Source organism: Rhodococcus sp. NPDC056960, assembly GCF_042674125.1.
In the GTDB taxonomy this organism is placed as follows: Bacteria; Actinomycetota; Actinomycetes; order Mycobacteriales; family Mycobacteriaceae; genus Rhodococcus_F.
Genome location: NZ_JBHURF010000045.1, coordinates 1 through 47,361, shown reverse-complemented (window position 1 = coordinate 47,361; position 47,361 = coordinate 1). Strand labels below are relative to the sequence as shown.

General features: G+C 64.0%; 39 protein-coding genes and 1 pseudogene. 19 read left to right on the top strand and 21 right to left on the bottom strand.

The features are described from left to right. Nucleotides 1-619 precede the first annotated feature (619 nt). Nucleotides 620-1,591, top strand: a complete 972-nt coding sequence (locus ACFTWF_RS41805) for a DNA ligase (protein ID WP_378466944.1) — start codon at nucleotides 620-622, stop codon at nucleotides 1,589-1,591. A gap of 277 nt (nucleotides 1,592-1,868) precedes the next feature. On the opposite strand, the gene ACFTWF_RS41800 is transcribed toward ACFTWF_RS41805, so the two are convergent. Both ACFTWF_RS41800 and ACFTWF_RS41795 read right to left on the bottom strand, forming a co-directional pair. Continuing rightward, nucleotides 1,869-2,618 (bottom strand): SOS response-associated peptidase, encoded by a 750-nt coding sequence (locus ACFTWF_RS41800; protein ID WP_378466943.1) that lies wholly within the window; start codon nucleotides 2,616-2,618, stop codon nucleotides 1,869-1,871. A 215-nt stretch (nucleotides 2,619-2,833) separates the two neighbouring features. Continuing rightward, nucleotides 2,834-3,181 carry an Lsr2 family protein gene (locus ACFTWF_RS41795; RefSeq protein WP_378466942.1) on the bottom strand — a complete coding sequence of 116 codons (348 nt, stop codon included), beginning with the start codon at nucleotides 3,179-3,181 and terminating at the stop codon, nucleotides 2,834-2,836. 261 nt (nucleotides 3,182-3,442) lie between these two features. On the opposite strand from ACFTWF_RS41795, the gene ACFTWF_RS41790 reads away from it, so the two are divergent. From ACFTWF_RS41790 to ACFTWF_RS41780, 3 genes are all read left to right on the top strand, one after another. Further along, nucleotides 3,443-3,706, top strand: a complete 264-nt coding sequence (locus ACFTWF_RS41790; protein ID WP_378466941.1) for a hypothetical protein — start codon at nucleotides 3,443-3,445, stop codon at nucleotides 3,704-3,706. 91 nt (nucleotides 3,707-3,797) lie between these two features. Next, on the top strand, nucleotides 3,798-5,141 hold the full coding sequence (locus ACFTWF_RS41785) for a zinc-ribbon domain-containing protein (protein ID WP_378466940.1): 1,344 nt from the start codon (nucleotides 3,798-3,800) through the stop codon (nucleotides 5,139-5,141). A 389-nt stretch (nucleotides 5,142-5,530) separates the two neighbouring features. Continuing rightward, a complete protein-coding gene (locus ACFTWF_RS41780) occupies nucleotides 5,531-6,028 on the top strand; it encodes a hypothetical protein (protein WP_378466939.1) in 498 nt (165 codons plus the stop codon). Between the two features lie 100 nt (nucleotides 6,029-6,128). On the opposite strand, the gene ACFTWF_RS41775 is transcribed toward ACFTWF_RS41780, so the two are convergent. Beyond that, nucleotides 6,129-6,905 (bottom strand): GntR family transcriptional regulator, encoded by a 777-nt coding sequence (locus tag ACFTWF_RS41775; protein ID WP_378466938.1) that lies wholly within the window; start codon nucleotides 6,903-6,905, stop codon nucleotides 6,129-6,131. Nucleotides 6,906-6,984: 79 nt separating this feature from the next. Then, a complete protein-coding gene (locus tag ACFTWF_RS41770; protein ID WP_378466937.1) occupies nucleotides 6,985-7,755 on the bottom strand; it encodes an IclR family transcriptional regulator in 771 nt (256 codons plus the stop codon). A gap of 246 nt (nucleotides 7,756-8,001) precedes the next feature. On the opposite strand from ACFTWF_RS41770, the gene ACFTWF_RS41765 reads away from it, so the two are divergent. After that, a complete protein-coding gene (locus tag ACFTWF_RS41765) occupies nucleotides 8,002-9,822 on the top strand; it encodes an FAD-dependent monooxygenase (protein ID WP_378466949.1) in 1,821 nt (606 codons plus the stop codon). Between the two features lie 482 nt (nucleotides 9,823-10,304). Here ACFTWF_RS41765 and ACFTWF_RS41760 read toward each other — a convergent pair whose 3' ends face one another. Both ACFTWF_RS41760 and ACFTWF_RS41755 read right to left on the bottom strand, forming a co-directional pair. Continuing rightward, nucleotides 10,305-11,207, bottom strand: coding sequence for an MBL fold metallo-hydrolase (locus tag ACFTWF_RS41760; RefSeq protein ID WP_378466936.1), 903 nt, complete (start codon nucleotides 11,205-11,207; stop codon nucleotides 10,305-10,307). Between the two features lie 445 nt (nucleotides 11,208-11,652). Beyond that, the gene (locus tag ACFTWF_RS41755) at nucleotides 11,653-12,807 is read right to left on the bottom strand and encodes an alcohol dehydrogenase catalytic domain-containing protein (RefSeq protein ID WP_378466948.1); all 1,155 of its coding nucleotides are present in this window, start codon (nucleotides 12,805-12,807) and stop codon (nucleotides 11,653-11,655) included. 599 nt (nucleotides 12,808-13,406) lie between these two features. Between ACFTWF_RS41755 and ACFTWF_RS41750 the strand changes: the two genes are divergently transcribed. After that, entirely contained in the window at nucleotides 13,407-14,582 is a 1,176-nt protein-coding gene (locus ACFTWF_RS41750) for an NADP-dependent malic enzyme (RefSeq protein WP_378466935.1), read from the top strand. Nucleotides 14,583-14,733: 151 nt separating this feature from the next. After that, nucleotides 14,734-16,230, top strand: coding sequence for an NAD-dependent succinate-semialdehyde dehydrogenase (locus tag ACFTWF_RS41745; RefSeq protein WP_378466947.1), 1,497 nt, complete (start codon nucleotides 14,734-14,736; stop codon nucleotides 16,228-16,230). A 520-nt stretch (nucleotides 16,231-16,750) separates the two neighbouring features. Here the strand turns inward: ACFTWF_RS41745 and ACFTWF_RS41740 are convergent. The 8 genes from ACFTWF_RS41740 to ACFTWF_RS41705 all read right to left on the bottom strand — a co-directional run bounded on the left by ACFTWF_RS41740 (nucleotide 16,751) and on the right by ACFTWF_RS41705 (nucleotide 25,229). Beyond that, complete coding sequence (locus ACFTWF_RS41740; RefSeq protein WP_378466934.1) at nucleotides 16,751-17,425, bottom strand: Crp/Fnr family transcriptional regulator; 675 nt, start codon at nucleotides 17,423-17,425, stop codon at nucleotides 16,751-16,753. Nucleotides 17,426-17,633: 208 nt separating this feature from the next. Then, nucleotides 17,634-19,010, bottom strand: a complete 1,377-nt coding sequence (locus tag ACFTWF_RS41735; protein WP_378466933.1) for an MFS transporter — start codon at nucleotides 19,008-19,010, stop codon at nucleotides 17,634-17,636. Nucleotides 19,011-19,143: 133 nt separating this feature from the next. Continuing rightward, nucleotides 19,144-20,625 carry an aldehyde dehydrogenase (NADP(+)) gene (locus ACFTWF_RS41730; protein ID WP_378466932.1) on the bottom strand — a complete coding sequence of 494 codons (1,482 nt, stop codon included), beginning with the start codon at nucleotides 20,623-20,625 and terminating at the stop codon, nucleotides 19,144-19,146. Further along, nucleotides 20,622-21,533 carry a 3-carboxyethylcatechol 2,3-dioxygenase gene (locus ACFTWF_RS41725; RefSeq protein ID WP_378466931.1) on the bottom strand — a complete coding sequence of 304 codons (912 nt, stop codon included), beginning with the start codon at nucleotides 21,531-21,533 and terminating at the stop codon, nucleotides 20,622-20,624. Before ACFTWF_RS41725 ends, ACFTWF_RS41730 begins: the two co-directional genes overlap by 4 nt. A gap of 58 nt (nucleotides 21,534-21,591) precedes the next feature. Then, nucleotides 21,592-22,200, bottom strand: a complete 609-nt coding sequence (locus ACFTWF_RS41720) for a cysteine hydrolase (RefSeq protein ID WP_378466930.1) — start codon at nucleotides 22,198-22,200, stop codon at nucleotides 21,592-21,594. A 60-nt stretch (nucleotides 22,201-22,260) separates the two neighbouring features. After that, nucleotides 22,261-23,109 (bottom strand): alpha/beta fold hydrolase, encoded by an 849-nt coding sequence (locus ACFTWF_RS41715; RefSeq protein ID WP_378466929.1) that lies wholly within the window; start codon nucleotides 23,107-23,109, stop codon nucleotides 22,261-22,263. Beyond that, the gene (locus tag ACFTWF_RS41710) at nucleotides 23,106-24,071 is read right to left on the bottom strand and encodes an NAD-dependent epimerase/dehydratase family protein (RefSeq protein WP_378466928.1); all 966 of its coding nucleotides are present in this window, start codon (nucleotides 24,069-24,071) and stop codon (nucleotides 23,106-23,108) included. Before ACFTWF_RS41710 ends, ACFTWF_RS41715 begins: the two co-directional genes overlap by 4 nt. A gap of 114 nt (nucleotides 24,072-24,185) precedes the next feature. Beyond that, nucleotides 24,186-25,229, bottom strand: a complete 1,044-nt coding sequence (locus ACFTWF_RS41705; RefSeq protein ID WP_378466927.1) for a LysR family transcriptional regulator — start codon at nucleotides 25,227-25,229, stop codon at nucleotides 24,186-24,188. Here ACFTWF_RS41705 and ACFTWF_RS41700 point away from each other — a divergent pair. From ACFTWF_RS41700 to ACFTWF_RS41690, 3 genes are all read left to right on the top strand, one after another. Beyond that, entirely contained in the window at nucleotides 25,160-26,932 is a 1,773-nt protein-coding gene (locus ACFTWF_RS41700) for an acetolactate synthase catalytic subunit (protein ID WP_378466926.1), read from the top strand. The genes ACFTWF_RS41705 and ACFTWF_RS41700 overlap by 70 nt on opposite strands. 1,138 nt (nucleotides 26,933-28,070) lie before the next feature. Beyond that, on the top strand, nucleotides 28,071-29,420 hold the full coding sequence (locus ACFTWF_RS41695; RefSeq protein ID WP_378466925.1) for an MFS transporter: 1,350 nt from the start codon (nucleotides 28,071-28,073) through the stop codon (nucleotides 29,418-29,420). A 69-nt stretch (nucleotides 29,421-29,489) separates the two neighbouring features. Further along, on the top strand, nucleotides 29,490-30,392 hold the full coding sequence (locus tag ACFTWF_RS41690; RefSeq protein WP_378466924.1) for an NAD(P)-dependent oxidoreductase: 903 nt from the start codon (nucleotides 29,490-29,492) through the stop codon (nucleotides 30,390-30,392). Between the two features lie 160 nt (nucleotides 30,393-30,552). Here the strand turns inward: ACFTWF_RS41690 and ACFTWF_RS41685 are convergent, their stop codons facing one another. After that, a complete protein-coding gene (locus ACFTWF_RS41685; protein ID WP_378466923.1) occupies nucleotides 30,553-31,470 on the bottom strand; it encodes a LysR family transcriptional regulator in 918 nt (305 codons plus the stop codon). 259 nt (nucleotides 31,471-31,729) lie between these two features. On the opposite strand from ACFTWF_RS41685, the gene ACFTWF_RS41680 reads away from it, so the two are divergent. From ACFTWF_RS41680 to ACFTWF_RS41660, 5 genes are all read left to right on the top strand, one after another. Continuing rightward, nucleotides 31,730-32,674, top strand: coding sequence for a 3-carboxyethylcatechol 2,3-dioxygenase (locus tag ACFTWF_RS41680; RefSeq protein WP_378466922.1), 945 nt, complete (start codon nucleotides 31,730-31,732; stop codon nucleotides 32,672-32,674). A 53-nt stretch (nucleotides 32,675-32,727) separates the two neighbouring features. Further along, a complete protein-coding gene (locus tag ACFTWF_RS41675; RefSeq protein ID WP_378466921.1) occupies nucleotides 32,728-33,585 on the top strand; it encodes an alpha/beta fold hydrolase in 858 nt (285 codons plus the stop codon). 100 nt (nucleotides 33,586-33,685) lie between these two features. Continuing rightward, complete coding sequence (gene hpaB, locus ACFTWF_RS41670; RefSeq protein WP_378466920.1) at nucleotides 33,686-35,173, top strand: 4-hydroxyphenylacetate 3-monooxygenase, oxygenase component; 1,488 nt, start codon at nucleotides 33,686-33,688, stop codon at nucleotides 35,171-35,173. Then, nucleotides 35,170-35,727, top strand: coding sequence for a flavin reductase family protein (locus tag ACFTWF_RS41665; RefSeq protein WP_378466919.1), 558 nt, complete (start codon nucleotides 35,170-35,172; stop codon nucleotides 35,725-35,727). Before hpaB ends, ACFTWF_RS41665 begins: the two co-directional genes overlap by 4 nt. Before the next feature lie 205 nt (nucleotides 35,728-35,932). Continuing rightward, nucleotides 35,933-37,027 carry a tartrate dehydrogenase gene (locus tag ACFTWF_RS41660; RefSeq protein ID WP_378466918.1) on the top strand — a complete coding sequence of 365 codons (1,095 nt, stop codon included), beginning with the start codon at nucleotides 35,933-35,935 and terminating at the stop codon, nucleotides 37,025-37,027. 1,281 nt (nucleotides 37,028-38,308) lie between these two features. On the opposite strand, the gene ACFTWF_RS41655 is transcribed toward ACFTWF_RS41660, so the two are convergent. The 4 genes from ACFTWF_RS41655 to ACFTWF_RS41640 all read right to left on the bottom strand — a co-directional run bounded on the left by ACFTWF_RS41655 (nucleotide 38,309) and on the right by ACFTWF_RS41640 (nucleotide 41,634). Continuing rightward, entirely contained in the window at nucleotides 38,309-38,629 is a 321-nt protein-coding gene (locus ACFTWF_RS41655; protein WP_378466917.1) for a WhiB family transcriptional regulator, read from the bottom strand. 66 nt (nucleotides 38,630-38,695) lie between these two features. Continuing rightward, nucleotides 38,696-39,802, bottom strand: a complete 1,107-nt coding sequence (locus ACFTWF_RS41650) for an alcohol dehydrogenase catalytic domain-containing protein (protein WP_378466916.1) — start codon at nucleotides 39,800-39,802, stop codon at nucleotides 38,696-38,698. A gap of 110 nt (nucleotides 39,803-39,912) precedes the next feature. Continuing rightward, nucleotides 39,913-40,533, bottom strand: coding sequence for a cysteine hydrolase family protein (locus tag ACFTWF_RS41645; protein ID WP_378466915.1), 621 nt, complete (start codon nucleotides 40,531-40,533; stop codon nucleotides 39,913-39,915). A 27-nt stretch (nucleotides 40,534-40,560) separates the two neighbouring features. After that, entirely contained in the window at nucleotides 40,561-41,634 is a 1,074-nt protein-coding gene (locus ACFTWF_RS41640; protein ID WP_378466914.1) for an LLM class flavin-dependent oxidoreductase, read from the bottom strand. A 314-nt stretch (nucleotides 41,635-41,948) separates the two neighbouring features. Between ACFTWF_RS41640 and ACFTWF_RS41635 the strand changes: the two genes are divergently transcribed. Then, complete coding sequence (locus ACFTWF_RS41635; protein ID WP_378466946.1) at nucleotides 41,949-42,677, top strand: GntR family transcriptional regulator; 729 nt, start codon at nucleotides 41,949-41,951, stop codon at nucleotides 42,675-42,677. A gap of 8 nt (nucleotides 42,678-42,685) precedes the next feature. Here ACFTWF_RS41635 and ACFTWF_RS41630 read toward each other — a convergent pair whose 3' ends face one another. Next, the gene (locus ACFTWF_RS41630; RefSeq protein WP_378466913.1) at nucleotides 42,686-43,120 is read right to left on the bottom strand and encodes an aconitase X swivel domain-containing protein; all 435 of its coding nucleotides are present in this window, start codon (nucleotides 43,118-43,120) and stop codon (nucleotides 42,686-42,688) included. Then, nucleotides 43,117-44,415, bottom strand: a complete 1,299-nt coding sequence (locus tag ACFTWF_RS41625; protein ID WP_378466912.1) for an aconitase X — start codon at nucleotides 44,413-44,415, stop codon at nucleotides 43,117-43,119. Before ACFTWF_RS41625 ends, ACFTWF_RS41630 begins: the two co-directional genes overlap by 4 nt. 121 nt (nucleotides 44,416-44,536) lie before the next feature. On the opposite strand from ACFTWF_RS41625, the gene ACFTWF_RS41620 reads away from it, so the two are divergent. The 3 genes and pseudogenes from ACFTWF_RS41620 to ACFTWF_RS41610 form a co-directional block, all read left to right on the top strand. After that, on the top strand, nucleotides 44,537-45,457 hold the full coding sequence (locus ACFTWF_RS41620) for a LysR family transcriptional regulator (protein ID WP_378466911.1): 921 nt from the start codon (nucleotides 44,537-44,539) through the stop codon (nucleotides 45,455-45,457). A gap of 377 nt (nucleotides 45,458-45,834) precedes the next feature. Next, a complete protein-coding gene (locus ACFTWF_RS41615) occupies nucleotides 45,835-47,181 on the top strand; it encodes an MFS transporter (protein ID WP_378466945.1) in 1,347 nt (448 codons plus the stop codon). A gap of 70 nt (nucleotides 47,182-47,251) precedes the next feature. Continuing rightward, nucleotides 47,252-47,361: pseudogene (locus ACFTWF_RS41610) on the top strand (alpha/beta hydrolase); the annotation flags it as partial.

Genomic DNA, 47,361 nt, shown 5'->3' with positions numbered 1-47,361 from the left:
TCCCCAGCAATAACAGACCGAGCAAACTGTACTGGCAGAGAAACGGGAATGAGCAAGATTGACTGACAAAAAGGACGATCGACTGTCACAGGACAACTTGGACGGCCTTCCCGTCTTCGGATCGTCGAGGCTGGGTCGACTACAGCCACCGGGGAACTCACACAGCCCGCCGCGACCGCCCCGGGCGTCGATGTCGTTGGTCGTTGTCGGTTCTCGGCCGATCTGGCGCGGCCGATCGGGGTTGACCTGCCGTGCGCCACTTGCGTCAGTCATGCCGACATCCACTCCTTCTCATCCAATGTGGCGGATTCCTGGCGGGCTCCACGCCGATCCGCTTCGTCCACGATGTACGACCTACGGCTCCGCCACTTCCGCCACATCGGATGAGAAGCCGCGCCAACGCCGCGCCACCTATATGAGAAACGCGCCCAGATCGGCCGAGAACCGACAGTCGTCACCGCACCGACCCTACTCCTTTCGTCGCTTTCGTATCTAAAGTTTCGTTTAGTTACGTAGTTCGATACGAAACTACCGAGGTGCCGAAGGAGGACTGCGGCGACCCAGCGCCCACTGCCCCGGCGCCGCGCGATGGGGGCGCAGGTCAGGGCACAATCGAGGAATGAGTCGGCTGATCGCGCCGATGCTGGCGACGGCCGGTCCTCCTCCGGACGGTGACCGGCCGTGGAGCTTCGAAATGAAGTACGACGGGTGCCGGTTGCTGGCGTCGGTCGGCGGCGGCCGCGAGCCCGAGCTGTGGACCCGCAATCTCCACCTCGTGACCGCCTCCTTTCCGGAGGTCGCCGACGCCCTGTCCACGGCATTCGGGGCCGGTGGACGCATCGTCCTGGACGGGGAGATCGTGGTGATGGACCGCGGCCGGCCATCGTTCGGGCTGCTCGCCCGCAGGCTCGGTGTCGTTCATGCGACGAGACCGCTGCAACGGCGGATACCGGTGACGTACTTGCCGTTCGACGTTCTCGTCCGGCGGGGCGAAGATCTGCTGCGGGCGCCGTACCTGGATCGGCGGGCGGAGCTGGCCGAACTGGGCTCGGTCATCGAGAACATCGGCGGGCTGCCGATCACGGTGCCTCCGCACTGGGAATCCCAGACTGGTCGCGTCATGCTGAACGCGGCCCGGTCGGCCCAGCTCGAGGGGATCGTCGCGAAACGCTCGAACTCGATTTACCTTCCGGGACAACGTCATCGGTCGTGGATCAAGACCGCGATCCGTACGAGGGGCACGGTGCTCGCGGTCGGGTTCGTCGGCAGCAGCAGGTCGGTGGCCGCCTTGGTGCTCGGCGCCTATAACGCCGACGGGCAGCTCGAGCAGGTCGGTCACGTCAGCAGCGGCCTGAGCCTGTCCGCGCGCCGCCAGTTCCGGGAGGAATTTCGCCCGCTCGAACGCCCCACCAGCCCCCTCACGGACTCGTCGGCGGGCGTGGAGGGCTTCACCGAGGTGCGGTGGCTGACACCGGTCACGGTGATCGAGGTCGATTTCAAGGAGCACGTCCGAGGTGGGCTCAGACATCCGTCGTATAAGGGAAGGCGCCTGGATATCGACCCCGAGTCGGTCCGGGTCGAGGACCTGTAGTCGGTCCAGAGGAAAGCCGCCGGCACCTTCCCCGATGTCAGCGGCTCCTCATCCCCTCTACCGGAACGCTGCGCACTGCAGGTCTTACCGGCCGGGGGTGTCGGTGACAGTGACGCCATATCGCCTCTCGGCAAGTGGTCGCTCGCAGCGACTGTTCTGGTGTGGTACCCGGGGTATGCGCGCCACCGTCAGATCCTTCAACAGTGGACCCTCGGGTGCTATTCCTGCGGTGTGCACGCCGCGAGGGCGCGGCCTGCCCGTGCCAGACCACCCAGGGTCAGCGGGCGTTCTCGACGGTGATCGGCTTCACCAGGTCGGCGCCGTTGTTGCGGACGTTGTTCACGGCCTTCGACACCGGGTAGGTCTGCAGGCTGCCCGGCGCTGGTGGGGCCATCAGGGTTCGGGCGTAGTCGACGTCGGTGTTGGTGGGGTCGAGCCAATCCGCCCAGTTCTCTGCGGCCACGCTCATCGGCATCCGATCGTGAATGTGTCCGACATCGTCGGTGGCCTCGGTCGTGATCACCGAAAAGGTGACCAGCCAGGCATCCGGATCCTCGTCGGGAACCTCGGGATTGCGCCAAAAATCGTAGATGCCGGCCAGCGGCAGAATGTCGCTTCCGGCCGGGTGGACGAAGTAGGGCTGTTTCAGCGGCTTCCCGGACTTGCCCACCTCATGGGTCGGGAACCACTCATAGAACCCGGCCACCGGAATGATCGAGCGCCTGGACTTGAAACACTGTCTGTACGCGGGCTTTTCGTGCACGGTCTCGGCGCGGGCGTTGATCATGCGGGACCCGATTTTTTGGTCCTTCGACCAGAAGGGCGTCAGACCCCATTTGAGGTTGCGCAACTGCCGGTGGGGCTGCTCGTCGGTGTCCTTCGGTGCGCGCGTGATCACGACGGGGGAGGTCTTCGTGGGTGCGACGTTGTAGTCCGGCGCCATCTCCGGGTCGGCCCGGTCGGGGTCGATCTCGAAGGTCTCGAGCAGAGTTTTCCGGCTCGTCGTCGATGCGTAGCGCCCGCACATACCGATAGCGTGCCACGGCGCACCGACGTATCTCCGGCGGATGCATGATAAGACCAGGTAGACGGGCACAACGGAGTCCGCCGCCGACCAAGGAGCGGCCCCATGCACGACCTTGTCTACTGGTTCCCCTGGCTTACGCCCCTCCTGACCACAGATTTCACGGGGACATGGTGGTACATGCTCCTGCACTAAGGCAGGTGACCGGTCGAGGGGCGTCAGTGGACGGCGCGGAAGGCCTCCTCGACCTCGGTGGGGATACGGCCGCGGGAGGAGAGCTCGTAGCCCTGCTCGATCGCCCAGGCGCGGATCTTCTTCGTTTCATCCCGCCGCCGCTTCGCGGTGGTGGGGTTGGCCGACCGGTCCGCGCGGTGCTTGCGGCCACCGACCCGGGTGGAATGCTGAATGTAGTACTCGAAGATCTCGCGGAGCTCCTTGGCGTGCTCGGCCTTCAGGTCGATCTCGTACTCGACGCCGTCGACGGCATAGTGGATGCTTTCGCCGTCGTCCCCGAAGGCGGTGCCGTCGATGTCGTCGACCAGCTCTACTACGACCTTGCGCGCCACAGATCTCACTCCTCGAGGTCTTCCGGTACGGACCACATGACAGTACTGGGACCTGCTTCCGGTACCTGGTACCGGAGGTCAGAGGTAACACGCACGTCCGGACAGGGGATCGCGTCGGCGACACTCCGTCAGACCTGCGGCGACACGCCCGACCTGCGGCGATCTTGCTAGGCTCAGCGATGCCCGCGAGGGCATCGCTGCTGGTCAGGGCCACTCATATCCTCACCTGCGGTCCCGGAATCTGATCTACCGTGCGCAGTCATGACGAACTTCCAAGTCTCACGCGGCGACGCCCTGACCTCCACCCCTGCTGCTGAGTCAGGGATACCGCTGCCGACGATCGAAGATGTCCGGTTTCTCGGCCCGGGCGCTGGTTTTCTGATGATGCTGGGCGCGGTCTCCGCCGGGGTCGGGTACCTCTCGTCCACCAGGGTGATCGGCCGGATGACCGTGAGCAAGGAAGGCACAGTGCTCCTGGTCGGCCTGGGCACGTTCATGCTCGGGTTCATGGCCTGGCTGACGTAAACACCCCTCCCGGACACCCGATCGCCAGTGCTGAGGCGGGTGCCGCCGGTGCCCGAAAAGTGTTGATACCGACGAGTCTCGAGGGGGGCGTGTGCGTCTCAAAGACCAACACCCGGAACTGTTCCGCCAGCTACATCCGACCCGCAATACCGGGGTCGATCTCGACTCGACCACGAACTCGTCCCACGAGATGCTGTGGTGGCGTTGCCCTGCCGGTCACGAGTGGCGTGAAACCCCGCTGCAGCGGCGCTCGCCCGCCGCGTGGAAGAACGGGAACCCCGAGGCGTGCCTGTACTGCGTCGCTCCTGGCTGTCTTGTTTACAGTTGCGGGCACCGGCGGTTTCAGTCCTCCGAATCCACCTTCCGGGTGCTCGCCGACCCGTGCCGCAAGTGCGAGGTCACCGAGCACGCCCGCCTGATCCTCGACAGGCTCGACGAGTCCGCGGTCGCCGCGGTCCGCCTCCTCGATACCAGTCCCCACTACGCCCTGTTCTGCGCCACCGGGGCCGACACCACCCCGTGGTGGGAGAAGATCTTCCCGCTGGTGGAGGCGTACTTCGTGCGGATGGTCAGCGTGTATGTCGCTATTGCGGCCGTCGAGCATCGACCCACGCTCAGTTGCTCGACGTCGAGCCTGCTCGGGGCGTGCATGCTGCGGATCCTCGACGCGCTGCCGCCCGACTGCCGGGATGCGATGCACAAGGCGGTGCCGGACGATGCCGGCCATCTCCATCCCAGGCTTCTTCCCGGCTGGCACGACATCGAGATCGGGTGGGCGCTGAAGAAGCTCGGCTTCGACATCCTCGACACGCCCCTGGACGCCGATATCGAGCGGCGCCTGCAGTTCTGCGAGCAGCAACGCTTCAGCGCGACCGGGGAGCTGCCCCTGGTCCACCTCACAGGCCGGCACTATCCGCCGTTCACTCACCTGCCCCGGGACCGTGAGAGCGGGGCGTCGTCCGAGTTGCGGGGATTTCGCCCGATGCAGGCCCCGGCGCGTATCACCGCGGTCCGGGTCACGCTCGGCGACTCCGCCCCCGCCGGTCCCGATGACCCCCTGGGCCGCACGCACGTCGGGTACACCGCAGGTCTTCCGCCGCAGGAGTTGTGGGAGCGCGGACGCGGGGTGTGGAAGCTGCGTGCCGATCATGTCGCTGCCTCGACGATCGTGCTCATCGTGTACGACAGGACCGTTGTCCTGGTGGCCTCGATTGCCGGGCTGACCCTGCACCGCGGCGGTCTGGCGATTCTCGGGGAACCGCTCACCGATCACCCTCTCATCGGCAGGCTCGACCCGCTGCATACGCCGAATCCACTTGCGCATGGCGTCATCAAGGGTGAGGTAGCCGAACGTGGTGGGAGGGAGCCGGAGCGTCGCACCCGTTCGTCACCGGGGCGATCCGTACCGATCCCGCTGCCCCGCAAAGGGTCCTAGTGCCCATGCCGTCAGGTCGGGGAGTGGACGGGGACGGTCGGCTCACTCCTCGCGCAGCATCGACCGATGCGTTTCGCGGCGGGCCAGGTAGACAGACCTGGTGAGGTGGAACGCGCTGAGCAGGAGGCCCCGATGCCACGATCGTCATGGGTGAGTGCGATGGCGTCCGCCCTCGGTGAGGCGCTGGCACGACCGCCCCCGCCGATCAACTCGGGGACCTGCTTACCGACCGAGTCACGACCGTGGCTGAGCGAATGCGCATCACCAAACGCACTGCCCGGCAGTACTTCGACCAGGAGACATTGCGCACGCTCGCCCGTGACCTGGCCCTGAGCATCAAAGACTAGGCACCCGGCGCCGACCTGCTGACACTGCCCCGCACCATTGCCATGCCCCTGCCCATCCTCGGTGCGACGATCGCCGCCCTCGTCGAGTCGCCACCCCTCACGGACGCCGACAGGGCTCCCCACGAGCCGCCAACAGCGATGGCACTGATCTCCACCCTTGGCGTCCTGACCCGGGATCACGACGGCGAGCTTCCCACTGTCAGGGTGCCGGAGTCACTCCTCACGCGGGCCGCACGACTCATCGAGAACACCGCCGACCTCGTACACCAAGGCTCCTCACTGCCACGGGACGTCGCAGAGGATGTACGACCCCACCTTCAGAAGGCACTGAGCGAAGACGCCGCACGACTCCGGGCGCTGATGCCCGGCACCGACAGGCGGCCCGGTTCGGTCCTGTGGCGGTTCCCGACGATCCACGATGAAACACCGCTTCCGCGATGGCGCGGGAATCGCCTGCCGCTGATCGGAAGCACCCTCGTGCTGTCGGTCAGCGGCGTTGCCGTCGATCATGCCACCGAGAGCCAACTGGCGATGAATTAGTGGTCATTGGGACTACATTCATTGCAGCACAGGATCTTTAGATGTCCAGTTCGGCAAAGTATCCGTTATCGGTAGTTTCAGGAGTTGCGCCGGAAGAGGATTATGGGCGACACGGCGGAAGGGAGCCGTTGCACGGATTCCCCCGATCCACGGAACCTCGCCTGTCCGGGTCCGCTGACAAGGTCAAGTCCCATCCTTGTAGCAGGTCTAGCGTCTCAAGAACGTGCTGCTCCATTTCTGCCTTTGCTGCGTCGGCGTCGCGAGATGCGAGAGCGTTTCGGATGCGATCGTGGTCGTCTTGTCGTCCATCGATTGAAGTGGCCATCGGCTGGGCCATTCTGGCGGTGTTGATGAGAAAGTCGCTGAGGTCCCACATACGGCGGCTGGTGTCGGTGATCATGCGCGAACCTGCGATGCTGTGGATGCACTCGTGGAAGTCCCGGTTCAGCCTCAGGTAGTCGTTGCGGATCTCCTGATCGGGGTTGGCTGCCAGGGCTCTAATCTGCTGAGAAACTATGTCGAGTTCATCGAGCGCGGCGGGAGTGCAGTGGAGGGCGGCGACGGCGGCGACGGCTCCCTGCACGGCGGCGAACATGTGGAAGAAGTCCTCGACTTCCTCGGGCGAGTAGGTCGTGACCACGCAACCAATCTGAGGGAGGATCTCGACCAAGCCGTCGGCGGTCAACAGGCGAAGCGCCTCCATTACAGGTTGCTTACTGACTCCGAATTCGGCCCGCAGCTCTTCCACGGACAGGCGCGCGCCGGGAGGCGCATTGCCCCGCAGGAGTCGCGTTTTGATGGCTACGTACATCTGGACTGAGAGGCGCCCCGCGGTGCGGGAGTGCCCAGACGGTCCTGTTGGTCGGTCGTTGATCATGGCTTCTGCCTCCTTAACCCGGGCACCACGACTGTGGTGTCCGCGAGTCCTATTGATATGGCGCATAGTTGGCGTTAGGTCACGACGCATCGCTGTGAACGGAAAACCGTGCGGAAGCCTCGCCTGCGACGCGCCTGAGAGCTACCACGCTCTGTTGCAGGCCGGGCTGTGACCGCCTCATGGACAGCGATATTCCGGCGACCGGGACCGAATTCCCGGCCAGGATCGGAACCGCGACGCACATGAGGTCTGGCTCGATCGAGCCGTGATCGTGGGCGAGTCCGGTACGGCGGATCGCCCGCAACTCTGCTTCCAAGGCCATTTCTGCGAGGTCCATCGGCGCTTTGGCACTCGGAACGGGCCGTACGCTCTTTGCGCTCGATGGGGTATGTGCCAGCAATGCCTTGCCGAGGGCACAGCGTTCGGCAGGCAATGTGGCGCCGATCCAGGTTGGCACCTGGATGTGGCTGTGGCCGTGGAGTTTATTCAGATAGAGCACCTGGGGACCCTCGAGCACCCCGAGGTGAATCGTCAGTCTCGTCTGCGCGTAGAGATCGACAAGGTAGGGCGTCAGCGCTTCTCTGAGCTGACGGTAGTGCCAAGAGCGCGCCTGCGCCCATCTTGTGGCGGCTACTGGGTTTAACTCGATTCCGGCTCGGTCCCGAAGGATCCAGCCCTCTTGTTCCAGCACTGCCAATAGCCGGAAAACCGTCGACCGGGGAAGCTGGGTGTAGGTGCTGAGATCACCGGGTCGCACCGGAGTTCGTGGGCTCTCGCTGATGGCGCGCAGGAGTGCGAGGGTCTTTCCTGCCGAGGACAGCGTGGCAGCAATCGCCGCCTCCGTTGTCATAGTGAACCTCCCTCGATTCGGAATCTGTGACGGTTGGGTGCGCCTGGTTGTATGTGGGCGCGTGAGATCGCGAAGATTCCGTGTAGCTCTGATCGGGTCATGGATCTCGACATTCTCTGCGTCTCGGGTCACACTGCTTGCATGCTTGCATGCTAGTATCTCAGAAATTTTCGTGGTGTCTATCACCAAACGAGGAGAGAGATCGTGGTTCAGAATTTCACCGACACCTCCGGTGCCGCCGACCGTCTGGACGAGGCTACGCCCGCCAACGCCTACGACACGGACGTATTCATCGTCGGAACAGGACCCACAGGGGCGACGGCCGCGCTCGCTCTGGCCACCTACGGCGTGCGCGCAATGATGGTGTCCCAGTGGTCCTGGCTAGCAAATACTCCCAGAGCTCACATCACCAATCTGAGGGCTGCGGAGGTGCTGCGGGATCTCGGCTTGGAGGAGGAAATCAAACTGTACGCGGTGCCGTGGGACCAGATCGGCGACACCCTCTTCACAACGTCCCTAGCCGGTCCGGAGATCGCCCGCCTGCGGACGTGGGGCACCGGCGACGACCGCTCCGGCGACTACCTGCAGGCCAGCCCCTGCACGATGGTGGACATCCCACAGACATACATGGAGCCTTTACTGGTCAAGAACGCCGCCGAACGCGGCGCGAAGGTCGCCTTCTCGACACGGTATCTCGGTCACGAGCAGGATGAGCACGGGGTGACCGTGCACTTACTGGACCGCACCTCTGGGCACGAATACAGCATCCGCGCACGGTATCTCATCGGCGCAGACGGCGCCAAGAGCGCGGTGGCGGAAAATATCGGGCTGGAACTCGTCGGCCACACCGCCCGCGCCGGCACTGCGTACGTACGATTCAAGGCAGATCTGTCCAAGTACGTCGCGCACCGGCCCAGCATCCTGCATTGGATTATGAATCCTGCAGCGAACTTCGGTGAGATCGGAATGGGACTGCTGCGTTGCGTACGGCCATGGAACGAGTGGATCGCGGGGTGGGGATTCGACAAAGACGCCGGGGAACCGGATCTCTCACTCGAACGAGTCACAAACCAGATCCGCACACTGGTAGGCGATCCGGACCTCGAGGTCGAGGTCGAGGGATCCTCGGTCTGGTACGTGAACCAGCAGTACGCCCTGAGCATGTCCGACGGACGGGTCTTCTGTGGCGGCGATGCCACCCACCGACACCCCCCGACCAGCGGGCTCGGATCCAACACCTGTATGCAGGACGCATTCAACCTTGCCTGGAAGTTGGCCTACGTCATCAAGGGATACGCCGGTCCCGAACTGCTGGAGACCTATAGTGATGAGCGGGCGCCGGTCGGGCAGCAAATCGTGGCACGTGCAAATCAGTCACGTCTGGATTACGGGCCGCTGCGAGAGTGCTTTGACACCCAAGGCCCCGACGGCATCGCGTCCGTGGAAGCCGGACTGGCTAGGCTGCGTGCCACCACGCCCGAAGGGGCCCGCCTACGGGCCCGAGTCGTCGAGGCCCTCGATAAGAAGAGCGACGAATTCAACGCGTTGGGTGTGGAACTCAACCAACGTTATACGAGCACCGCAGTAGCCGTCGGCCCCGATACCGGTGCAGAGGTATTCGCCCGAGACCCGTTGCGTTACGTCCAGGCCACCACACGCCCGGGTGCAAAGTTGCCACACGCATGGCTGGTCGGCGCCAACCAGCACCGCACGTCCACGCTCGACATCACCGGGCACGGAAAATTCAGCTTGATCACCGGACTCTCCGGCCAGGCGTGGAAACAGGCCGCGATCCGCTTGAACCTGCCCTACCTTCGCACAATCGTCGTGGGTGAGCCAGGGTACGAAGACCCCTATGCCTATTGGGCTCGAATTCGCGAGATCGAGGAAGCCGGAGCCCTGCTAGTGCGGCCCGACGGATATGTGGCCTGGCGGCACACTCGCGATGTCTGGAACAGCGAGACTGCCGAAACCCTCCTGAACGAGGCATTGTCGACCGTCTTATCGCTGCAGGAAGACACCGGTATGACCGCCGAGGATACGACCATCCACGCGGTCACCGGATAGGGCATCTCGGCCGTCGGGTGTTCGCCGCACAAGCGAGTGGCGGACACCCGACGCCCCTTCACATACACAACAACCGCCTCGTTCGACACCGAGTCATCCGGCTCTTACGAACACCACCGCCGCCACCGGCGTCTTCGTCATCCTAGAAGGGTGACTGGCCAGAGCCTGGACCAGCGTTTAGCCGCAGACGCCCCACGAAATCGGGTCCGTACGCGCAGGTCCCCGGTACACCAGCGCCCATTCCTGCTAGCAATTACGAGATGGAGAAATCATGCGGCGGATCGGCCGGCCCTCGTGGCATCTCGGGCATGCCTGGACAATAGTGCACGCGTCCTGCTGAGCAAACGCGGAGAGTCTGCGATGAGCGCTTCATACGACTGCATCATGTCAACGACTTGCCAACGTTCCGGCAACCAAACACGAATGACCATTAGCTCATGCGCATGAGGCCTCGAGTCGGCGTCGTTCATATAGGCGGCAACCTATCCCTTCCTGAGAACCGAGATCCGCTGCAGGTCGTCGCCGACCACCACCTCTCCGTCGAACCCCTGTCCAGCCCAACTCTTCCACCGTGCGGAATCGATGGGTTCGGAGTCGAAATCGACGAGATGACTCAGAACCAATGTCGGCACACCCGCACGCTGGGCGATCGAGCCGACTTTCTGCACCTCCACGTGCGACTGCAGCATGTGATCCATCGCAGCCGGGGGCAGGGTGACCCCGGGCCCGGTCACATTGATCGCCTCGTGAACGAGAACATCCGAACCGCGTGCGAGCGTGACAAGATTGTCTGAGTAGGTGGTGTCACCTGAAAAGGTCACCGATCCATGTTCGGTGTCGAACCGGAAGGCGTAGGACGGAAAGACCGGCCCATGTGGCACCAGAACGGCAGTAACCGCGACGCGGTCATCTTCCATGACCTTGAACGGCTCCATTCGAGGGCTGGTGTTCGTGAAACTGGCACCGACATCTGGGTGCACAATCTCATGGACGTCGATCAGTGAACGAATATCTCGGATTCCCGCGTCACGCAGAAGAATGTTGCTGCTGTATGCGAAAGCCTCGTGGCACCTTTCGGTGAAGGCCACGAGGCCGGGTGTAGGGGCGTCGGCGGACACGGTGGGAGCGTCGCCACCACCGAATTTGGTTGGAAGCCCGCCGGCGGGTCCCGGCCCGTATGCCGTGACCGTGGTCGCCAGAGCGTCTGCGGTTTCCTGGTCTGGAAGCGCACCCGCCAGCAAGAAGTAGTTGTAATAGTCCGCAATGTGGTCAGCATGGAGATGGGTGATGAAAATTGAGCGCAGGGTGTCGAACCGCAGACCTGCCTGCACGAACTGGGTCGTAGACGACCGCCCACAATCGATCACATAGGTTGCGCCGTCCACGACGAGAGCCGTCGAGATTCCAGCACGCGAAACGGTAACCGGAGGTCCGGCCTTTGTACCGAGAAGGACCAGTTCTAATGGTCCGCGAGCCCCGGCTAGGCCGTTTCCTGTGGAACTGGGACTCGCAGTGTTGTCGGAGGCAGGAGAGTCCGTGCAGGCGGCTGCACACACGGCCATGGCTCCGAGTCCCAGCGCGCCGAGGATCCCGCGGCGGGACAGTGAGGGACCGATCGGTGCGGAACAACAAACTTCGGACAAAGCGACTCCTTGACTGATGCCGTTGGTCAGCAGTGCAATACACAGCGATGTAGAGGAGCGCGGTGTCGGCACCGCGCTCCTCTACGTGAACAACTATTACAGGAAGGCGTTACCTACCCGTCTGGGTGATGACCCGGCAGGGTTGCCATGGTGGTGGTTGCTGGAACTGCTGTGGTGTGAGGCGCACTCAGTCCGCTACGCCTGACAAGCTGTATTTGCCATTTGTGTTCACGACGCTCTCTGCAGCGGGGTTGACAACTACATTGGTGAATCCACCCCTTCTGTTCTCCACCGCAGCTAGGGCTTCATTCACCTCGGACAGTGGATAAACTTCGTGCTCGAACACGGAGAGGTCCAGCGTTCCGGATTCCGCCATTCGCGCCATTTCCTGTCCTTCTGCGACGCTGAACCAGTTGGACCCGATGACGCTGATCTGGAAACACATCAGCTTGAACATATTCAACGGCAAATCTTCCGACATGCCACCTATATCGACCATTTTCCCTCCACGGCGTAGGGAATCGATGCCCGACATCGTGATCTCGTGCGGAGCACCGGGGCCGACCGCATCGATGAATGCATCCGCGCCGAGCCCATCGGTGTGCTCGCGGACCCATTCTGGAACTTCTCGGTCCCCGTGGGCGAGAACGCGTACGCGTTGGGGATCCAACTGCCGGACCCGCTCAAGGAGGTCGCGATTACGTGCCATCACCAGTACGCGAGTAGCACCCATCGCGAGAGCGTTCAGGACCGCACCAACACCCAGGGTTCCCGTACCACCGTTGATCAGCACCGACGTGCCCGCGCGTACGCCACTCTTGCGCAATGCGGAGTAAGCGGTGCCCAAGTATCCGAACCGGCACGCTTGCTCGAACGAGATTGAGTCCGGCAGGGTGACCAGTCCGTCAACGGGGGTCTTCATGTACTGGCAGAACCCGCCGTGAGGATAGTCCTCGTAGATCTGGTGCGAATCGGGGCCAAACCCGAAGTATCCCTGGAAGGTGAAGCTGGGATCGTTGAGCGGGTCGCCTCCCCTGGAGGCGTAGGAGTCTCCGGAATTCCGTCCAGGATTGACGTAAACCCGATCCCCGATCTTCACATTGCGGACCTGGGAGCCCACCTGGGCCACCACACCGGCAGCATCGAGTCCGAAGATCGCCGGCAGTTTGGGGAGAGGGAGGTAGGGGAACCACTCCGGCCACGAGGTGATGACGTTACGCAAGTTCGGTATCACATTGCAGGCCTTGACTTCTACGAGCACATCGCGGGGTCCTGGCTCAGGAATCGCCACACGCTCGATCCGGAAGGGCTCCCCGACCTCGTGCAATCGAGCGGCGTGCATGTAACTCATCTGTACTCCTTCAGTGTTGAGCCGCTCACGACTCGTCACGTGTAGCGGTGAGCAGGAACAGCTGCGTGCGCGAGCTGTCGCCCTGCAAAGGCAGGGATCCGGCGATGTTCCGTGAGTGCGATGCCCATTCTGTGACGTGGACCTCATGTCGGTCCAATAACTATTGACCGATCGGCGATAAGCGATAACTATCAGCGGACTCCGCCCGCGTCTTCCCGGTTTGCGGCTAGTTGGAACGGCACCCATCCCAGCTCCTGGCAGCCCGAAAGGATCAAACCCCCACTGTGGTAGTCCTGGGTTGCCCGCCAACTCACAGCGTCCTGGGATGGGGCCCACCCAGCTGTGAACTCATCTGGCTGGATCGTGGGCGACATGAGGAGACGCGAATTGGGCGGCTGGAAAGAGATGTGGCGGCGGCGAGAGCTGATTCCAGGAGCGCAGCCTCCAGTGTGGACAAAACATGCTCCTGCATAAACAGAATTGCGACAAAGACCCACTCCTCGGGACTACACCGATGCGCGGGGTTCCGGTGACCGACAAAATGACCGGACCTATGCCTGCCTCATTGAAATGAGCACGAGGAGAACCTGATGACCGAAAGAACCCGACTTGGTCCCATCACACTCGAGGAGATCGTCGAGCACCACAAGGGCGGCAAGCTCTCAGTGGTGTCGAAGTCCCCGTTGAAGACTCGACGAGACCTTTCCATCGCGTACACCCCGGGTGTGGCCGAGGTCAGCCGCGCCGTCCACCGGGATCCCGCGATGGCTGACACCCATACGTGGGCGGGCCGGCTTGTCGCGGTGGTCAGCGACGGCTCCGCCGTTCTCGGCTTAGGCGACATCGGGCCCGCTGCGTCACTGCCAGTAATGGAGGGAAAAGCGGCTCTATTCAAAGAGTTCGGTGGACTCGATGCGATTCCGATCGTCCTCGACACCCACGATGTCGACGACATCGTCAACACGGTGAGGCTCTTACGTCCTAGTTTCGGCGCCGTCAATCTCGAGGATATTTCGGCTCCGCGATGCTTCGAGATCGAGAAGCGGCTCATCGACGCACTCGATGTCCCGGTCATGCACGACGACCAACACGGCACCGCGGTTGTCGTCCTGGCCGGGTTGATCAATGCAGCGCAACTTGTGAAAAAAGAGCTGTCGTCGCTCAAGGTGGTGGTGGCGGGCGCGGGCGCAGCCGGGATCGCGATTGCGGAGATCCTCCTGGCCCAGGGCGTCGAGGACGTCGTGCTCGTCGACTCGCGGGGCATCGTCTGCCGAGAGCGAGATGACCTCAACACCGTCAAGGCCGCCTATGCCGCCCGCACAAACCCGCGCGGGCTCGTCGGCGGACCGAAGGACGCCCTCAAGGGCGCAGACGTGTTCGTGGGAGTTTCAGGCGGGAAGGTTCCGGAGGATCACCTCACCGAGTTGGCCAATGACGCAATCGTGTTCGCTCTGGCAAACCCGGACCCGGAGATCATGCCGGAGGTGGCAGCAAAGTACGCGGCGGTAGTTGCGACCGGTCGCTCCGATTTTCCGAATCAGATCAACAACGTTTTGGCGTTCCCGGGCATCTTCCGTGGCGCCCTCGATGGCGGGGCCACCCGCATTACCCCAGAGATGAAGACTTCGGCGGCCCGAGCGATCGCGGCAATCGCGGCCGGAGACGGGCTGCGCTCGGACCACATCGTGCCGAGCCCCCTGGATGGCCGGGTGGCCACTGCTGTGGCGCATGCGGTGGCGGCATGCTCGTCAGACATAACGCTCTGACCTCGTCCTCGACCGGCTCACTCTCCGGACGGCGACCCGACGGCCGGAGCACCAGTCCCGACAAATGCCCATTCCGAGGCGCATCGGGCACACCCATGGACCCGCACTTCCGGTGCGTCGTCCAAGAGAGGCTGACACACACATGAACACTATGGAAAAGGCGCCCGCCCCCACCGGTATCCAGGACCAGATCGCGCGGGTCCTGGAGAAGACTCCCAGAGGGTTGTTGATCAACGGCCGGTGGCGGGACTCGTCGGACGGATCGACCTTCGAGGTCGAGAACCCTGCCACCGGCGAGGTGATCGCGAGCGTGGCCTCGGCAACGCGCGGCGATGCCCAGGCCGCAATGGATGCCGCTGCCGACGCACAGGAGTCGTGGGCCCGCACTCCGGCCCGGGTGCGTTCGGACATCCTGCGACGGGCCTTTGACATGGTTCAAGACCGTCGTGACGACCTTGCGTTGCTCATGACGGTTGAAATGGGCAAACCATTCACCGAGGCTCAGGGTGAGGTCAAGTACGGCGGCGAGTTCTTGCGCTGGTTCTCCGAAGAGGCTGTCCGTGACTACGGGCGTTACGTGGATGGCCCCGAGGGCACCCTCCGCATGCTGGTCGCCCGCAAGCCGGTCGGTCCGTGCTTGATGATCACTCCGTGGAACTTCCCGCTGGCGATGGCCACCCGCAAGATTGCCCCGGCTATCGCTGCGGGTTGCACCATGGTGCTCAAACCTGCACGCCTGACCCCGCTGACGTCGCAGTACTTCGCGCAAATCATGCTCGATGCCGGCCTGCCCGCCGGAGTACTCAACGTGGTCCCTTCGGCTTCAGCGAATGCTGTTTCCGGGCCGATCATGGCCGATCCGCGGCTGCGCAAGATCTCTTTCACCGGCTCCACCGCGGTGGGCAAGGAGCTGATGAAGGTCGCTGCGGACAGCGTGCTGCGCACGTCGATGGAGCTCGGCGGAAACGGCCCGCTGATCGTGTTCGAGGACGCCGACATCGACAAGGCCGTGGCCGGCGCGATGGCCGCGAAAATGCGCAATATGGGTGAGGCGTGCACTGCCGCCAACCGCCTCTTGGTACACGAAGCCGTTGCAGAGGAGTTTGTCGACAAGCTCGCAGAAAAGATGGCAGCCCTAAAGATTGGCAACGGCCTCGATGCGGGCGTGACCGTCGGCCCACTCGTGGAAGCGAAGGCCCGCGACGCGGTCGAACAGTTCGTCAAGGATGCCGTCGACCGCGGCGCGGAGGTGGTCGTCGGTGGTGGGCGGGGGGACGGACCCGGGTACTTCTTCGAACCGACCTTGTTGCGGAACGTCCCCCGCGATGCCCGCGCGATGTGCGAGGAGATTTTCGGCCCGGTGGCGCCGGTGATCACTTTCGCCACTGAGGAGGAGGCTGTCGAGTTGGCCAATGCTACGGAATACGGGTTGGCCTCCTACGTGTTTACTGAGAACATCTCACGTGGACTTCGTATCGGTGATCGAATCGAGTTCGGCCTTGTGGGACTCAACGTCGGCGTGATTTCCAACGCGGCGGCGCCCTTCGGTGGCGTCAAGCAGTCCGGCCTGGGGCGCGAGGGCGGCGCTGAGGGGATCGCCGAGTACACGACGACCCAGTACATCGGTATCGAACACCCATGGGGCTGAGACTCAAGCTCGGCCGCGGACTGCCGACCGGACAGCTGCGCCCCGCGAGTCGTGATGGGGATGGTCGTCAGGATCGCAACCAGACAGTAGTTCCGGCATATCTGGTTGGGTAAGCCAAGGGCCCCGCGGGCATGTCACCCGCGGGGCCTGCGCCAGTCGTCGGCGCCCAGACCTGGCTAAGTCAATCAGAGCGAGCATGTCGCGGGACCCCCGGCATCAGTGCTCATTCCGGTGGAAGCTCAGTGCCATCACAACGACCACAACAGCGGCGGTCGCAATACCGCCGATGACCGATGTTTCCCACGCTGCATCGAATACCACTCGACCGATAACTGCATAGCCACAGCTCAAGGTGAGGAATCGTGCGACGACCAAGTCAGCTGGCGCACTACCGCCGCCTCGGCGCTTCCGGCGCGGTCTGCGTGCGCTCAACTGTGCCACCCTCGTCCGAGTAGGCGGTGATGTGGGACACCGTTCCGGGCGCTCCGCCGACTGGTGAGCAGCGGTCGGCGCCGTTACGTCAACGCGCTCTGCGTGCCAACCGTTCGGCATCTGAAATGACAACGCTCCTGCCTTCAAGGCGCAGCCACCCACGGTGCGCGAACTCGGCGAGGGATTTGTTGACCGTTTCGCGGGAAGCTCCGACGAGTTGGGCGATCTCTTCCTGTTTGAGGTCGTGCGTGACTCGCAGACCGCCTCGGTCCTGTTCCCCGAATCGCTGAGCGAGCCGCAGCAACGCTTTTGCGACACGGCCGGGAACGTCGGTGAAGATGAGATCGGAGTAGTTGTCGTTGGTGCGACGTAACCGACGCGCCAGCACGCGGAGCAACTGGTCGCTGATGTCGGGGCACTGGCGGACCCACTCGCCGAGCGCGGCCCGGTCCATCCGCACCGCCCGTACCGCGGTGACTGCGGTTGCGGTGGAGGTACGTGGTCCGGGATCGAAGATTGACAATTCACCGAACATATCGGAGGGACCCATGATGGCCAGCAGGTTCTCACGTCCGTCCGGCGACCGTCGGCCCAATTTCACTTTGCCTTCGACGACGATGTAGAGCTCGTGCCCCGGCTCGCCTTCAGCGAAAATGGCGTGTCCTCGCGGGAAGTCAACCGGCGCGAGTTGCGCCGCCAATGCGGCCGCGGCTGTCGAATCGACGCCCTGGAAGATGCCGGCGCGCGCCAGGATCTCGTCCATACCCAACCCTCTCGATGCCGGTGACTCCTCGCGCTGCTCGCTCGCAGGAGACCTACGCACGTAGTGACCGCCGGGATCGGCGCCTTCACCGTTCAATATTGACATTCTAGCATTCCAGTCGACGAAGGTTGGGTCATCGGTCCGGGGTTTGCTCTGTCATCTCCGGTCGCGGAACGGATCCGATACACCCCTACCCGGAACGGCACAGCTAGTGCGCAGCCTCAACAATGGCGGACGGTTGTGTAGAGCTGGCGGTGCGATCGTCCACCAGTTGTTGCGCGGCGCCTCTTCGGCCCCAGCCGCCGGGAAGCAGGATCACCGAAACCACGGAGATCGCCGAGACGATGAGCAGGTAGACAACGATCGAGTTGCTGGACTTGGTCGAGGCATAGAGGGCGGTCGCGATCGTCGGGGCGAACGCTGAGCCTGCCACCTGGGACAGGGTGTAGCCGATCGAGACGCCGCTGTAGCGCACGTCCGCATCGAAGATCATGGTGAACAGTGATCCGGTGACCCCGGCTGCCGGTGCCATCGCAATCCCGAAGACCAACACCAGGGCGGCCATGAACAACCACGGATTCCCGGTGTTGATCAGCGCGAAGGCGGGCGCGATCACCACACCCATCGCTACTGCCCCGAGTAGATACATCGTCTTACGGCCGAACGTATCGGAGAGAGCACCGAAGAGCGGGTACAAGATCACCGCCACAACTCCGGCGACGAAGACCCCTGCCAGGGCGAACGTCCGACTGATCCCTGCCACCGTCGTACCGTACGAGATCAGATATGCGCTGCAGATATAGGCGAATACACCCTGGCTCAGATACGTTCCTGCGACCAGAAGTATCTCGCGCCAATGCCTCCGGATTGCGGCGACAACGGGCACGCGCACAACGGCATGACGTTTGCGCACGGAGGCGAAGTCAGGGCTCTCGTCGAGGGAGAGGCGGATAAACAGCCCGATGATGATCAGGACGGCGCTGAACAGGAAGGGCAGACGCCAACCCCAGGAGAGGAATTGCTCGTCCGGCAGCTGGGAGACCGCAAGGAACGCGAGGGTGGCGACGCTGGTGCCGGCGGGAGCACCCATCTGGGAGAACGATCCGAAGAATCCCTTCTTCTTGGGGGGAGCGTGCTCCACAGCCATCAGCGTGGCGCCGCCCCATTCCCCGCCGACAGCGAAGCCTTGCACCAGGCGCAGCATGGTCAGCAGGATGGGGGCGGCGATCCCGATCTGCGCGTAGCCGGGCAACATTCCCATCAGCATGGTGGCCGAGCCCATTCCGACCAGGGAAATCACCAGCATTTTCTTCCGGCCGACCCGGTCACCGAAATGCCCGAACACGACCCCACCGAGAGGACGGGCCAAGAACCCGACACCGAAGGTGGCGAATGACAGCAGAATCCCCATCGCCGAGGACACGTCCGGGAAGAACAACTTCGGGAACACCAGCGCCGCAGCGGTGCCGTAGATGAAGAAGTCATAGTACTCGACCGTGGTACCGATGAAACTGGCCATCGCCACCCGCAACGGCGACGTTGCCTTACTGGTCACCGGGATTGGCGGCGCTGAGGATTCTGTCATGGTGTTCCCGTTTCGGAGAGCGGAATCGTGCCGATTCCGCGGTGGGGTGTGAAAGTGGTGGTTCGGGAAAGCGAAGCCGAGAGTGCATCGCCGGGGACCGCTGGGGGATGCGCAGCGCCGGGGGATGCGCGGGTCAGGAGATCGGTACCCCGTCGACCCGGCGTGGGACCGTGAGTTCGGTCGTGTCCTGCAATTCGTCGGGCAGTAATGCGGGGTCGACGTTCTGGAACGCAACCGGGCGGAGGAACCGCCGGATCGCTGTGGCGCCCACGGAGGTGTGCTGGGAGTTGGTGGTCGATGGGGAGGGACCACCATGGTGCATGCTCCACGTGACGGCAACGCCCGTGGGGTACTGGTTCGCAATCACTCGGCCGGCTTTCGGCGCCAGCGTTTCGAGAAGCGTCTTCGATAGTGATTGTTCACTGGGCTCGGTGTGGAAGCTCGCCGTCAGCGCGGGCTGAACCTTTCGCACCAGACCGAGAAGTTCGTCCTCGTCTCCGTACCGGACGACAACTGCGGTCGGTCCGAAACACTCTTCGAGAGCGACTCCGTCGAGGTGCTCGGGTGCGCACTCCCACAGCGCGGGTGCGAGCCCGTCGACGGCGGCGCTGGCGCCGCGGGCGACGAGGGTGATACCGGCGGATGCTTCGAGTTCCTGACTGCCGGAGATGAAGCCGTCCTGTATGGCGGTAGTGAGTAGTCGGGATACAGACGCGGTTCGGATGCTGTCGGCGAGGTGCTCGAGAATCCGCTGACCCGACTCCGAGCGCGGCAGAAGTACCAGTCCTGGTTTCGTGCAGAATTGACCGCTACCGAGAAGTACCGATGTCGCTAGCCCCTCGGCGATATCGGCGCCACGTGTTTCGGCGGCACCGGGCGAGATGACAAGCGTGTTCTGGCTGCCGAGTTCACCGAAGAAGGGAATCGGGTGGGGGCGATCGTGTGCAAGGTCGGCCAGGGCTCGTCCCCCGCTGACCGATCCGGTGAAACCTGCGGCCGAGATCTCGGGGTGGCAGATCAGTGTGCGGCCCGCGTCGCGTCCGTGGACGAGTCCGAGCACTCCCTCGGGCATTCCGGCTTCCCGGAATACGCGAGTCGCGATCTCGTGCACGAGTTCCGATGTCCGGGGATGTCCCTGGTGCGCTTTGACGATGACCGTACATCCGGCGGCCAGGGCGGAGGCAGTATCGCCGCCGAGGACGGAGAAGGCCAGGGGAAAATTGCTCGCGGAGTACACCGCAACCGGCCCGAGCGGAACCAGCCACCGCCGGATGTCGCCGGCGATGGGGACTGGTGCAGCCGGATCAGCGTGGTCGATTGTCACCTCGAGATACGCGCCTTCGTCGACAACGTCGGCGAACAGACGCAACTGGTGTACGGTGCGGGCGAGTTCACCGGTTAATCGTGCCGCGCCGAGACCGGTTTCGGCGTCGGTGACCGGGACGAGATCATCGGACGATGCCGCGAGTTCGCTGGCAAGGCTGCGCAGGATCGTCGATCGTTCTGCCCGTGACGTCGAGGACCACACCGACATGGCCTCCGCCGCGGCCTGGATCGTAGCGTTCGTGATGGCGGTGGTGGTTGCGGGAATTCGAGTCGCGGCGATATCGGTCACTGTGACACCACGCTCGCCTCGACCGCCAATTCCTGGTCCGCCGCTATCCCCATACCGGTGATCCACTCCGGAACCGTTTCGTATCCCACGGTGGCGAGCGGCTGGCCCACGGTGGCAGCGACAGCGACCCAGGTGCGCACTTCGTGTGCACCCGTGCCGGCCGCCTGGACGTCGTCGTGCGTCAGCCGGGAGATGGCGTCGAGGTCGCCATCAGCGAGCAGAGACAGAATGTGCATGTCCCATTCGGGGCGGATCGCGTCGATAGCTTTGGCCATGTTGTTCGTGATCAGCGCCTGGCGTTCCGCCTCGGGAAGCTTGTCGGCCCCAGGAATGAGGGAGGGCGGTGAGTGGGAGAGTCCGCCGGAGCCGATCACGAGCACACGATCGTCCGCCGAGGTGGCGGTGTCGAGGAACTCACGGGTGAGTCGTCCGAGTTCGACGACCCGCGCCATGGTGGCCAGGGGGCGATCAATGCAGTTGATGATGACCGGAAGCATCGGGACGGCATCGAGCCGCCCGAACAGATCAGTGGTCGACTGACTGAAACCGTGATCGAGCTTGAGCTCATGCGCGAAGGCGACCTCCACACCACGGACCGTCGAGTGCGCGACGTAGTCCCGAACCAGTTGCGAGGGAATGTCGTAGCGACTGCTGGCGGTGTTCCAGTCGCCGTAGCCCGAGGCCCGTTCGACGGTGGTGAAAGCCGGCGCGATTCCGGCCAGCGCGCGCATGTGGTCAGGCCCGAAGTAGACGACCAGGGTGGGGTCGTAGGCTTGCGCCGCGCGTGCCGCAGCGGAGATCGCGGCACGGAACTGAAGGCCCTGCGTGTGCTCGGTGTCGGCGAGCATCTGCGGACTGTGGGAGAGTGCAACGCCGGCGAGACGCGCACCCGACTTCAATGTTGTCATGACTTGCTCCTGGAATTCCTGGCACCGCCGTGGCGGTATCTCAGTGTGGCGTGACGCGTCAGCGCCCGGCGAGCACGGTCAACGAGGCGGCGACCTCGTCGACGGAGGTAATGGTGGCGAGCACGCTCAGGGACGCGATAGCGGCGGTATGCGCTTCGAGGGTGGCCGCCGAGCAGGCATCGTCGATGATGCCCACTCGATAGCCGAGGTCGGTGGCCGCTCGGGCGGTGCTCTCGACCGAGACGTTGGTCGCGACGCCGCTGAACAGAACTGTGGTGATTCCCCGAGCGGTGAACACCGAGTGCAGCTCGTCGGTGAATCCGCCGACGCGTTTGTGAGTGATGAGGATGTCGGTGGGATCTGGTTCGAGATCGGTGATGATCTCGGCCGACGATGTGCCGTCCTGCATGCATCCCAGCTTGGGAATTTCCGTGAGGATGGGGGAATTGGCAATCAGGTCGGAGTAGTCGGGCCGGAAGGCGATGCGGGTATACACGACGGTGCAACCAGCCCGACGTCCCGCGTCGAGCACTGTGCCGATTCGATTGATCACGTTTCGCTCCCGGATCTGTTGCGAGAACAGACCGGCAAGGGCCCCGGTCGGGCTGACCACATCGCCTTGGCAATGGATGGCGATGATGGCGGTACTGCGGGCGTCGAGTTCCACGGTGGACTCCTATGTGTGAGGTGTAGCCGGCCGGAGAGGCAGTCGGCGGCGGCGCTCGGTCTAGTTCAGCCGGGCGGTGTCGACCGCTGCCGTGGGGGCGGGTGTTCCCGAGAAGAAATCGGTGACCAGGGAGTGGAACGCCGGGGCCCGTTCGGCGGGAAACCAGTGACCGGCGTCGGCGAAGACGTGCAGTTCAGCGTGGGGCATCAACTCGGCTAGGCGGATGCCGTTCGACACGGGCACAACCCTGTCGTGTCGACCGTGCAGTACCAGTGTCTGATGTCGGAGGGCGGACACTTCGCGTTCGAAGTCCTCCGGCGCCGATGCGCCAGCGCCGAAGAAGGTCTGGATCGCCTCATGCGCGCCCGGCTGGGCGCTGAGTGCGTAGCGCGCCTCGACGAGCCGATCGGTGACAGTACCGGCGTCGTGGGCGAAGCACTCGCGCAACACCTCCCGCATCAAGTCAGGGTCAGGCCGATAGTCCCGGAGTAACTTCTGCGCCGGCGATGTGGAGGGAGCGACGCGGGTGCTCATCACCACCAGCCGTTCGATCCGTTCCGGTGCATTCAACGCGAGCTGGAGTGCTACGCGGCCACCGAGCGAGTTCCCGACGACGCTGAACTGCTCCAGGCCCAGGGTGTCGGCGAGCGCCAGTGTCTGCCGCGTCCACAGATCCACTCCGTAGGGTTGACCAAGTGGTTTGTCCGAACCGCCGAAGCCGAGGAAGTCGGGCGCGATGACCCGGTGCGATCGTGCGAGCAAGGGCGCGAGGGCGGTCCAGGTACCTGCCGCGGAGGCTCCGGGCGCCGCCCCATGCAGCAGCACGATCGCAGGTCCGGCTCCAACATCGACGACGTTGAGCGTGTGCCCGCCGACCTCGCAGGCCCGGGTAGGTCCGAGCGCTGTCACGATCTGGCCTCCACCGTGTCCAGTCGCGCAAGGACGCGCTGTTCAGCGTCGGTGCGTGTCCATTGCCGGCGTTCGGGGTGCGTCAGGAGGGCGTCGTACGCGGCGGAGATCATCTCCCGGAGGTCCATGAACGGGGACACCAGACCCGCCTGCTCCGCCTTGTCGATCGCCAAGATTGTGTTCTCGTTACTGAACGGGAACACGCAGTCGGCGTTGTTGAAGGTGGCTCGGTCTTCTCCGGTCGGGCCGCCGCCGACGATGCGGGTGTCCGCCGGGCGACCCAGGATTTCGGCGCACACGTCGACAAATCCTTCGAGCGAGGTGTTGCACCTCTTGGAGGCGACGTTGTAGACGTCGAATCCTTCTCCCGGCAGATCGACAGCGCGGGCCAGAGCCTCCGCTGCGTGGTCTCGGTAGATGTATTGGTGCACCGCCTGACCGTCCCCGGGCAGCAGGATCTGGGCGCCGTCGAGAATACGGTTGAGAACGAATTCTTCGCGGGGGATGAAGTTCAGTGGTCCCAAGACCAGAGGTAGGCGAATGATGACCGAATGCGCACCTGCACGTGCATTCTGGATGGCACGCTCGCAGGCGATCTTGTCGATCGCGTAGCTCCCCCACAGGGGGTGCGGGCCGTACTCGATCTCCTCCGGCCACGGCAGAACTGGGCTCGGCCGCACCACATTGACGGTGGAGCAGTGCACCCAGCGTCCGACCTCCGGAAGTGCGGCGAGCAGGGATACCGACTGGTCGCCGGTATAGGCGGAAAGATCCAGCACGGTGTCGAAACGGCCCTCTGCCAGGCGGACCAGGTCTGCGGGGTTGTTGCGGTCTCCGAGGACCGAGCGCACGTTTCCGGTCCACTCGGGTTGACGGCTTCCGCGGTGGAACACCGTCACCTCATGTCCGGCGTCGAGCAACCGCTGTACAGCGAGGACGCCGACGAATCGGGTACCCCCCATGACCAGTACCTTCATGACGCGAGACCTCCGCTGCAATCGCTGAATTCCATGCACCAAGGGCATCACGCCGCCGAGATCCTCGTCCAATACAACTCTCACGCTCGGCGATAAGCGTTAGTGATCGCCGCCGCCCGACAGGTCGCGGCACACCCGGAGGAAGGCGGACAGCACGGGTTCCTCGCTGCGTGCATTCCACGCCACACCAAACTCGAACCTCGGTATCGGGGAGGCGAATTTGCGGATCACCACGCGATCGGACCTCAGGGTCGATGCCCGCTCGCTGTCGACCACAGCCACTCCACGACCGGAGTCGACGGCGGCAAGAAGGTGCTCTGGGTCCGGCTCCCACAAGACCGCTGCCGGAGGCTCGCCGCCGAAGATGACGCGGTGCATTTCGTCGAAGTATCCGGGTGCTTGGGCGCGCGGCCAGCTGATCAATGTCTGATCACGCAGGTCGTCGCGCTCGATTCGGTGCTGTGCCGCCAACGGGTGGTCGGCGGGGCAGGCCACCACCGCCTCGGTGTCGCCCAGCACCAGTACTCCCAGGTCAGAAGCGTCGTTGAGAGGGAGTCGGACGAAGGCTGCGTCCACCTCACCGGCGCGGAGCATGTCCACATTTCGTGCGGTCCAGGCGACATCGGTGGTGACCTGGACGGCGGGATGGCGTTCCCGAAAGACCGTGACGATGGTGTCGGGTAGCCCGAAGGCCACCGACCGGGTCAGAACTGTCCGTAGAGTGCCGCTGCGACCCTGTCCGGCTGCGCGTACTCGCTCCACGGTGCGCTCGACCTGACTGAGGATGGCAGGCCCCTCTTCGAGCAGTACCCGCCCGGCCTCGGTTAGCCGAACCCCGTGGGAGCTTCGCTCGAACAGCTGTACGCCGCATTCTTTTTCGAATACCTTGATTTGTTGGGACAGTCCCGGCTGAGCCAGGTGTAGACGTTCGGCGGCGCGCCCAAAATGCAGCTCCCTCGCCAGGACGACGAAGTACTCGAGTCGCCGGAGATTCACACCACGACGATAAACATTGCTTCTCGCGATCGCAAAGAGTCCTATTGGACGCCGCGGGGAATCCTGCCGCACGCTGAGTGCAGGCAATACGCCGGACAACTTTGACGAAGGGCAATCACGTGTCTGAGCAACCTCCCGGACCTTCACTCACGGTCGCAGAAGCTGTGGCGGCAGCCTTGCGGAGGCACGGCATCACCGTCATCTTCGGCCAGAGTTTGCCGTCGGCGCTGATGCTGGCCGCACCGAAATTCGGGATCCGACAGCTCGCCTATCGCACCGAAAACGCCGCTGGCACAATGGCGGATGGATACGCTCGTGTTTCCAACACAATCTCGGTGGTTGCGGCACAGAACGGGCCTGCGGCCACTCTGCTCGTCCCGCCGCTGGCTGAGGCGACGAAGGCATCCGTTCCGGTTCTGGCCCTTGTGCAGGACGTTCCTCGCGGCAACCGCGACCGCAACGCCTTCCAGGAGTTCGACCACACCGACCTCTTCCGCTCGTGCTCCAAGTGGTTGCGGGTCCTCGATGACCCCGCCCGCGTGGATGATTACGTGGACATGGCGATCACTGCTGCAACATCGGGGCGGCCAGGCCCGGCAGTTCTGATGTTGCCTCGAGACGTTCTGCTCGAGACAGCCGTCGATGCCGGCCGCCGCACCGCAGCCCTGGGACGGTTTCCCCTGGACCCTGTTCGCCCCGCGGCGGACAGGATCGACGAGGCGGCCGACGCGATCGCAGCCGCCGAGCGACCGCTTATCGTCGCGGGCGGCGGGGTGCATTTGTCCGGTGCCGCCGATATTCTCGCGGCACTGCAGGAACGTGCATCCCTGCCGGTCGCGACGACGAACATGGGCAAGGGTTCTGTGGACGAACGGCATCCGCTGTCGGTGGGAGTTGTCGGAAATTACATGGGACCGACCGGAGCCACCCATCACCTGCGCTCCATGGTGACCGACGCCGACCTCATCGTTCTCGTCGGTACCCGTACCAACGAGAACGGGACCGATGCGTGGAGTTTGATCTCCGAGGGCACCCGGCTCGTCCACATCGATGTCGACTCGAATGAGGTAGGTCGGAACTACGAGGCGATCCGCGTCGTGGGAGATGCGCGACTCGCCCTTACCGACCTCCTCGAAGCACTTGAGGACCGAGATCTCGGCAAGCGGCATGCCGGCGAGGCGTCGGTTGTTAAGCAGATTGCCGAAGCCCGCAGCCAACACAAGAACGCAGTGAGCGAGCTCGTCACTCCGGCCGCAGGTCTGGTGCGCCCGGAGCTCGTCGCTCATGAAATCAACAAGTTGCTCGAAGATGGCGAAACCATTGTGACCGCGGACGCGAGCTATTCCAGCATCTGGATGGGGAATTATCTTCGCTCTCGCCGACCGGGACAGCGATTTCTCTCGCCCCGTGGCCTCGCCGGCCTCGGCTGGGGCATGCCGCTGGCGCTCGGAGCCAAGGCCGCTCGACCTGATGCAACCGTTCTCTGCCTCACCGGCGACGGTGGATTCGGTCATGTGTGGTCGGAGTTCGAGACCGCGGTGCGAGAGAACCTCCCGGTGGTTGTCGTGCTATTGAACAACGGCATCCTCGGGTTCCAGAAGCACGTGGAACTGGTGCAGTTCGGTGAGTACACCGGTGCCGTCAACTTCGCCACGGTGGACCACGCCGCCATCGCGGTGGCATGCGGCGCAGACGGTGTTCGTGTCACCGACGCCCACGAGGTAGGTGATGCGCTGGCGAAGGCGGTCGCATCCGGCAATCCCACCTTGGTGGAGATCATCTGCGATCCCCACGCCTACCCCCCGATCACCGGGTGGAGCGGGGTCTCGGATGAGGTGATGTCCCAATAGGAGTTCCACACCGTCACCGCGCGTACGGTGACTGCGACGAAGAGTAGGCAGTCAGCCCTGCGGCCCACCCGGCCCCGGGGCTGACATCGCTTCGCCACGATGGTTCGGTGACATCGAGGTGCACCAGCACGGGGGCACCGTCGCCCCGAGATTGCTCCGCACCTCATGCACTTTCATCCTGCGGCATATGAAGCTATGGCGGCGTCTGGTCAAGCAACTTATCTCAGTCTTTGCTCACCCTGAGGCGCGCGACGCGCCTCTTTCATACATTCCGAACCGTCGACCTTCGTGAACCCTGATACCGGCCACGGCTTGCCTCAACGTTCTTGCCGACGATGTGCAGACGCAGTCTGCCCGCTTCGCACGGCTGAATGGTGCGATGCACGACCTCGCCGAGTGCACGTGCCACCAAAGGCGCCGTCGCCGCGGTGCTCTGCGAACAGATCCGCATCTTCGAGGCCGGGAACGACCTGGGCCATACTGGATGCGTCACGGCCGTCGAGTTCAGCGTCCAGCCAGTTGGTGTACCACCAGTGGGAACCTCGCAGCTGAACGCTTCCGACCTGACGCGGCAGTCTGCGCGTCGCAACGGCGATGCACCCACGGCCGGATGTTAGCGAAGTTTCTCCAACCCCTGTTCCTCGAACGTCGATCGAGAAACAGGGGGTTTCTGTTGCTGACAATCGTCTCGGGCACAGGATAAGAGAGACCGGTGGTCGCGGTCCAAGTAGCTCTCCCCTCGTCGTCGATTCGGTGCTTGTTGCCGACATAGACGGTGGACATAGTCGCTTTCTATAAGCCCGATCGAATCTTGGTCATGGACGCTACCCGGGCCGCCCGCGTTATATGAACGAAGTTGATGTGACACGGATAACACGACGAGGAGGATGCGGCGCCGTCTTGATCGCCTCGAGATTCGCTGAGGCAGTCAGTGCTGCGCGGGTCGTGCGATCGGGCGTCACTGAGCTGTAGTGCAGCTGCGCGGATCACCGACGACCGAACCAGACTCCCCGATCGCGCACCGCGCCATCCTCCCGGCATCCCTACGTTCTCGCGTGGGCCCTGTTGAAGGCTCGTCATATCAACTCGGCGGACGAACGAGCCCGCTCTGGAACCTACAAGGCACGAAAGGCCTCCGATGACCGGATCTAGACCCGCACAGCAGCGAAAAGTATTCGCCGCAAGTGCAATCGGAACAACAATCGAGTGGTACGACTTTTTCGTCTACGCCACAGCCGCCGCACTGGTGTTCAGTTCGCAGTTCTTCGGCGCCATGGATCCCGCGGTCGCACTTCTGACCTCGATGGCGACGATTGGTGTCACGTTCATCGCTCGCCCGTTCGGCAGCGCGGTAGTCGGTCACTTCGGCGACAAGATCGGCCGGAAAGAGATGCTGGTTCTGACTCTCGCGCTGATGGGCATCTCCACGTTTCTGGTTGGGCTTCTTCCCACTTACGCCCAGATCGGGATCTGGGCACCGATCCTTCTCGTGCTTCTCCGTTTTCTTCAGGGAATAAGCGCCGGTGGAGAATGGGCAGGGGCCGCGCTGATGGCGGTAGAACACGCCCCAGCGAACAAGCGCGGGCTGTGGGGCGGGTCCGTCCAGATCGGTACCCCGGTCGGCCTCGTCCTCGCCACGGGGAGCTTCCTACTTGTCGCGCAGTTCACCACTGAGGACGAGTTCCTGAGCTGGGGGTGGCGGGTTCCGTTCTTCGTCAGCATCCTGCTGGTTGCCATCGGATACTACGTGCGCACCAAGATCGATGAGAGCCCGGAATTTCGTGAGATGAAGGCACAGGCTCGACAGGAGACTGCGCCCATCATCGACATCTTCCGACAGCACAGACGTCCGTTGGTGATCGGCACGCTCACGTTTCTCGGCACGAACATGGCTGGGTACATGATCATCTCGTTTCTGCTGTCCTACGCGACGAACACTCTCGGCATCGACCGGACCGATGTTTTGCTGGTGCAGGTGGTCGGGTCGTTCTTCTGGGTCGCCGTCATTCTCGCGACCAGCTACCTGACCGATCGGGTGGGTGGCCGGGCGTTGTTCATCGCTGGGTTCACGTTGCAGGTGCTGGTGGCGGTGCCCTTCATGCTGCTGGTGGGCACGGGGCGGGTGCTGTTGATGTATCCGGCCGCGCTGCTGCTGATCATCAGCCTGGGCCTGACCATGGGCCCGCAGTCGGCGGTGTTCGTTTCACTGTTCCCCACCCGCGTGCGGTACTCCGGAGCGTCTCTCGCGTATGCCTTCGGAGCGATCCTCGGCGGAGGTCCGGCACCGTTCGTTGCGACGTACCTGGTCCAACGATTCGATTCACCGTTCGCCGTGGGCATCTACATCGCCGGCGCAGGGCTGATCTCACTGTGTGCTGCGCTCGCGATCCGCAGGACCGACCTCGTCGGCCTCCGTCATGGTCCCGAGGCAACGAAGGATCCCTCGGCGCACGGTGACGATCACTCCACCACGCTCGTGAATTCGTGAGGGACCGTCTCAGTGAACTGGACCCCGCTAGATGATGCACCCGCGCCGTTCCCACCGCGGATCGCGGTATTGCCTCGGCCAACCCCTGAGCTGACCACAGCGATCTCACGGGGAGGAGGTGTCACCGTCGCCGATTCCGCCGAAGCCGATGGTGTCGTCGTCGATTTCGCGCTGGACCCGATGGACCTCGACACCGAACTGCGCACCCTCGACCGAAGTGGGGTGTGCTGGGTACAGCTACCGCGGTCGGGAGTCGATCTCTTCCTACCCGCCATAGTCCGGAGACCGGACCTGACGTGGACCAGCGCCAAGGGGTGTTACGCAGAATCGGTCGCCGAGCATGCACTGACCCTTGTCCTGGCTTTGCTGCGCGATGTTCCCGAACGCGCTCGTGCAGCGCGCTGGGGTGAGCCGTCCGGTCGCTCTCTCCATGGTTCCCGCGTCGTCGTTGTCGGCGCCGGTGGAGTCGGACTCGAAATCGTCCGACTGCTGAGATGCTTCTCCACACACGTCACTGTTGTACGGCGACGGCCCATCGACGTCGTCACCGCCGATCGCACGCTCGGCGTCGACCAACTCCCCGAGGCCCTCGCGGACGCCGACGTCGTGATCGTTGCGGCAGCACTGACGTCACGGACCCGAACCTTGCTCGGCCCACGAGAGTTCCAGTGTCTCGGGCCGAACGCAATCGTGGTCAACATCGCGCGCGGAGAACTCGTCGACACCGACGCACTGGTATCGGCGCTCGAGGCCGGGCAGCTCGCCGGCGTCGGATTGGACGTCACCGATCCGGAGCCGCTCCCCTGCGGCCATCGTCTGTGGAGGCATCCACGGGCACTGATCACCCCGCATACGGCCGACACCATGGCCATGCGCCTTCCCCGGTTTGCCGAACGGGTGACCGAGAACGTACAGAGGTTCGGTCATCACCATCCGCTAATAGGGGCGGTGGACACGGCAGCCGGCTACTGATCACCTTCTGGTCGGCCGCGGCCGGATGGCCTTGCAGGAGTCAACTGTCGGCTCCTGCAAGGCCGTGTCCGCTCTGGCACGGGCGAACCCCCGGGGGGCAGGGATCGACGATCCCTGCCCCCCGCCCCGGCCGTCAGCAGTTTCCGAGGCTTCTTCTGCCCTATCCGCCGGTCATCTCCTCCCACGAGGTTCGTGGTTGCACGGCGTACGCGCGCATGTCGTCCATGAGGGCGGCGGCAGGAGGGGTGAGTTGACTGCGGCGACACACCGCAACGACGTGCAGGTTGCTTTCCGGAACGATGCGATGAACCTGGGCGCCTGCTCGTCGCGCCAATGGAGCCCACGCAGCAGGTAACACTGCTTGACCGAATCCGCTCAGCACCAGGGGCAGGATCGAGGTCCGATTCGCCAATTCCGCGACGATGGTCGCGGCCACACCGTTCGAAAGCACATCGTCGACGAGTGAGCGCATCAACGAGCCGCCCTGTGACACGATCAGCCGCATTCCGGCCATCTCCGACCGCTCAATCTGCGGTCCGGCGGGGACCATGGCGCCCGGACCGGAGATGAGGACCAGCGGCTGCACCTCGAGCTCGACGACCTCCAGCTCCGGTTCGCGTACCGGCGCCGATGCGCCGAGGAGGCCGATCTCGCAGGCGCCGGTCCGCACCGATGTCACCACCGCGGCCGGACTCGGCGCCGTCTCCACCTTGAACGTCACCGCGGGATGCTGATCGGTGAACGCGGTCAGGATGGTGGCCAAAGGCTCGATGCCGTAGGAGGGCATCGTGATCAGGTCGATCCGGCCTGCGCGGAGTTCCTTGAGGGCGGCAACGGACGCCTTGGCGTCGTCGAGGTTGCGTAGCACGGTTCGAGCCGGGCCGATCAGCGTCTCGCCGGCATCGCTGAGCGTCAGTCGGCGACCGATCCGATGAAAAAGTGGCACTCCCAGCTCGCGTTCGAGGGTGGCGATCGTATGCGAGAGCGAGGGTTGCGCGATCAGCAGAGCGTCCGCGGCGCGACTGACACCTCCGTGGTCCACCACCGCCAGAAAGTATTTGAGCTGCCGTGCGTCCATTCGGGGTCCTTCCGTGTGGCGGGTGTGGGGTTGCTGTCGACGGATCAACCATCATGCTGCACCACTAGATAGAAGTTAACTATAAGCGGGATCGAATCTCGGTCATGGACGCCAGGACGAAGTGACGGATTAATAGAGACAGAACCAGTGTGAGGTACACGACAACCCAACCGGGCGGACGAGACGTTCCACCCGCTTCCCCCACGGCGCGAGAAGCCTTCCGGCGTTCACCCGCTCGCGCGCACCAAGGAGTTACCTGATGTCCGTTGCTCTCTGCACAATGTCGCATTCGCCGTTGATCGGCAAGAACGACCCCGACGCTACCGTGGTCGCCGAGGTGCAGGCCGCGTTCACGGATGCTCGAATGTTCATCGAGGAGTTCGATCCCGAACTGGTGATCATCTTCGCCCCGGATCACTACAACGGCGTCTTCTACGACATGCTCCCACCGTTCTGCATCGGCGCGGCAGCGCAGGCGGTGGGCGACTTCGGCACACTCTCGGGACCGCTGGCGGTAGACCGCGATGCCGCACACCGCGTGGCACGGTCCGTCCTGGCGAGCGGCCTCGATGTGGCCTTCTCCGAACGGATGCACGTCGACCACGGATTCTCGCAGGCACTCGAGTTCTTGACCGGGTCCCTCACCGATCGTCCAACCGTGCCGATCTTCATCAACTGTGTCGGCGAACCTCTCGGACCGGTGTCGCGTGTGCGACAGCTGGGCGAAGCGGTCGGCCGCGCCGCGCTCGAGCTGGACCGGCGCGTACTGTTGATCGGCTCCGGCGGGCTCTCCCACGATCCGCCGGTGCCGCAGTTCCAGTCGGCACCCGAACATGTGCGCGAGCGGCTGATCGACGGTCGCAATCCCACCCCCGCACAGCAGGAAGAGCGTGTTCGGCGCGTGGTCGACGTCGCACAGGACTTCTCCGCCGGTCTCGCAACCATCCAGCCGCTGAACCCGCGATGGGATCAGGACCTGCTCGACGTGCTCGTCTCAGGAGAGCTCGACCAGGTCGACTCGTGGGGAAATGACTGGTTCGTCGAGAACGCGGGCCATTCTTCCCACGAGGTGCGCACGTGGATCGCGGCGTTCGCCGCACTGTCCGCGGCCGGAACCTACCAGGTGCGGTCGAGTTACTACCGGGCGATCCCCGAGTGGATCGCCGGATTCGCCGTGGCCACGGCGGCACCCACTCACGCATGAGCCCTACCCGTTTCCAGCAAATCAAATCGATTTTCGCGTAAGGAGTTTCACCTATGAGCATCGGCACCTCGGTATGGACGTCGTTTCCCGGACTCGACTTCACCGTGAAATACGTACAGGTCGGTCGGTGGCGTACCCGAGTCCTCGAAGCCGGGCACGGGCCCCAGACTCTGATCCTGATGGCCGGAACCGGCGGCCATCTCGAGGCGTACTCACGCAACCTCGCCGCCTTCGCCGAACACTACCGTGTCGTCGCCTTCGACTACCCCGGCCACGGGTACACCACGTTGGCCGACAGCAATCTCGAAATGGCCGATTACATCGAGCATCTGGTTGCCCTGATGGATGCCTTGGGCATCGAGAGGGCACACCTGAACGGCGAGTCTCTCGGTGGTTGGATCGCCGTCAAGTTCGCGGCCGCCCACCCCGACCGGGTCGGCAAACTGGTGTTGAACACGCCGGGTGGGACGATGTCCACCCCCGAGGTGATGGAACGCATCCGCAGCCTGTCCCAGGCAGCGGCGGACGATCCCACACCGGAACGGGTACGAGCACGCCTCGAGTGGTTGATGGCCGACAACAGCCGGGTGACCGACGAATTGGTCGAGATCAGGCGCGGAATCTACTCGCGGCCGGGCTTCAGCGACTCGATGCGGCACATCCTGTGCTTGCAGGACCCGGAGATTCGACTGCGGAACCGAATCTCGGACGAAGAATTCGCCGCCGTGCCGCACGGGGCGCTCGTCGTCTGGACCAGTGACGACCCATCCGGACCGGCGGGCGCGGGCATCGAGATGGCCTCGAAGATCGCCAACGGACGATTCGAACTGATCACCGACGCCGGGCACTGGCCGCAGTGGGAACAGTACGACCAGTTCAACAAGATGGTGCTCGCCTTCCTGGCCGAATAGTCCTCCGAACAGTCTTTTCAACGCAACACCCCGCCCCGCACTACCCGCACGACCGCAACTCTTGTCCTGACACAAGATGCCCACGACGAAGGAAACAACCATGGCAATTCGGACCGGCGCCGAGTACAAGGCACGACTTCAAAGCACTCCCCGCGAGGTGTGGATCAACGGTGAACGCGTCTCCGATGTCACCGAGCACCCCTCGCTGCGCCTACCCATCGAGCAGATTGCACACCTCTACGACATGCAGCACGACCCCGAGTACTCCGATGTCCTGGTTCGGCCGGGCCCGAATGGCCCGGTCGGTACCGCGTTCGTCCCCCCGCGCTCGTACCAGGATCTGGTCGATCGACGAAAGGCGTTCACTCTCTGGTCCGAGGCAACACTCGGACTGATGGGCCGCTCTCCCGACTTCATGAACACCACGCTGATGGCCTTCGCAGACGAACTTGGCGTGTTCCATCGGCTGGGAGAGCGTTTCGCCGACAACGTCCAGCGCTACTTCGAGTACGTGCGCGACAACGACCTGTTCATGACTCATGCGCTCATCACGCCTCAGACGGATCGTTCGAAGAGTTCCGCAGAGCAGCAGGAGGAGTTCCTCCACATGGGTGTGGTGCGGGAAACCCCCGAGGGTCTGGTCGTGCGCGGGGCGCGAATGCTGGCCACCTTCGCCCCCATGGCCGACGAGATGGTGATCTACAACCTGCCGAATCTTCGAGCCGGCGATGAGAAGCACGCAGCGGTCTTCGCGATTCCGATCGAGACCCCGGGACTGCGTTTGATCACCCGCGAACCGTACGACGACGGCGGCCGAAACCGGTTCGATCACCCGTTGTCTACCCGTTTCGATGAGGCGGACTCGCTGGTGGTGTTCGACGACGTCCTCGTTCCATGGGACCGAGTCTTCCTCTACGGCGATGTGTCCTTGGCCAATGCGATGTACATCGAAACCAGCCTCCGTCAGCACACCGGCCACCAGACCGGCGCGCGTGGGTTGGTCAAGATGCAGTTCGCTCTCGGCGTCGCAATGAAACTCGCCCAGTCGGTGAAGATCGATTCCTTCCTGCACGTCCAACAGAAGCTGGGAGAAGCCATCGCAGCGACCGAGATCTGCCGGGCGCTGATCAACACGGCTGAAACGGAGTTCGAGCTGTCCGACAGCGAGACCGCACGACCGAAGTTCGATGCACTGCAGACGCTGCGCATGCACCTGTCCGCCACCTACCCGAAGGTGATGGAGATCCTGCAGACCCTCGGGGCGGGCGGTCTGCTGATGATGCCGTCCGCGGCCGACTTCGCCTCGCCCATCGCCGACGACATCGACAAGTACTTCAAGGGCGCCGACGGGCTCGCCGCCGTGGACCGGGTCCGTCTCTACAAGCTTGCTTGGGACCTGTGCGGCGACGGCTTCGGACAGCGAGCTCTGCAATACGAACGCTACTACGCCGGCGACCCCGTTCGGCTGTTGGCGAACAACTACACCGTCTACGACAAGTCCGATTCGTTCCGGCTGGTCGAGCGGGCCCTCGAGCTAGCCGGAGATCCCGTGTCCGCCGTCGCAGAGCAGCAGGGTGCCCTGTTATGAGCACCGCCGAAATCGACACAGCAGTCAGCGGCGCACAATTGCGGGACGCCGTAGGACGATTCGCGTCCGGGGTGACCGTGGTGACAGCACTCGGTGACGACGGCGCACCAATCGGTTGCACCGTCAGCGCATTCTCCTCGGTATCCCTCGATCCGCCCCTGGTGCTGGTGTGCATCGACAACGGCCGGTTCATGCACCACGCCCTCACCATCGGCGGCGGCTTCGTGATCAACGTCTTGGCCGCCGACCAGGCTGATCTAGCGATGTCCTTCGCGCGGCCCGCCGCCGACAAGTTCACCGGCGTCCCCGTCCACCGCGGGCGCGCAGGCATCCCGCTCTTGGACGGGGCGCTCGCCCACCTGCAATGCGATCGATACTCGGTCCTCGACGGCGGCGATCACGCGATCGTGCTCGGACGAGTCACCACCGTGGGAACCGCCGCCGGTGAGCCGCTTCTCTACAGTCAGGGAGCCTTCCTCGACATCAACAGAGACGAATGGGACCGTGCCGTGGAGCGCGCTCCCCACGAATGGCTTCTCTCCGCACCCTGGTGACCGACGTCGTGCACGGACTGGGCCCTCCGCGATTTTGAACCCACGTCCGTGCACGACTCGGCGCTGCGTCCCGCACGGGGACCCTAACGCCCCGTCGCCCAGTAACAACCCTGGCTCAGCCGCCCTGGGTACGAACAACAAACACCGACAAGTGGTCGCGCACTGACCACCCTTGATACGTGCACAACACGATGGAGGCAACGACATGGCACCGCAAACGTTCAAGATTGCATCGATCCCGGCCGACGGCGTCGGCAAGGAGGTCGTCGCTGCCGGACGGCGCGTGCTCGACGTCCTCGCCGACCAGTCCGGCGGGCGTTTCGCCTTCGAGTGGGAAGAATTCCCCTGGGGCTGCGAGTACTACGCCCGGACCGGCAAGATGATGGCCGACGACGGCCTCGACACCCTGAAGGCCTTCGACGCCATCTACTTCGGCGCGGTCGGCTGGGAGAACGTCCCCGACCACATCAGCCTGTGGGGCCTGCGACTGAACATCACCCAGAACTTCGACCAGTGGGCCAACGTGCGCCCCGTGAAGTTTCTGCCCGGTGTGCAGTCCCCGCTGCGCAAGGCCGACGACACCGAACTCGACTGGGTGGTCGTCCGCGAGAACAGCGAAGGCGAATACGCCGGCCTCGGCGGACGCAACCTCAGCGGCCGCGGCCCGGGCAACGAGGTCGCGTTGCAGACCGCACTGTTCACCGAGAAGGGCTGCGAGCGGATCATGCGCTTCGCGTTCGACCTGGCCCGCACCCGCACGGTGAAGAAGGTCTCCAGCGTCACCAAGTCCAACGCCCAGCAGTACGGCATGGTCCTGTGGGACGAAGTCTTCAGCCGCGTCGCCCTCGACTACCCGGACGTGGCCACCGAAAGCGTCCTCGTCGACGCGATGAGCGCCAAGTTCATCCTGCACCCGGAGGATCTGTCCGTGGTGGTGGCGTCGAACCTCAACGCCGACATCCTCTCCGACCTCGGCTCCGCGCTGGCCGGCAGCCTCGGCGTCGCAGCGAGCGCGAACCTCAACCCCGAGCGCCGCTTCCCGAGCATGTTCGAACCCGTCCACGGTTCCGCCCCCGACATCGCCGGGCAGGGCATCAGCAACCCGATCGGCGCGATCGCCAGCGCCGCCCTGATGCTCGACCACTTCGGGCTGCACGACGAGGCACGCCGCGTCGACACCGCCATCGAAGCCGCCACCGCGAGCGGAGTGCTGACCCGCGACATCGGCGGCTCGTCGGACACCGACGCCGTCACCGAGGCGATCGTGCACGCTCTGCGGACCGCGCTGACCCCCGCCTGAGTGAACTGCGCCAACGTGGTCATGGAGTCATACGATCGCAACCACATTGGGGCAGATAGTGCGAGGACTGCCGGCGGCGGTGACGACGCCGCCGCCGGCAGTCGAGTCCGAAGATCGCGGGCAGCTCAGGAAGCGGCAGGTAGGGAACCATTCATTGGAGTGGCGGGCACATCAGACAGGTTCGGAATCACGTTGCATACCTTGGCCTGTCTGGTGCAGTGTGAGGTAGGTAGTTTGACAGTCGAGATTGTCACCTTTGAATCCTCACAAGATTCACGTGACGTCCCATGACGCGTACTCGTGGGAGTCTCGTGCGAATGCTGCAAGGGTCGGCAGTCCATAGATGCGCTCGGGAGAGGCGGCGCCTTGCTCGAGTCGGGTCAACTGAAACCTCGCGACATCTCGGAGCCGGCGTTTGTACTCGCTCATACCGATCGAGAAGGCAGTCGCAACGTTCTCTGGAGCAGGACCTCCAAGTGGTTCCCAGAGAAGTGCAAAATCGAGGACGTCATCGTCGCTATAGCTGTTCCACATTTTCTTCCTACTGGAGTGTGCTGTCACTGACTTCTTCCGCAACATCTTGAGATCAGTCGGTCGTCAGTAATCTGGGCAGTCCACGTAACAGTTCGCCGGGCACGGCGGCGACGAGTTCGTCGCATCATCCCGGGATTACGTAGTGGGTGAGGAACCGTGCCGGTGGCGCGGGTACGCATCCTCCAAGCTGTGTATCTCGGCGCGAGAGTAGGTCGACTCGGGTATGACCTGCCACAATCGCGCGAGGAACCGGCGCCGCGTCATCCCGAAGTTCATGAGGATCTCCTCCTCGGAAGCACCCCCATAGGGTGCCCACATGCTGGCGAATCCGATGAGGCGCTCCGCCTCCATGTCTGGATGGGTGCGGTTGACTTCGGTCCGACCGGCGCGGCGCCTCTGGCGCCATTGGCGATACTCACGAGAGTTCATGGGATTTCACCTCTGATCTCGTACGGTGGAGTGGTGTGTCATTGCCGTAGCGAGGGATGCGCGGGGCACGCCAGTCGTCCTCGCGCAGACCGTCAAGCACAGTTACCGTCCGCCGCACTCGGTGCACAGTCCCTCCGGAGTTCGGTAGTCATTACGGCGGGTGAGTGCGACCCACCGGAGGACGGTTTGAGTCTGAGCAAGGGCTGCTGCGGGCTTCTTCAGCGGCGACGATAACCAACCACTCAAGACGCTGAGGCCAGCGATCACGGCGTGAAGGATGAGTATCGGCACGTGTACTCCGGTTTGTCAGGGGCTTCGCTATACGCCTCGGGGGCCGCGTCTGCCGGTTTTGCCGACACGGCCTCGGACGAGGATGTGGTCGCGGTCTTCTTCGGACATCCCGCCCCAGATGCCGAAGGGTTCTCCGGTGGTGAGCGCATAGTCACGGCACGCGTGGATGACCGGGCACAGGGAGCAGATCTTCTTCGCCTCCGAGATTCGCTTACGCCGTTGTTGCCCGCGTTCGTTGGCGGGGTGGAAGAACAACGCGGGACTGATGATCCGGCACAGTGCATTGACCCGCCAGTTCGCCGACGGTACAGGAAATTCCTGGTGATGTACGGTTCGAAAGGCCTGCATACGTTGCACTCCAACCGAGAGGGTCGGTACCCCGCTCGCTCAGGGTGCGGGGTACCGACCGGGATATCAGGGGACGCTGATGAAGTTGGTGAAGCCGCCGTGCCGGGCGGGCAGATCGGCGAGGGCTTCGTTGATCTTCTCGAGCGGGAAGCTGTGGTGCTCGAACACCGACAGATCGAGGGCACCGGATCCGGCGAGATCTGCCATGTCCTGGGCTTCGGCGGTGGAGAACCAGAGACTGCCGAGGACGCTGACCTGCGAACACATCATGGAGAACATGTCCAGCGCGGGGCGTTCCATCATGCCGCCGATGTCGACCGCGACGCCACCGCGGCGGAGCGTGGTGATGGCGTCAAGGAACGATTCTGCCGGAGCGCCGGGACCGAGTGAGTCGATCACGACGTCGACGCCCTCGCCGTTGTTGTGTTCGCGCACCCAGCTGCGCAATTCCCCTTCACCGGCGGGCAGGACCTGAATGCGGCTGGGAGCGATGGCGCGTACATCTTCGAGCAGGTCGGCGTTGCGGCCGGTTCCGAAGATGCGAGTGGCGCCCAGCGCGAGGGCGCTCAGGCAGGTGCCCAGGCCGAGGGTTCCGGAGATGCCGTCGATCAGGACTGTCGAGCCGGGGCCGACCCCGGCCTTGCGCAGCGCGGAGTAGCCGGTACCGAGGTAGCCGAAGCGGGCGCCTTCCTCGAAGCTGACGGAGTCGGGCAGCTTCACCAGATTGCGTTGCGGCGCAGTCAGGTATTCGCTAAGTCCGCCGTACGGGTAGGCATCGAAGATCTGCTGACCGTCGGCACCGAAGGAGAAGTAGCCCATGAAGGTGTACTTGTCGCAGTTCTGGTCTTCACCTCGCCGGCAGGCGCGGCAGCCGCCGCAGGAAATTCCCGGGTTGACGTAGACGCGATCGCCGACGGCGACGTCGGTGACATGGCTGCCAACGGCGGCAACGACGCCTGCGGAGTCGAGTCCGAAGACCGCGGGAAGCTTCGGGAGCGGGAGGTAGGGGAACCACTCGCTATACGTGGCCAGCACATTCGAGAGATTCGGCACGACGTTGCAGGCCTTGACCTGCACCAGCACATCGTTGGGGCGCGGCTCGGGGATTGGGAGTTCCTCGATCTGCATCGGCTGATTGATCTCGTGGAGGCGGGCGACGCGCATGGTCTTCATGTACGAAAACTCCTGAAGGTGATGACGGTTGTTCCGGGGGGGAAATTGCGGGTTCGGCAACGCCTGGTGCGGCAGTGTGGAAGCGGCCGCACCAAGGCGGGGTGGTGTGGTCAGGCGGGGGTGCCGGTGACCGCTTCGGTCAGGGCGGTGCGAACCTCGTCGACGGTGGTGATTTCGGCGAGCAGGCCGAGGGAGTTGATGCTCGCCTCGTGCGCCTCGGGGGTCGCTGCCGAGCACGCGTCTTCGACGATCACCGTGCGGTAGCCGAGATCGCTTGCCACTCGGGCGGTTCCCTCGACGGAGGCATTGGTGGCCACTCCGGCGAACAGCAGAGTGGTGATGCCTTTCTCACGGAGGGTGGCGTCGAGGTCGGTGCCGGCGAAGCCGCCGACTCGCTGATGTGTGAGCACGATGTCACCATCGTGCGGGGCGAGGGGTTCGACGATCTCGGCGAGTTCGCTGCCTTCTTTGAGACACCCGGACTGCGCGACGATTCCCAGTAGCGGCGAATTGACCTCGAGGTCTGAGAAGTCCGGTTTCCAGGCCACCCGGGTGTAGACCACGGTGGCGCCGGCTTCGCGGGTCCCTGCGATCAGCGCGGTGATCTGGTCGATGATGCGGCGTTCGCTCACCTGCTGGTGGAAGAAGTCTGCGAAGGCGCCGGTGGGGCCGACGATGTCGCCCTGGCAGTGAACGGCCACGACGGCGGTGGTCCGGGGGTCGAGTTCCATCAATAGCTCCTGTTTCGAGGTGCGGGTTTACGTGTGAGCGAGGATCGAGTGCCCGATGTTGTCGATGTCACGGGCGGCGGTGAAGGGGTTGGATAAGAACACCTGGAGGATGTCGACACCGGCTTCGCGCATCAGGGCCGCCTTGTCCCGCAGTTGGCCTGGGGATCCGTAGAGGCACCAGTAGTCGACAAGTTCCTTGGTGATGATCGGCCGGTGCCGCGGGTCGAGTCCGCGCAGGTATTTCGCCCAGACATCGAGGTAGTGCGGCTGGTCTGGGGCTTGCGGGTCACCCAGGTACTGCTGGGCTGCGGTGTGGGAGGCGTCGACGATCGCGTCGCCGAGATCGTCGCGGTGCTGGTCCATCAAGCCGGCGTTGGTGATGCACGAGCTGATCGGGCCGGAGCCGAAGCCATTGGTGACACCGTCTTCCCAGGTTTCACCGTTGCCGAGTTGGTAGAACCAGGACAAGGAGACGAGTTTGACCGAACCGGGCGCTCGGCCGGCGTCGGCGACCGCTTTGTCGAGTTCGCGGCGGATCAGCCCGATCATGTCGGTGTTCGGACCCAGGCAGTACACGACGGCGTCGGCGTACTTGGCCGCTTCGGCCAGTCCCCGGGGGCCGCCGGCCGCCACCCAGATCGGGATGGGGTCGGTGACGTTGTAGAAGCCGCTCTCCTTATCGAGGAACTCCACCTCCCGGGACTGCCCGAGCCAGTTGTGGGTGACGCGGCGACCGGCCATCAGTTCTCGGGAGACTTCGATGGCGTGCGTGAGTTCGGAGATCTTCGCGGTGCGGTTACCCATTGAGCGCAGCGCATTGTTGGCGGTCCCGATGCCGAGGAAGGTGCGGCCCGGAGCCAGGGCGTTGAGGGTGGCCATGGAGTTCGCGGTGACCGGGGCGATCCGGGTCAGCGGGTTGGTGACCATGGTGCCGAGGGCGATCGTGCTGGTCTGCGTAGCTGCAAGCGCGAGGAATTGGTAGGGGTCGGAGAACAGCAAGGGGCCCTCGCCGACACCGAAGTGCGAGAACCCGAGGTCCTCGGCCTGCTTCACCATTGCGACCTGATCGATCTTGGCGCAGGTGCCGATACAAAATTCCATGTCCTTCTCCTTGCTCTGCCCGTGCTCGCGGAAGGGCACCTCAACCCGGCCGCGGGCTCGAGCAGACGAGTGATGGCGCCTGCTCCAACGATGTCGGCGTGCCGGGGATCGGCGGGGCGTCCAACTGATCAGGTCGATCGACTCGACTCGATGAGCTGGGCAAACTCCAATACTCGACCAAGTTGGCATGCTAGCGTTCCAGACGAACGTACCTCATCAGTGACTCACGCCACAAGTACTAGAATGCAAGTTGCTGCATGGACGCGCAGAATCGAAGGAACAATGACCGGGCTGCCGACGGAGGGCATGAATCGATGAGCACCGCTTATGGCACGGGGAGCGATGCCGCCGCCCTGTTGGAACAGAGCCGCATCTCAGGTGCGCGGTTGTCATCCGCCCTGTACGACATTCTCAAGTCCCGGCTTCTCGAGGGTCGCTACGGCGCGGGGGAAAAGATCGTGGTCGAGGCGATTCGCCAGGAATTTGGGGTGAGTAAGCAGCCGATCATGGACGCACTTCGCCGCCTCTCGAGCGACAAGCTGGTGCACATCGTGCCTCAGGTCGGCTGTGAGGTAGTCGCGTACAGCGAGCGCGAGGTGGAGGACTTCTACACCTTGTTCGGGGGCTTCGAGGGAACCATCGCCGCAGTGGCCGCCGCGCGGCGGACCGATGCGCAGCTACTGGAGCTGGATTTGATCTCCTCTCGGGTGGACGCGCTCGCGGAATCTTCCGATCCGGTGGTGCGCGCCCACGGGTACCGGGTGCACAACCGAGAATTCCACGCGGCGATCCACACAATGGCGCACTCCCGGATCATGGCGGAGACCAGCCAGAGGATGTGGGACCTCTCGGACTTCCTGATCAACACCACCGGCATCACCAACCCCCTTTCCAGTGCGCTGCCCGACCGCCAGCACGATCACCGCGAGATCACCGAGGCGTTGCGCAACCGCGATGCGGCCGGTGCGCGGATGGCGATGGAACGCCACATCGTCGGAACGATCGCGGTCATCCGCAACGAATCCACCTCGGCAGTGTCCTGAGCCCATCCTCAGTGCACGGTGACGGTCCCGTCGAGGCCGATGTCGATGCGCTGACCGTCGCGGACCACATCCAGGAACCGCGGGCCGAGTTGGTCGATTGCGATGATGCGGTTGTCGTCCCAGATGTCGGCCAGGACGATGCCGGCAGCGGAGATCGTGTCGATATGCTCGGAGTACAGCATGGCAGCGGGTGCGATTCCGACGCGGGCGGCACACTGGAGGACCATGCCGCCGGTGGTGGAGCCGATGGTTTGGGGTAGGCAGAGGATCTTTCCGCCGATCACCTTTCGGTACAGGTCCGGGTTGTTCTGGTCGTGGCAGACGGGGCTGGCGGTGGTGATGCCCTGGAAGTAGCTGGCGAGGGTGTTGAAGCCCTGCCGGGTGACGACGCTGTCGCCGCTGATGGTCCCGGCGGTGATCACCCGGCCGGTGAACGTATTCATCGGGTCTTCTCCTGTCTGCGGACGGGCGGTGCGGCGATGCGGTCGAGGACATCGTGATCGGCCAGGAACCGGCTGGTGGTGTAGGTGCGGAGCTTGTTGGAGTTGGTGATCACCGGCCGCGAGGCGGTCGCAGGAGTGTTCATGTGCAGCGCTGGGCACATGGACGCGATGTTCACTCCCGCAGTGATCGCGCGCTCGAACGACTGGCTGTGCTCGGTTCTGAAGGTGGCGACCACTGCAGGGGCGGCGCTGAGCACCGTCCGTATCGCCACCGTGGTGCGGCCGACAGCCTCGAGCGCGGTGAGGATTGTGTCAGTGACTGTGCACAGCTGGTTTAAGGACAGATGGGGGCACCCGATCAGGGCGGTTTCGGGTTCGGCATCTTCTTGTTCCCAGAGCACGGGGTAGTCGGCGACGAGATCGGCGAGGGCTTGGTCGTCGATCACGACTCGGCGGTAGTCGTCGGTCAGCAGGTCGCGGCCGTGACCTCTTGCCTCCGGGGTCAGGTTTTCGACGTGGAAGAGGCCGACCGCGCCGTTGGACGCCGTTGCGGCGCCGAAGTCCTTGAGATAGTCCTGCGTCGCCGGCTCGTTCAGGTCGCCGAGATGGGGGTCGATCCCGGCGACGAAGGGTACGTCGCCGACGACGGCGCGGCCGACCGCGGACCCGAGAACCGTGGCGGGCGGCAGCGCGGAGGTTCTGACCTCCACCAGATAGGTGGCCTTTCTCCCCTCGTCCAGTAGGAGCCCGAATTCGGGTGTGAATCCGGCGATTCCGCACATCACCTCGATCAGTGCCGAGTTCCGATTCGAACGCGCCCCCAGCACCGAGTTCGCGTACACCACCGCGGACGATTCGGCCCAGGCCAGCACGTCACCGGCGGAGGGCGTGTTCCCCACCTCGGCCAGATAGGCGGTACACGAGTAGGACCGGTCGTCCTTCATGCCGAGCGCGCGCAGCTGATCCTCGTACCGGTCCTGGTGCTTGTAGAGCTTGAGCAGGGACTGCTTCTCGGTGGCCGTGTAGTCCACCCCGTCGAGATCGTACGGACGCGGGTCGACCGTGAACGGTTCCTGCGTAGTCAGTCCGGCCTCGATCAGCTGATCGAGGAGATCGAAGACGGCCTCGAACCCGGTCATGCCCATCGAAGTCACCACGTGCACGGGACCGTCGAGGCCAGCCAGGCGGCCTGCACCGAATATTTCGCCGTACTGCACCACGGTGCGCAGCACCTTCGCCATGACCTCACCCTCGTCGCCGTCCAGCATCGCGCGTTGTCGTTCGCTGAGCTGCATCGTGATTGACCTCGCTCGGCTGGTTCTCACCTGTTCCACCCCAGCATCGTCGATCGTAAGGACGGTTCGTGTCCAACGATGAAATTCGATAAATTCGTTCGGAATAGCCGATGATTAGAGTATGGATCTTCGCCGAGTCGAGATGTTCCTGGGTGTCGTCGACGCGGGGACCTTTGCCGGTGCCGCAGCCCGGCTGGGTTTCGTGCAGTCCACGATCAGCGCCGGAATCACCGCACTCGAACGGGATCTCGGCGTGCAGCTTTTCGATCGGACATCCCGCACCGCATCGCTGACCACGGCGGGCCGGGCGTTGGTCCCCGAGGCGCGCGCGCTGACTACCCGCGCCGCCTTGGCCCGGCGGGTCGTCCAAGACGCCGACCGGACCCTGTCCGGGCAACTGACGGTCGGTGTAATCAATTCGATCCGACCGATCCCGCTCCCCCGGGCGCTCGCCCGTTTGAACGCCGCTCATCCCGGCGTGGGCATTCGAGTGCTCTCCGACGCGATCGGCAGCGCCGGCCTCGTCGAGCGGCTGCGCAGGTCCGAGCTGGACGCGATCATCGCGTCCGGAGATCTGACCGACGAACAGTCCCGAGATCTGCTCGTCACGCCCCTGTGCACCGGCGCCTTGGTGTGCGCCGTCGGCGTCGGCGACGCACTCCGCCCTCATCAAGCCCTGCGATTGGCCGAGATCGCCGACCGTAGATGGATCGAATCTCCGCTCGGGCAGGCGAATCGGTCGATTACGGATGCGGCGTTCGGCCGGGCCGGGCTCGCACGCCAGGTCGTCGCCGAGGTCGCCGATCCCGCCGACGTGCCCGAGTACGTCGCCGCCGGCCTGGGGATCGCGATCGTTCCAGATTTCCTGGTCGCAGACCGCGCTGACCTTCGGGTGCTACCGGTGCTCGACGCGGAGCTGCGCTGGTCCATCGCGGCGATCCGACTCGCACGCCGTCGATCCGCCGTGCTCGACGAGTTCTGGCGGGAGTTGCTCGCCACGGTTCGAGGACACGACCCCGCGCGGCAGCCGTTCTATCCCTGAGTGCCCCACGTCTGCCCCTCAGCCGCGGCGGGCACTCCTACCCCTGCGCGTTTAGTTTAGAGGCCCAATTCTTGCCGCTGACCTGGTCCGATGGCTGTCAGCACGGTCGACGCGGGCGGTGGCGCCGACGACGCCCTTCCCAGCAAGAGACTTGCATCACAACAATCGTTGCCGTAGCTTCACGTCTAGACGACTAGCATTCCAGTTGCGAGGTTCTCTTCGCGACGTCCCGAGAAAGGAGCGGCGATGACGACCGCTTCTCCCCTGTTTGCCCACGCGGTACCGACCGGGTTCGGTTCGCGGATCGGAGAGGTCTCGCTGTGAGCACTACCCCCACACCGACCAAGAGCGCCACGACGACGCCACTGCGGGTGGCGATGGCCAGTTTCATCGGCACCACGGTCGAGTACTACGACTTCTTCATCTACGGCACCGCCGCAGCGCTGGTGTTCCCGAAGTTGTTCTTCCCCGACGTCTCCTCGTCGATCGGGATCCTGCTCTCGTTCGCCACCTTCGGTGTCGGGTTCCTCGCCCGCCCCCTCGGCGGCATCGTGTTCGGGCATTTCGGTGACCGGGTCGGCCGCAAACAGATGCTGGTGATTTCTCTCGTCGGCATGGGTGTGGCGACGATGCTGATGGGGTTGTTGCCGACCTACGCGCAGATCGGTGTCGCGGCCCCGATCCTGCTCACCCTGCTACGACTGGTCCAGGGCTTCGCCGTCGGCGGCGAGTGGGGCGGCGCCACGTTGATGGCGGTCGAGCACGCCCCACAGGCCAAAAAGGGGTTCTTCGGTTCCTTCTCCCAGATGGGCGCCCCCGCCGGCACCAGTATCGCGACGCTGGCGTTCTTCGCCGTCTCCCAGCTGTCGGACGAGCAGTTCCTCTCCTGGGGTTGGCGTTTGCCGTTCCTGTTCAGCGCGGTGTTGATCATCATCGGGCTGTTCATCCGACTCTCCCTCACCGAGAGCCCTGACTTCGCGGCGGTCAAGGAACGTGCGGAGGTGGTGCGGATGCCGATCGCCGAAGCGTTCCGCAAGCATTGGAAGGAAATCCTTCTCGTCGCCGGAACCTACCTTTCTCAGGGCGTGTTCGCCTACATCTGCATGGCCTATCTGGTCTCCTATGGCACCACTGTCGCGGGGATCAGCCGCACCGCCGCCCTGGCCGGGGTATTCGTCGCCGGCCTCGTCGCCGTGGTGCTGTACCCGGTGTTCGGGTCGCTGTCGGACACCTTCGGCCGCAAGACGATGTACCTACTCGGCGCCGTACTGATGGGTGCGACGATCACACCGGCGTTCGCCTTGATCAACACCGGGAATCCCTGGCTGTTCATGCTCGCGCAGGTGATGATCTTCGGCATCGCTATGGCACCCGCGGCCGGAGTGACCGGATCCCTGTTCACCATGATCTTCGACGCCGACGTGCGCTACAGCGGCGTCTCCACGGGCTACACCCTCTCCCAGCTCTGCGGGTCCGCATTCGCCCCGACCATCGCAGCCGCGCTGTACACCTCCACCGGTTCCAGCGATGCGACCGTCACCTACCTGCTGATCGTCTCGGCAATCTCCATCGTCTCGGTGATCTTGCTACCCGGCGGCTGGGGCCGCAAAGGCGCCGCCCGCCAACTCCTGCAGGACCAGGCCACCACCGCGCGTCCCACAACCTTGACCACAACGACGTCCGCACCGCACAGCGGAGCAGCCGAGGTGCGGGTCGGCGATTAACTACGAACCTACCTTTCTCGAGCGACCTATATAGAGCGGCAACACTTTTCAGTCAGAATTGGAGCATCTTTTGAGCACGCAACCGTACACCAGCGTTTGGGACGACCTGAACCAGGTCGAGTTCAGTCAGGGATTCTTGCAGGCCGGCCCGTACCGGACCCGGTACCTGCACGCCGGCGA

Coding starts and splice junctions, on each gene's coding strand:
- ACFTWF_RS41805 (WP_378466944.1), top strand. CDS start 620: ATGAGTCGGCTGATCGCGCCGATGCTGGCGACGGCCGGTCCTCCTCCG.
- ACFTWF_RS41800 (WP_378466943.1), bottom strand. CDS start 2,618: ATGTGCGGGCGCTACGCATCGACGACGAGCCGGAAAACTCTGCTCGAG.
- ACFTWF_RS41790 (WP_378466941.1), top strand. CDS start 3,443: ATGACGAACTTCCAAGTCTCACGCGGCGACGCCCTGACCTCCACCCCT.
- ACFTWF_RS41780 (WP_378466939.1), top strand. CDS start 5,531: ATGCCCCTGCCCATCCTCGGTGCGACGATCGCCGCCCTCGTCGAGTCG.
- ACFTWF_RS41775 (WP_378466938.1), bottom strand. CDS start 6,905: ATGATCAACGACCGACCAACAGGACCGTCTGGGCACTCCCGCACCGCG.
- ACFTWF_RS41770 (WP_378466937.1), bottom strand. CDS start 7,755: ATGACAACGGAGGCGGCGATTGCTGCCACGCTGTCCTCGGCAGGAAAG.
- ACFTWF_RS41755 (WP_378466948.1), bottom strand. CDS start 12,807: ATGCACGCCGCTCGATTGCACGAGGTCGGGGAGCCCTTCCGGATCGAG.
- ACFTWF_RS41750 (WP_378466935.1), top strand. CDS start 13,407: ATGACCGAAAGAACCCGACTTGGTCCCATCACACTCGAGGAGATCGTC.
- ACFTWF_RS41745 (WP_378466947.1), top strand. CDS start 14,734: ATGGAAAAGGCGCCCGCCCCCACCGGTATCCAGGACCAGATCGCGCGG.
- ACFTWF_RS41740 (WP_378466934.1), bottom strand. CDS start 17,425: ATGGACGAGATCCTGGCGCGCGCCGGCATCTTCCAGGGCGTCGATTCG.
- ACFTWF_RS41735 (WP_378466933.1), bottom strand. CDS start 19,010: ATGACAGAATCCTCAGCGCCGCCAATCCCGGTGACCAGTAAGGCAACG.
- ACFTWF_RS41725 (WP_378466931.1), bottom strand. CDS start 21,533: ATGACAACATTGAAGTCGGGTGCGCGTCTCGCCGGCGTTGCACTCTCC.
- ACFTWF_RS41710 (WP_378466928.1), bottom strand. CDS start 24,071: ATGGGGGGTACCCGATTCGTCGGCGTCCTCGCTGTACAGCGGTTGCTC.
- ACFTWF_RS41695 (WP_378466925.1), top strand. CDS start 28,071: ATGACCGGATCTAGACCCGCACAGCAGCGAAAAGTATTCGCCGCAAGT.
- ACFTWF_RS41685 (WP_378466923.1), bottom strand. CDS start 31,470: ATGGACGCACGGCAGCTCAAATACTTTCTGGCGGTGGTGGACCACGGA.
- ACFTWF_RS41680 (WP_378466922.1), top strand. CDS start 31,730: ATGTCCGTTGCTCTCTGCACAATGTCGCATTCGCCGTTGATCGGCAAG.
- ACFTWF_RS41675 (WP_378466921.1), top strand. CDS start 32,728: ATGAGCATCGGCACCTCGGTATGGACGTCGTTTCCCGGACTCGACTTC.
- hpaB (WP_378466920.1), top strand. CDS start 33,686: ATGGCAATTCGGACCGGCGCCGAGTACAAGGCACGACTTCAAAGCACT.
- ACFTWF_RS41665 (WP_378466919.1), top strand. CDS start 35,170: ATGAGCACCGCCGAAATCGACACAGCAGTCAGCGGCGCACAATTGCGG.
- ACFTWF_RS41660 (WP_378466918.1), top strand. CDS start 35,933: ATGGCACCGCAAACGTTCAAGATTGCATCGATCCCGGCCGACGGCGTC.
- ACFTWF_RS41655 (WP_378466917.1), bottom strand. CDS start 38,629: ATGCAGGCCTTTCGAACCGTACATCACCAGGAATTTCCTGTACCGTCG.
- ACFTWF_RS41650 (WP_378466916.1), bottom strand. CDS start 39,802: ATGAAGACCATGCGCGTCGCCCGCCTCCACGAGATCAATCAGCCGATG.
- ACFTWF_RS41645 (WP_378466915.1), bottom strand. CDS start 40,533: ATGGAACTCGACCCCCGGACCACCGCCGTCGTGGCCGTTCACTGCCAG.
- ACFTWF_RS41640 (WP_378466914.1), bottom strand. CDS start 41,634: ATGGAATTTTGTATCGGCACCTGCGCCAAGATCGATCAGGTCGCAATG.
- ACFTWF_RS41635 (WP_378466946.1), top strand. CDS start 41,949: ATGAGCACCGCTTATGGCACGGGGAGCGATGCCGCCGCCCTGTTGGAA.
- ACFTWF_RS41630 (WP_378466913.1), bottom strand. CDS start 43,120: ATGAATACGTTCACCGGCCGGGTGATCACCGCCGGGACCATCAGCGGC.
- ACFTWF_RS41625 (WP_378466912.1), bottom strand. CDS start 44,415: ATGCAGCTCAGCGAACGACAACGCGCGATGCTGGACGGCGACGAGGGT.
- ACFTWF_RS41620 (WP_378466911.1), top strand. CDS start 44,537: ATGGATCTTCGCCGAGTCGAGATGTTCCTGGGTGTCGTCGACGCGGGG.
- ACFTWF_RS41615 (WP_378466945.1), top strand. CDS start 45,835: ATGGCCAGTTTCATCGGCACCACGGTCGAGTACTACGACTTCTTCATC.